Annotated in this window: 48 protein-coding genes and 1 pseudogene (2 of these 49 only partly in view); 10 read left to right on the top strand and 39 right to left on the bottom strand. The window is 50.1% G+C overall.

Annotated features, from left to right (window positions below):
* The 13 genes from GY634_RS09180 to gyrA form a co-directional block, all read right to left on the bottom strand.
* A protein-coding gene (locus GY634_RS09180; protein WP_166408244.1) for a ComEA family DNA-binding protein crosses the window boundary here: on the bottom strand, window positions 1-142 show its start. 209 nt of this gene lie to the left of the window's left edge; only the first 142 of its 351 coding nucleotides appear in the window; it begins with the start codon at window positions 140-142; its stop codon lies beyond the left edge, outside the window.
* A 100-nt stretch (window positions 143-242) separates the two neighbouring features.
* Window positions 243-1238, bottom strand: coding sequence for an ADP-glyceromanno-heptose 6-epimerase (gene rfaD, locus GY634_RS09185; RefSeq protein ID WP_166408245.1), 996 nt, complete (start codon window positions 1236-1238; stop codon window positions 243-245).
* The gene (gene rfaE1, locus GY634_RS09190) at window positions 1235-2164 is read right to left on the bottom strand and encodes a D-glycero-beta-D-manno-heptose-7-phosphate kinase (protein ID WP_166408413.1); all 930 of its coding nucleotides are present in this window, start codon (window positions 2162-2164) and stop codon (window positions 1235-1237) included. Before rfaE1 ends, rfaD begins: the two co-directional genes overlap by 4 nt.
* Window positions 2161-3417, bottom strand: coding sequence for a lipopolysaccharide assembly protein LapB (gene lapB, locus GY634_RS09195; RefSeq protein ID WP_166408246.1), 1257 nt, complete (start codon window positions 3415-3417; stop codon window positions 2161-2163). Before lapB ends, rfaE1 begins: the two co-directional genes overlap by 4 nt.
* A 21-nt stretch (window positions 3418-3438) precedes the next feature.
* Window positions 3439-3753, bottom strand: a complete 315-nt coding sequence (locus tag GY634_RS09200; RefSeq protein ID WP_166408247.1) for a LapA family protein — start codon at window positions 3751-3753, stop codon at window positions 3439-3441.
* Window positions 3754-3885: 132 nt separating this feature from the next.
* Window positions 3886-4209, bottom strand: a complete 324-nt coding sequence (locus GY634_RS09205; protein ID WP_166408248.1) for an integration host factor subunit beta — start codon at window positions 4207-4209, stop codon at window positions 3886-3888.
* Between the two features lie 5 nt (window positions 4210-4214).
* Complete coding sequence (gene rpsA / locus GY634_RS09210; protein WP_166408249.1) at window positions 4215-5930, bottom strand: 30S ribosomal protein S1; 1716 nt, start codon at window positions 5928-5930, stop codon at window positions 4215-4217.
* 101 nt (window positions 5931-6031) lie between these two features.
* Window positions 6032-6688: a (d)CMP kinase gene (gene cmk / locus GY634_RS09215; RefSeq protein WP_166408250.1), complete on the bottom strand. Its 657-nt coding sequence runs from the start codon at window positions 6686-6688 to the stop codon at window positions 6032-6034.
* Entirely contained in the window at window positions 6685-8004 is a 1320-nt protein-coding gene (gene aroA, locus GY634_RS09220; protein ID WP_166408251.1) for a 3-phosphoshikimate 1-carboxyvinyltransferase, read from the bottom strand. The genes cmk and aroA overlap by 4 nt, the downstream gene beginning before the upstream one ends.
* Complete coding sequence (locus GY634_RS09225) at window positions 8001-8903, bottom strand: prephenate dehydrogenase (protein ID WP_166408252.1); 903 nt, start codon at window positions 8901-8903, stop codon at window positions 8001-8003. Before GY634_RS09225 ends, aroA begins: the two co-directional genes overlap by 4 nt.
* Window positions 8904-8914: 11 nt before the next feature.
* Complete coding sequence (gene pheA, locus GY634_RS09230; RefSeq protein ID WP_166408253.1) at window positions 8915-10000, bottom strand: prephenate dehydratase; 1086 nt, start codon at window positions 9998-10000, stop codon at window positions 8915-8917.
* Window positions 9993-11105, bottom strand: a complete 1113-nt coding sequence (gene serC / locus GY634_RS09235; protein ID WP_166408254.1) for a 3-phosphoserine/phosphohydroxythreonine transaminase — start codon at window positions 11103-11105, stop codon at window positions 9993-9995. Before serC ends, pheA begins: the two co-directional genes overlap by 8 nt.
* A 9-nt stretch (window positions 11106-11114) precedes the next feature.
* A complete protein-coding gene (gyrA, locus tag GY634_RS09240; protein WP_166408255.1) occupies window positions 11115-13823 on the bottom strand; it encodes a DNA gyrase subunit A in 2709 nt (902 codons plus the stop codon).
* A 405-nt stretch (window positions 13824-14228) separates the two neighbouring features.
* Here gyrA and ompA point away from each other — a divergent pair, with 405 nt between their 5' ends.
* The 3 genes from ompA to gph all read left to right on the top strand — a co-directional run bounded on the left by ompA (window position 14229) and on the right by gph (window position 16325).
* Window positions 14229-14822, top strand: coding sequence for an outer membrane protein OmpA (ompA, locus tag GY634_RS09245; RefSeq protein WP_166408256.1), 594 nt, complete (start codon window positions 14229-14231; stop codon window positions 14820-14822).
* A gap of 99 nt (window positions 14823-14921) precedes the next feature.
* Window positions 14922-15638, top strand: coding sequence for a bifunctional 2-polyprenyl-6-hydroxyphenol methylase/3-demethylubiquinol 3-O-methyltransferase UbiG (ubiG, locus tag GY634_RS09250; protein ID WP_166408257.1), 717 nt, complete (start codon window positions 14922-14924; stop codon window positions 15636-15638).
* 12 nt (window positions 15639-15650) lie between these two features.
* On the top strand, window positions 15651-16325 hold the full coding sequence (gene gph, locus GY634_RS09255; RefSeq protein ID WP_166408258.1) for a phosphoglycolate phosphatase: 675 nt from the start codon (window positions 15651-15653) through the stop codon (window positions 16323-16325).
* A gap of 63 nt (window positions 16326-16388) precedes the next feature.
* Here gph and GY634_RS09260 read toward each other — a convergent pair whose 3' ends face one another.
* From GY634_RS09260 to GY634_RS09290, 7 genes are all read right to left on the bottom strand, one after another.
* Window positions 16389-16970, bottom strand: a complete 582-nt coding sequence (locus GY634_RS09260) for an NUDIX domain-containing protein (protein WP_166408259.1) — start codon at window positions 16968-16970, stop codon at window positions 16389-16391.
* A gap of 84 nt (window positions 16971-17054) precedes the next feature.
* Window positions 17055-18071, bottom strand: coding sequence for a TcpQ domain-containing protein (locus tag GY634_RS09265; protein ID WP_166408260.1), 1017 nt, complete (start codon window positions 18069-18071; stop codon window positions 17055-17057).
* A 99-nt stretch (window positions 18072-18170) separates the two neighbouring features.
* On the bottom strand, window positions 18171-19463 hold the full coding sequence (locus GY634_RS09270; protein WP_166408261.1) for an extracellular solute-binding protein: 1293 nt from the start codon (window positions 19461-19463) through the stop codon (window positions 18171-18173).
* A gap of 7 nt (window positions 19464-19470) precedes the next feature.
* Window positions 19471-20724 (bottom strand): D-amino acid dehydrogenase, encoded by a 1254-nt coding sequence (locus tag GY634_RS09275; protein ID WP_166408262.1) that lies wholly within the window; start codon window positions 20722-20724, stop codon window positions 19471-19473.
* A gap of 49 nt (window positions 20725-20773) precedes the next feature.
* Window positions 20774-21802 (bottom strand): CDP-6-deoxy-delta-3,4-glucoseen reductase, encoded by a 1029-nt coding sequence (locus tag GY634_RS09280; protein ID WP_166408263.1) that lies wholly within the window; start codon window positions 21800-21802, stop codon window positions 20774-20776.
* Window positions 21803-21809: 7 nt separating this feature from the next.
* Window positions 21810-24140 carry a DNA topoisomerase IV subunit A gene (gene parC / locus GY634_RS09285; protein ID WP_166408414.1) on the bottom strand — a complete coding sequence of 777 codons (2331 nt, stop codon included), beginning with the start codon at window positions 24138-24140 and terminating at the stop codon, window positions 21810-21812.
* A 37-nt stretch (window positions 24141-24177) separates the two neighbouring features.
* Window positions 24178-26145, bottom strand: a complete 1968-nt coding sequence (locus tag GY634_RS09290; protein ID WP_479724668.1) for a DNA topoisomerase IV subunit B — start codon at window positions 26143-26145, stop codon at window positions 24178-24180.
* A gap of 229 nt (window positions 26146-26374) precedes the next feature.
* Here GY634_RS09290 and trxA point away from each other — a divergent pair, with 229 nt between their 5' ends.
* The 3 genes from trxA to gdhA all read left to right on the top strand — a co-directional run bounded on the left by trxA (window position 26375) and on the right by gdhA (window position 29591).
* A complete protein-coding gene (trxA, locus tag GY634_RS09295) occupies window positions 26375-26701 on the top strand; it encodes a thioredoxin TrxA (protein ID WP_166408264.1) in 327 nt (108 codons plus the stop codon).
* A gap of 79 nt (window positions 26702-26780) precedes the next feature.
* On the top strand, window positions 26781-28037 hold the full coding sequence (gene rho / locus GY634_RS09300; RefSeq protein WP_166408265.1) for a transcription termination factor Rho: 1257 nt from the start codon (window positions 26781-26783) through the stop codon (window positions 28035-28037).
* Window positions 28038-28250: 213 nt separating this feature from the next.
* Window positions 28251-29591, top strand: coding sequence for an NADP-specific glutamate dehydrogenase (gene gdhA, locus GY634_RS09305; RefSeq protein WP_166408266.1), 1341 nt, complete (start codon window positions 28251-28253; stop codon window positions 29589-29591).
* 62 nt (window positions 29592-29653) lie between these two features.
* On the opposite strand, the gene GY634_RS09310 is transcribed toward gdhA, so the two are convergent.
* Entirely contained in the window at window positions 29654-33211 is a 3558-nt protein-coding gene (locus GY634_RS09310; RefSeq protein WP_166408267.1) for a YhdP family protein, read from the bottom strand.
* A 100-nt stretch (window positions 33212-33311) separates the two neighbouring features.
* On the opposite strand from GY634_RS09310, the gene glnE reads away from it, so the two are divergent.
* A complete protein-coding gene (gene glnE, locus GY634_RS09315) occupies window positions 33312-36065 on the top strand; it encodes a bifunctional [glutamate--ammonia ligase]-adenylyl-L-tyrosine phosphorylase/[glutamate--ammonia-ligase] adenylyltransferase (RefSeq protein WP_166408268.1) in 2754 nt (917 codons plus the stop codon).
* Between the two features lie 38 nt (window positions 36066-36103).
* Window positions 36104-36814: an epoxyqueuosine reductase QueH gene (locus GY634_RS09320; RefSeq protein WP_166408269.1), complete on the top strand. Its 711-nt coding sequence runs from the start codon at window positions 36104-36106 to the stop codon at window positions 36812-36814.
* Window positions 36815-37198: 384 nt separating this feature from the next.
* On the opposite strand, the gene GY634_RS09325 is transcribed toward GY634_RS09320, so the two are convergent.
* The 3 genes from GY634_RS09325 to clpB form a co-directional block, all read right to left on the bottom strand.
* Window positions 37199-38365, bottom strand: coding sequence for a YbfB/YjiJ family MFS transporter (locus GY634_RS09325; RefSeq protein ID WP_242683663.1), 1167 nt, complete (start codon window positions 38363-38365; stop codon window positions 37199-37201).
* Window positions 38362-39237 (bottom strand): LysR family transcriptional regulator, encoded by an 876-nt coding sequence (locus GY634_RS09330; RefSeq protein ID WP_166408270.1) that lies wholly within the window; start codon window positions 39235-39237, stop codon window positions 38362-38364. Before GY634_RS09330 ends, GY634_RS09325 begins: the two co-directional genes overlap by 4 nt.
* 152 nt (window positions 39238-39389) lie before the next feature.
* Window positions 39390-41984 (bottom strand): ATP-dependent chaperone ClpB, encoded by a 2595-nt coding sequence (gene clpB, locus GY634_RS09335; RefSeq protein ID WP_166408271.1) that lies wholly within the window; start codon window positions 41982-41984, stop codon window positions 39390-39392.
* A gap of 333 nt (window positions 41985-42317) precedes the next feature.
* Between clpB and fnr the strand changes: the two genes are divergently transcribed.
* The gene (fnr, locus tag GY634_RS09340) at window positions 42318-43043 is read left to right on the top strand and encodes a fumarate/nitrate reduction transcriptional regulator Fnr (RefSeq protein ID WP_166408272.1); all 726 of its coding nucleotides are present in this window, start codon (window positions 42318-42320) and stop codon (window positions 43041-43043) included.
* A gap of 96 nt (window positions 43044-43139) precedes the next feature.
* On the opposite strand, the gene GY634_RS09345 is transcribed toward fnr, so the two are convergent.
* From GY634_RS09345 to orn, 15 genes and pseudogenes are all read right to left on the bottom strand, one after another.
* The gene (locus tag GY634_RS09345; RefSeq protein ID WP_166408273.1) at window positions 43140-43373 is read right to left on the bottom strand and encodes a hypothetical protein; all 234 of its coding nucleotides are present in this window, start codon (window positions 43371-43373) and stop codon (window positions 43140-43142) included.
* 26 nt (window positions 43374-43399) lie between these two features.
* The gene (ccoG, locus tag GY634_RS09350; RefSeq protein WP_166408274.1) at window positions 43400-44908 is read right to left on the bottom strand and encodes a cytochrome c oxidase accessory protein CcoG; all 1509 of its coding nucleotides are present in this window, start codon (window positions 44906-44908) and stop codon (window positions 43400-43402) included.
* 38 nt (window positions 44909-44946) lie between these two features.
* A complete protein-coding gene (gene ccoP, locus GY634_RS09355; RefSeq protein ID WP_166408275.1) occupies window positions 44947-45855 on the bottom strand; it encodes a cytochrome-c oxidase, cbb3-type subunit III in 909 nt (302 codons plus the stop codon).
* On the bottom strand, window positions 45848-46015 hold the full coding sequence (locus tag GY634_RS17235) for a cbb3-type cytochrome oxidase subunit 3 (RefSeq protein ID WP_242683664.1): 168 nt from the start codon (window positions 46013-46015) through the stop codon (window positions 45848-45850). The genes ccoP and GY634_RS17235 overlap by 8 nt, the downstream gene beginning before the upstream one ends.
* A gap of 2 nt (window positions 46016-46017) precedes the next feature.
* Complete coding sequence (gene ccoO / locus GY634_RS09360) at window positions 46018-46677, bottom strand: cytochrome-c oxidase, cbb3-type subunit II (RefSeq protein ID WP_135865602.1); 660 nt, start codon at window positions 46675-46677, stop codon at window positions 46018-46020.
* 10 nt (window positions 46678-46687) lie between these two features.
* A complete protein-coding gene (ccoN, locus tag GY634_RS09365) occupies window positions 46688-48172 on the bottom strand; it encodes a cytochrome-c oxidase, cbb3-type subunit I (protein WP_166408276.1) in 1485 nt (494 codons plus the stop codon).
* 156 nt (window positions 48173-48328) lie between these two features.
* Window positions 48329-48505: a cbb3-type cytochrome oxidase assembly protein CcoS gene (gene ccoS / locus GY634_RS09370; RefSeq protein WP_166408277.1), complete on the bottom strand. Its 177-nt coding sequence runs from the start codon at window positions 48503-48505 to the stop codon at window positions 48329-48331.
* An 18-nt stretch (window positions 48506-48523) separates the two neighbouring features.
* The gene (locus GY634_RS09375; RefSeq protein WP_166408278.1) at window positions 48524-49483 is read right to left on the bottom strand and encodes a P-type ATPase actuator domain-containing protein; all 960 of its coding nucleotides are present in this window, start codon (window positions 49481-49483) and stop codon (window positions 48524-48526) included.
* Window positions 49484-49696: 213 nt separating this feature from the next.
* Window positions 49697-51004: an isocitrate lyase gene (gene aceA, locus GY634_RS09380; protein ID WP_166408279.1), complete on the bottom strand. Its 1308-nt coding sequence runs from the start codon at window positions 51002-51004 to the stop codon at window positions 49697-49699.
* Window positions 51005-51372: 368 nt separating this feature from the next.
* Entirely contained in the window at window positions 51373-52626 is a 1254-nt protein-coding gene (locus GY634_RS09385) for an MFS transporter (RefSeq protein WP_166408280.1), read from the bottom strand.
* A gap of 4 nt (window positions 52627-52630) precedes the next feature.
* Window positions 52631-53200, bottom strand: a complete 570-nt coding sequence (gene pgsA / locus GY634_RS09390) for a CDP-diacylglycerol--glycerol-3-phosphate 3-phosphatidyltransferase (RefSeq protein ID WP_166408417.1) — start codon at window positions 53198-53200, stop codon at window positions 52631-52633.
* A gap of 28 nt (window positions 53201-53228) precedes the next feature.
* Complete coding sequence (gene uvrC, locus GY634_RS09395) at window positions 53229-55052, bottom strand: excinuclease ABC subunit UvrC (RefSeq protein ID WP_166408281.1); 1824 nt, start codon at window positions 55050-55052, stop codon at window positions 53229-53231.
* Window positions 55015-56072, bottom strand: a pseudogene (gene nagZ / locus GY634_RS09400) (beta-N-acetylhexosaminidase). Before nagZ ends, uvrC begins: the two are co-directional and overlap by 38 nt.
* Window positions 56073-56095: 23 nt before the next feature.
* The gene (gene acpS / locus GY634_RS09405) at window positions 56096-56497 is read right to left on the bottom strand and encodes a holo-ACP synthase (RefSeq protein ID WP_242683665.1); all 402 of its coding nucleotides are present in this window, start codon (window positions 56495-56497) and stop codon (window positions 56096-56098) included.
* A 29-nt stretch (window positions 56498-56526) separates the two neighbouring features.
* A complete protein-coding gene (orn, locus tag GY634_RS09410; protein WP_166408283.1) occupies window positions 56527-57075 on the bottom strand; it encodes an oligoribonuclease in 549 nt (182 codons plus the stop codon).
* Window positions 57076-57122: 47 nt separating this feature from the next.
* On the opposite strand from orn, the gene GY634_RS09415 reads away from it, so the two are divergent.
* Window positions 57123-57671 carry the 5' portion of a M48 family metallopeptidase gene (locus GY634_RS09415; RefSeq protein ID WP_166408284.1) on the top strand. It continues 714 nt past the right edge of the window, so the window shows 549 of its 1263 coding nt (coding positions 1-549); the start codon lies at window positions 57123-57125; its stop codon lies off the right edge, out of view.

Here is a 57671-nt window from a genome sequence, read left to right on the forward strand (position 1 = left end):
CCGTGGCCACATTCACATTCACCGCCCATGCCCATGCACTAACACTCCATAAGCATAGGCACAGCAATAGCCCTATCGCAGCACGTGCAAACCGGTGCTGAATCACAGAAAAAGGGGAAGATACAGGAAGAGAGATCATCATCAGACTCCAAAGAGAAAAAGGAGCCTTGATGATGCGGGATGGTTGCGCTGTTACGGCGACAGTTGACGCGCGTTAACCATGCGCAACCTTACCTAAGGAATTAGGATTTCTTGCTCAGTTCGTGTCTAACGTAAGACGACACACCTTCGGCCACTGTTGCAAACTCAGCGGTATAACCTGCCGCACGCAATGCGGTCAGATCGGCTTGAGTATGGCTTTGGTAGCGCCCTTTCAGGTCATCGGGAAACTCCACATAACGCAAGTAGCCCTGATGTACTAAATCCGCTAACGGCAACACATCTTTACCCTCAGCTTCACGCATGGTGTTTACCACCGCCATAGCCACATCATTAAAAGGCTGAGCTCTACCTGTACCGCAGTTATAAATACCCGATGCCGATAACGATTGCGCCATAAAGTGCAGGTTCACATTAACCACATCATCCACAAAGATGAAGTCACGTTGCTGCGCACCATCGGCATAGCCATCCCAGCCGCCAAACAAACGCACCAAACCTTCGGTTTGATACTGCTTCATGTTGTGCAGCGCGACCGAGGACATACGACCTTTGTGCTGTTCACGGGGGCCATACACGTTGAAATAACGTAAACCCACTACAGGCGCAGTCAAGGTGTCAAAGCGACGACGTAGCACTTGGTCAAACAACAGTTTGGAGTAGCCATACACATTCAGTGGGCCTTCGTTTTCTGGTGCTTCGGCATACACCGGACCTGCACCATACACCGCTGCTGACGAGGCATACAAGAAGGGAATACGCTTTTTCTGGCAGTACTCGAACAACTCTAGGGTCACCCGGTAGTTGTTGTCCATCATGTAATGACCATTACGCTCTGTGGTATCAGAACACGCACCTTGATGAAAAATAGCTTCTATAGGGCCTAGTTCATCTTTAGCCACACGCGCGCGGAACTCGTCTTTGTGCATGTAATCTGCAATGGATAAATCAACAAGATTGACGAACTTATCGCCATCCAACAGATCATCCACCACCAGGATATCGCTAATCCCTTGCTTATTCAGACCGGCCACCAGATTACTTCCGATAAAACCAGCTCCGCCTGTTACTACGATCATTGCAATTCTCCTGAGGTCACAATGGATGTGCCCAACTTACCTACCACGATACCACCGGCAATGTTTGCCCAGCTCATGGCATCGCTCCACGATAATCCTGCCGCTTTAGTAACGGCCAATGTCGCCAATACGGTATCCCCCGCACCCGACACATCAAAAACTTCCTGAGCTTGCGCATCAGCATGAAAACGGCCATCAGCCGTAAAGATGGTCATACCCTGCTCTGAGCGAGTAATCAAAATCGCCTCTAAATTCAAGGCCGACCGCAATGCTTGAGCGCGCTCTTCTAGCTCGTCCTCACTGTGCCACACGCCTACAGCCTGTGACATTTCCAACCTATTAGGCGTCAAGATAGTCGCACCGGTATAGCGCTCGTATTTGTCACCCTTAGGGTCTACTAACACAGGAATACCACGCTTTCTGGCTAGTGCAATCAATCCCTCTACTTGCGCTAAACACCCTTTGGCATAGTCAGACAAAATGACTAAGTCATGTTCAGCGATAAGGCTCTCGGCCTCTTGCTGTAAAAGACGTAGGCTAGCTGTACCGGGGCGCTCTTCAAAGTCCACTCGCATAAGTTGCTGCTGTCTACCCAGCACACGCAGCTTCAACGTCGTAGGCATCTGAGTATCACGCACCATGCTGGTGGTGATACTTGCCTCACGAGCGCGCTCTTCAATCGCATCCGCTGTGGCATCGTCCCCTACTACACCTAATAAGCAGGCCTTGGCGCCCAAGGCGGCCACATTACGGGCCACGTTCGCCGCACCACCTAACCTATCTTCTTGACGCCCCATTTTGACAACAGGCACCGGCGCTTCGGGTGAAATTCTATCTACATCGCCAAACCAATAACGGTCCAACATGATGTCGCCTATCACCAATACCTTAAGGTGGCGGATTTTTTCAGCCGGAAAAGCAATCATCGCATTTCCTCCAATCGCTTGGGTGCGTAGCTTTCCCATGAGTTACATCCAGGGCACTGCCAGTAGTAATGCTGTGCCTCAAAACCGCATATATCGCACGAATAGCGATCTAAACGTTGTGCGTGTTTGTGCACGACTTTGTACAACAAGCTTAAGTCGGCTCCCGCTACAATTTCGGCAGCAGCTGCACCTGGAGGAATACTTTCGTAATCCGGCACACGTAAGGTGTGATCCGCATGTTTAAGCTCGGCTTCTAGCATACGGTCCAGCCCCAACAGCAACGGGTTCTCACGCAGCGCTGAGCGTGAAAATGCCCACGCCCGTATGTGACCTTGCTGTTCACGCAATTCTTTAAACACCACGATGAACACATCCAATGAAGGGTGCAACTCATAGTGTGCTTTCAACCGTGATAACCCCTCTGCAGCCAACCCTAGCTGCGTGCAGCATTGCATAAACCGCGCTGCCACTAAACCGGCGTACTCTGGCGCAATGCTCATCGCCTCTAGCAGATAGTGTTGCTGTGCCTTGAGATCACCCTTAGCCTGCGCCAAATACCCCTGTAGCATGCGTATGCGAGCACGTGACGCCAAGCTACCACGCTCTTCGCCTAGATCGTCAGAGGCTTGCTCTGCTGCTGCCAAGGCTTGCTCGGCTTTTTCCAGATTTGGCTCACGTCGCTTCAGTGCAGATTCTGCTTCCTCACATTGATAGTGCACCAATTGCGGTACAGGTTCGTCCACCAAGGTACGCAAATAATGCACAGCAGCAATGGCTTTGGGCCAGTCGTGTTCAGACTCGTAAATGCGGATTAATGCACGCGCTGCATCTAACGAGAAACGTGTATCCAATACCGCTTTAAATGCCTCTTCAGCTCTGTCTAGCAAACCGGCTTTAAAGAAGTCTTGAGCCAACTCGTACTGCGCTGCATCTTTATCGTTTTGAGGGAGATCTGATCGCGCCAACAAACTTTGATGAACACGAATAGCACGCTCAATTTCACCCCTGCGTCTAAACAAACTACCCAATGCAAAGTGCAACTCGGTAGTTTCAGGATCTAACTTGGCCACCTCTACAAACGCATCAATCGCACGATCGGGCTGTTCGTTAAGTAGAAAATTCAGGCCTTTAAAATACGAATTCGGCAAATTTTTTGACTCGGACAATAATTGTCTAAAGTCAAAACGCGCTGCCAGCCATCCCAGTGCAAACAGCACAGGAAATATTATGAGCCACCACGGTTCAAAATCCACGCACCCTACTCCTTATGCTACTTACAGAGGCGTAACCACATCAGCGACGTCATTACGCTCAACCACTATAGGCTGACGTTGCTGACGCTCTAAACGCACAATTTCTTGCTTCAACTTGGCTACTTCTCGACGTTTACGCACTATAGCCAGCACCATCAGCAACACACCGATGAATAACCCTACGATTAAGGCTGTCAGCATCACCACGACCAGAGGGACACCCGTAATCATATAGTTAGCAAAAAAGTGCACATCTACAGGCTCTGTATTTTTCAGTGCAAACAACAACACGATGACAAAAACCAGCAGACGCAATACCCAGACTAGATAGCGCATGTCATGACTCCACTTTATTGGCAAGAAACCATTGTAATTTGAAATTCGTATCTACGCCCATACGCAAAACAGGCCCTACGATGAGGGCCTGTTTTTTCAGACGGACTAGTAGACCTTGCAGTGCTCTACCCGTTAGCTTTCTGATGAAGCCTCAGAGCGCTTTAGCTCTTCCAGATACGCCGCATCTACACGTTCACGTAGCTCTTTACCAGCTTTAAAGTGAGGTACCTGCTTAGCAGGTACCAGCACTTGTTCGCCGGATCGAGGGTTACGTCCTATACGAGGAGAACGCGTAGATAACGAGAAACTACCAAAACCACGTATTTCTATACGTTGACCACTGGCCAAAGCCTGGGTCATTGCATCCAACATGGTTTTGACCGCAAGATCCATATCACGCTGGGCCAACTGCGGGTAGCGGTTGGCCAGCAGTGTAATCAGTTCCGACTTAGTCACGCTGATTAACCGTCGTCGCGCTGCTGCTGATCCAATTTGGCACGCAGCAGAGCACCCAGGTTAGTCGTCCCCGAAGAAGCGCTAGCTTCGGAAATGCGCTGCATGTTGTCAGCGGTATCAGCGTTATCACGTGCTTTCACGGACAATTGGATGCTACGAGCTTTACGATCCACGTTCAGGATCATTGCCTCGATTTCCTCGCCTTCTTTCAGCACGGTTGTTGCATCTTCAACACGACCAGCTGCCAGCTCGGAAGCACGCAGGTAACCTTCAACGTCAACGGACAGTGTCACCACAGCGCCTTTGGCTTCTACGGATTTCACTACACCACTTACTACAGCACCTTTATCGTTTGTAGCAACGTAGTTGTTGAATGGGTCGCCTTCCAACTGTTTGATACCCAGAGAGATACGCTCTTTCTCGGTGTCGATACCCAGCACAACGGCGTCAACTTCTTCGCCTTTCTTGAAGTTGCGAACGGCTTCTTCACCTGTGTCTGTCCAGGACAGATCGGACAAGTGAACCAGACCATCAATACCACCGTCCAGACCAACGAACACGCCGAAGTCTGTGATGGATTTGATTGCGCCACGTACTTTATCGCCACGTTTGAAGTTCACTGCGAACTCTTCCCATGGGTTAGCACGGCACTGTTTCATACCCAAGGAGATACGACGACGATCTTCGTCGATATCCAGAACCATAACTTCAACTTCGTCACCCAAAGTTACTACTTTGCGTGGGTCAACGTTTTTGTTGGTCCAATCCATTTCGGATACGTGTACCAGACCTTCGATACCGTCTTCTACTTCAACGAATGCACCGTAGTCGGTCAAGTTAGTTACTTTACCGAACAGACGTGTACCTTGTGGGTAGCGACGTGCCAGACCGATCCAAGGATCTTCGCCCAGCTGTTTAACGCCCAGAGAAACGCGGCTGCGCTCTTGGTCAAATTTCAGCACTTTAGCTTCGATTTCTTCACCAACCTGCAGAACTTCTGATGGGTGACGAACACGGCGCCATGCCATATCTGTGATGTGCAACAGACCGTCGATACCGCCCAGATCCACGAACGCACCGTAATCGGTGATGTTCTTCACGATACCCTTGACCACTACGCCTTCGGTCAGGGTTTCCAGCAGTTTCTGACGCTCTTCGCCCATGCTTGCTTCCAGCACAGCACGACGAGACAACACAACGTTGTTACGTTTACGATCCAGCTTGATCACTTTGAATTCGAAGGTTTTGCCTTCGTAAGGAGTGGTGTCTTTTACTGGACGCAGATCAACCAAAGAACCGGGCAAGAATGCACGGATACCGTTGGTCATTACTGTCATACCACCCTTGACCTTGCCAGTTACCGTACCGTTTACCAGTTCGCCGGATTCCAAAGCTTGTTCCAAAGCCAGCCATGCGGACAGGCGTTTAGCGCGGTCGCGGGACAGAATTGTGTCGCCGTAGCCGTTTTCGAAGGAATCGATAGCAACTGAAACGAAATCACCTGGTTCAACTTCCAGTTCGCCCTGATCGTTCAGGAACTCTTCCAGAGGAATCAGAGATTCGGATTTCAGGCCAGCGTTAACCAACACGTAGTTGTGGTCAATACGCAGCACTTCTGCAGAAATAACTTCGCCAGCTTTCAGGTCTTGGCTTTTTACGCTTTCTGCAAACAGGTCGGCAAAGCTTTCGCCGCCAAGAATATCGGTAGTAGTTGAGGACATTAACAATCCCATATCAGCCATTGCTGGCTTCTAAATAAACACACCGGAACCATTTCCGGTGGAGTTGTAAAACGCTGACGTAATACAGCAGTCAGCACCAATCAGGAACGTTGCCAAAGAGACAGTACTTTCGCCACGGTATCTTCAATACTTAAGTGTGAAGAATCTATGGTGACAGCGTCGGCCGCAGCAACGAGCGGAGCACTTGCTCGGGTGGTATCCCGTAAATCACGTGCCTGCAAATCTTCCAAAAGACTCGTAAGACTAGCAGAAATTCCTTTTTTCTTCAACTGTTTGTAGCGTCTTTCAGCTCTAATCCGAACATCGGCCACAAGGAAAATTTTAAGCGGGGCATCAGTAAAAACCACAGTACCCATGTCTCGGCCATCAGCCACCAAACCAGGCAGGGTTCTAAAGTTACGCTGACGTTGCAACAACGCCTCGCGTACCTGCGGATAGGCGGCTATTTTTGAGGCGGCATTACCTACTTCTTCAGCACGTATTGCATCACCCACAAATTGGCTTTCTAGCATGGCTCCTTCCGCACTAAAACTCACATCCAAATTTTCAGCAGCGTGAGCAATAGCCGCCTCATCATCTAGGGAAAGTTCTTTTTGCAACGCCGACAACGCCGTCAATCGGTACAGCGCACCGCTGTCCAGCACATGCCAACCCAGCGCTTGGGCGACTTGGCTAGTAATAGTACCCTTGCCTGAAGCGGTAGGGCCATCAATGGTAATTACAGGTACAACACTCACGCGCTCACCAAACGGTTAAAGACTGAGAAATAATCAGGAAAGGTTTTGCTCACACAATCCGGATCCAAAATCGTGACGCCCACAGGCGAAAATGCCGCCAGCGAAAAGCACATGGCAATACGGTGGTCGTCGTAGGTTTCTATCTCTGCCTGCCGCCATGCACCATCGGCTATGGGCCACACTTTCAGCCAATCCGGGCCGGATTCCACCTGCGCCCCCAACTTCTGTAGCTCCGTGTGCATGGCATGAATACGGTCTGTTTCCTTGACACGCCACGACGCAATATTGCGCAAGGTACACGGGCCATCCGCAAACATCGCCAATGCGGCAGCAGTCATGGCGGCATCCGGGATCACGTTAAAATCCAAATCAAAGGCTTTTAACCGCTGCCCCTGCGCAACACATACACCACGCACTTCCATCGCATGCGGCTCAAAGCTGACTTCTGCGCCCATGGCTTGCACGACTTTGGCAAAATCCACATCACCTTGTGTAGAGGCAGAACCCACACCTTCAATACGCAACGGACCTGCACCTATAGCACCCAATGCCAGAAAATAGGACGCGGATGACGCATCGCCTTCTACTTGAAAATCACCGGGTGACACGTAATGCGCAGCCGCAGGAACCGTAAAACGCTGCCAGTCGTGGTGCTCCACTGTCACACCAAAGTCCTGCATCATCGCCAGTGTAATAGCGATATAGGGCTGCGAAATCAACACACCTTCCACTTCAATGTGCAAAGGCTGTTGATGCACCGCTGTCCACAACGGGGCAGCCATTAATAACGCCGTTAAGTATTGGCTAGATACATTACCCTTTACGCGTATGCAGTTCTCTGCCCGCAAAGCGCCCTGCCCTATAGCCAAAGGTGGGTAACCTTCATTACCCAAGTAACGTATGTCAGCACCTGCACTGCGCAGCGCATCCACTAAGTCGCCTATAGGACGCTCATGCATGCGTGGAATACCGCTTAGGCTGAACTCTCCGCCCATAAAAGCTAATGCAGCAGTCAACGATCTAAATGCCGTACCGGCATTACCCAAAAAGAAATCACCCTTTAGGTGCGGAAAAGGCATTTGGCCACGCACGTGCAATGCTGCGCCGTTTTCCGCTACGCTCACGCCCATCTGGCGCAAGGCAGCTTTCATTACTTTGGTATCGTCGGACTCTAGCAAACCAAACAAGCGCGTTTCGCCTTCTGCCAACGCAGCCAACAACAACGCACGATTTGAAATACTTTTTGACCCAGGTAAGGTTACTGTGCCGCGCGCCTGTTTCACAGGCTTTAACGCCAACTGTTCTGTTCTACTCATAATCCACTCCTACCCGCCCATAATCGACGAGCCAATGCAGCACGCTCGAGGAAGTCCTCTAGAGCGGCGCCATCTTCATTGCGTAGCGCCTGCTCAGCTTGAGCAAAGGCCTCGCGCACTTCTTCTAATTCTTGCAATACCGCCTCGCGGTTAGACAGAAAAATATCCCGCCACACCTCGGAGGAACCTGCCGCAATACGCGTGAAGTCTCTAAAACCGCTACCGGCCACAGCAAAGCGCAAATCCGCATCGGGTGCCATTGCCACCTGCCACATAAACACGGATGACAAGAAGTGCGGCACATGACTCACCGATGCCAACACCCTATCGTGTACATCTGGCGTCATCAGTAGCACGCGCGCTCCGCATGCTTTCCACAAAGCGATCACCGTATTGCGTGCTTGCTCGGTGTTTTCATCTAACGGCGTCAAAATCACATTACGCCCTTGATAAAGCTCTGCGGTGGCTGCCTGCGGCCCTACTTTTTCTGCGCCTGCAATAGGATGACCCGGCACAAACTGGGCAACCTTATCACCCAGCGCCTGCCTCGCCGCCTCTACAACGTTTGCTTTGGTACTGCCCGCATCAGTGACAACAGTATGGGGCTGCAAATGTGGAGCTAACGTGCGCAAGACAGTTTCGGTTGCCCCTACTGGCATAGTCAGCAAAACAACATCCGCTTGTTGCGCGGCCTCTTCAAGGCTGACTACTTCATCAATCAGCCCCAAATCTTTAGCTACTTGCACGCTTTTGGGGTTACGCCCCGCACCGACTATACGTACTGACGGGTACTGCTTGCGCAACGCGGCAGCGACTGAGCCACCGATTAAACCTGGGCCCACTATCGCAAGCGTGCCCAGTTGCGCCATGTAGCCAACAGTCGCCTCCCCTCTCTCCATACCCGCTCTCGTTATTGTGCTGGGTAAGAACCCAATATTTTGAAGAAAGCCACGGTTTGTTTCAGCTCTGCCAATGCTTGCTGCATAGCAGGTTCATCTTTATGGCCTTGCAAATCCACATAGAAGTAGTATTCCCACTGCCCTGTACGCGCAGGACGTGACTCAAAGCGAGTCATGGAAACACCATGTTTGGCTAACGGTGACAGCATGTCATACACCGCACCTGACTTATTAGGCACAGCTAAAATAATGCTGGTTTTATCGCGCCCACTTGCCAATGGCTCAATATTGCCGATAGTCAGAAAACGCGTACGATTATGTGGATCGTCTTGTATGCCTTTTTCTACCACAGACAAGCCCCACACCATCGCTGCAGAAATACTAGCAATCGCCGCTACATCGTCTTGCTCTGAGGCCAAACGTGCCGCTTCAGCATTGCTAGATGCGGGCTCACGACTAAGCTCTGGATGATTACGCATCAACCAAGACTGGCATTGGGCCAACGCTTGTGGGTGCGCCATGACTTTAGTCACACCATCCAAATTGCCACTTTTAGTCAGCAAGTTATGGTGAATATTGACCGAGTGCTCGCCCAAGACTTTCAGTGGTGAGTTCAGCAACAAATCTAAGGTACGGTTCACCGCGCCTTCAGTGGAGTTTTCCACTGGCACAATGCCCACATCTGCCTGACCCGCCTCAACGGAGCGAAACACCTCATCAAAACTATCGCAATATACATTGCTGATGAAGTGCCCAAAATGCTCGTAACCCGCTTGTTCAGAAAAAGAGCCTTGTGGGCCCAAACAGGCCACACGCAGCACACTTTCCAAACCTCGGCAGGCAGAAATAATCTGCCCCCACACGGCTTGCACGGAATCCGCAGTAAAAGGCCCTTTGTTCACCCCTTGCAAGCGACGAACAATCATCGCTTCACGCTCGGGCTTCAAAATAGCATCTTCGGCGTCGTAGTTTTGCTTAACTTTACCCACTGCCAAGGCAGCCTGAGCACGCTCATTGAGCAATGCCAGGATACTTTCATCAATACGGTCTATTTCTGCACGCCACGGCGCCAACTGTTCTTGCAAAGTTTTAGCCATGACGCTGCTCGAACTCCTTCATGAAAGCTACCAATGCCTGCACACCTTCCAATGGCATAGCGTTGTAAATAGAAGCACGCATACCGCCTACGCTTTTGTGACCTTTTAACTGCAGCAAACCACGCTGATCCGCTTCAGCCAAAAACACAGAATCCAATGCCGCATCACGTAACTGGAATGGCACGTTCATGCGGGAACGGTCAGAGTTCTGAACCGCATTGACGTAGAAGGAAGACTGGTCCAAGTAACCGTACAAGGTTTCGGCTTTCGCAATATTCGCTTTTTCGATTTGTGCCACACCACCTTGCTGCTTTAACCACTTGTACACCAGGCCTGCGATGTAAATAGAGTACGTGGCCGGTGTGTTCACCATGGACTGATTAGCCGCCAACAGTTCGTAGTTAAAGACATTCGGACACGTAGCATCGGCTGCGCCTAGCAACTCTTTGCGAATGACCACCAAGGTCAAACCCGCTGGACCCGCATTTTTCTGCGCGCCAGCATACAACATATCAATATTCTTGAAGTCAAAAGGACGCGACAACAAGTTAGACGAAGCATCCACCACCAATGGCACATCAAACTCAGGCCATTCGTTATGCTCTACACCGCCAATCGTCTCGTTACTGCACACATGGATGTACGAAGCATCTGCTTGCAGATGCCACGTATCCACGGCGGGGAACCACGCGAAAGGTTTGTACTCGCGGCCATCCAACTTGGCTGCAGCAGCCGAGCTTGCTGCAACGTTAATGTGACCAAACTGCGTCGCATCTTGTTGCGCTTTGGATGACCAATTACCTGACACGATGTAATCAGCTTTGCGTCCGGGCTTTAACCCGATTAAGTTCATAGGAACAATGGCGTTTTGGGCCTGTGCACCACCCTGCGTAAACAGAACGGCGAAGTCATCGGGTAATTGCAGCAAGTCACGCAAATCCGCCTCGGCTTCTTGCAGAATTTGCATAAACTCTTTACCACGGTGGCTCATCTCCATGACGGACATGCCACTGCCCTGCCAATCCAGCATTTCTGCTGCTGCACGTTCCAGTACTTCCACCGGCAAGACGGAAGGACCCGCTGAAAAATTCCACGGACGCATCATTGATTCTCTCTATTCATTCCCTTCATCAGCAGCCAAAGACGGGGTATCCCCTTGCTCGGTTGATCCTGCAGCATCAACCGTTTCGTCACCTTCTTCTTCATCAGCTTCTACGTCATCGGTTTCCAGAATTCGGTAGACGCCTGACAACTTGCTCTCTTCATCCACACTAATCAGCGTGACACCCTGAGTAGAACGGCCCATTTCACGAATTTCTTCCACTCGTGTACGCACCACCACCCCAGAGTTGGTGATCAGCATCAGCTCATCGCTTTCGCTCACCAATACTGCGCCAACCAGATCGCCATTACGGGCCGAACACTGGATAGCAATCATGCCTTTGGTACCACGTCCGTGACGTGTGTATTCCTCGAGAGCAGTACGTTTACCGTAGCCGTTTGCCGTTGCGGTCAGCACAGAAACACGCTCTGCGGTTTCGCCTTCTTGTGGCTCAGCCCCCTCAGGATCAGCCACCAACAAGGAGATCACATTCTGACCTTCCTCTAGACGCATACCACGCACACCACGTGCGGTACGACCCATTGGGCGTACATCACCTTCGTCAAAGCGTACGGCTTTACCTGCATCCGAGAACAGCATCACATCGTGTTTGCCATCGGTAAGCTGTGCACCGATCAAGAAGTCACCCTCGTCCAGATCAACCGCGATAATGCCGGCCTTACGTGGATTAGAGAAGTGCGACAACGGTGTTTTCTTCACAGTACCTCGGGAGGTTGCCATGAAGACAAACTGATCATCACTGAACTCTTTGATGGACAATACGGCAGTGATTTTCTCGTCGTCTACCAACGGGAACATATTCACAATTGGACGACCACGAGAGTTACGCGAACCCTGAGGTACTTCCCACACTTTCAGCCAGTACAGGCGACCGTGATCGGAGAAACACAACAGCACGTCGTGCGTATTAGCCACAAACAACTGATCTACCCAGTCGTCTTCACGCATGGTTGTTGCTACCTTACCGCGACCACCACGACGCTGCGCGCGGTACTCAGACAACGGTTGGCTCTTCACGTAACCTGCGTGCGACAAGGTCACCACCATATCCATAGGCGTGATCAAGTCTTCGGTATCTAGCTCAGTTGCGTTGTGTTCGATTTCAGAACGACGAGCGTCTTTGTCGCTGCGTGAGAACTCTTCTTTAAGCTGCAATAGCTCAGTAGAAATGATTTCAGTCACACGTTCTGGACGGGACAAGATATCCAACAAGTCGGCAATACGCGCCATAATTTCGCGGTATTCGTCGACAATTTTATCTTGTTCCAGACCAGTCAAACGTTGCAAGCGCATGTTCAGGATTTCCTGAGCTTGCACTTCGCTTAAGCGATATTGGCCGTCATTCAGCAAACCAAAGCGAGCTGACAGGTTATCTGGGCGATACGCCGCGCGGCCACCGGGCACACCGCTGTCATCAGCACGTGACAACATCTCGCGCACCAACGTGGCATCCCATGTACGGGACATTAACTCTTCACGCGCAACGGGAGGTGTAGGGGCAGCACGAATGATGCGAATGAACTCATCAATATTCGCCAATGCAACCGCCAAGCCTTCCAGAATGTGGCCTCGCTCACGTGCTTTACGCAATTGGAAAACAGTGCGGCGTGTTACCACCTCGCGGCGGTGCATCAAGAAGTACTCTACCAACTGCTTCAGGTTCAACAAGCGCGGCTGGCCATCCACCAGCGCCACCATGTTCATACCAAAGGTTTCTTGCAGCTGAGTATTTTTGTACAGGTTATTCAGAATAACCTCGGGTACCTCGCCGCGTTTAAGCTCGATCACCAGACGCATACCGTCTTTATCGGACTCGTCACGGATATCAGAGATACCTTCGATTTTTTTCTCGTTAACCAAGTCAGCAATACGCTCTTGCAGCGACTTTTTATTAACTTGGTACGGCAAGGCATCAATCACAATCGCCTGACGGCCATTGCTGCGCTCAATGTCTTCAAAGTGAGCACGTGCACGCATCACCACACGGCCACGGCCAGTGCGATAGCCTTCACGCACACCTGACATGCCGTAAATAATGCCGCCTGTAGGGAAATCAGGTGCTGGGATGTAATCCAGCAAATCGTCTACAGAGCACTCTGGGTTTTTCAGGCAGTACAAACATCCCTCTACGACTTCACCCAAGTTATGGGGAGGAATATTTGTCGCCATACCTACCGCAATACCCGAGCTACCGTTTACCAATAGGTTAGGTAAACGCGAAGGCAACAGAGCAGGCTCTTGTTCGCTACCGTCGTAGTTAGGGATGAAATCTACGGTTTCCTGGTCAATATCAGCCAGAATTTCGTGGGCAATTTTAGCCAGTCGGATCTCGGTGTAACGCATTGCCGCCGCGCTATCACCGTCGATGGAGCCGAAGTTACCTTGTCCATCTACCAACATGTAGCGCATAGAGAAATCTTGCGCCAACCGCACAATCGTATAGTACACAGCCAAATCACCGTGAGGGTGATACTTACCAATGACATCCCCCACGATACGGGCAGATTTCTTGTAAGCGCGGTTCCAGTCGTTGTTGAGCTCGTGCATCGCAAACAGTACTCGCCTGTGCACGGGTTTCAAACCATCTCGCACGTCAGGCAAAGCACGTCCAACAATTACGCTCATTGCATAATCAAGATAGCTGCGACGCATTTCCTCTTCCAGAGATATGGGAAGAGTCTCCTTAGCAAAGGAATCCATATGAAAGGTCTTTATAGATATTAGTTAAGCAAGAAGCTGGCCGTTCTCGGTCGAATAAGAAATTCTAGCACTTACTGAGCCCCTATATGGAATTGGGCTCGATATTCCTCATCTACGGTTGACTTTGACCCTTTGCCAGACTTTACTCGGCCTTAACTCGCCCTCTTGTTGCCCAAACCCAACAGATTTAGGGCATATATGCATTTATTCCTGTCATCAGGCGTTTATGCCTAAAACGCGCTTAACTTAAGGCCTACAAATGACTTAAGATTCCAGCTAACAAGCGTGAAACAGGGCTTAATACTAGGCATCATGCGTAGTCTTGCATATACTGGTTCCGTTACATATAAGCGGCGGGAGTTCGCTGCGGTCACTTAACAGGCATTAGCTTAAACGAGGAGAAACATGAACAAAACCTCCAAAATCGCACTTGCACTCGCCTTTGCGGCAGCCACAGCCACAGGTACTGTGTCGGCACAAACTGGCGAAGTTAACAACTGGCAAAATCCATTCGGCAACGTATGGATGAACGGCACAAACGAACTGTGCTGGCGCGATGCATTCTGGACCCCAGCAACAGGTATTCCTGGTTGTGACGGTGTGCCAGTTGCTCAAGCAGAAGCACCAGTTGTTGCTCCTACAACCACTAAAGTTGTTCTGAGCGCAGATACATTCTTTAACTTCGACAAATCCAACCTGAAACCAGAAGGCCGTCAGGTTCTGGATCAAGTTGCTGAGCAAGTTCGTGGTTTGCAACTGGAAGCCATCATCGCTGTTGGTTACACAGATGCTATCGGTACTGATGCTTACAACTTGAAGCTGTCACAACGCCGTGCCCAAACTGTTAAAGATTACCTGATCAGCAAAGGTATCCCTGCTGACCTGATCTACACAGAAGGCAAAGGTAAAGCCGATCCAGTTGCTACAAACAAAACAGCTGCTGGCCGTGCCGAAAACCGTCGCGTTGAGCTGGAAATCGTGGGTCTGCGTAATCAGTAATCCACACGTAGCCATCTGTCTTACGACAGAGTCTAAACAGGCTATACTAAAGGCTCCGCATTTTGCGGGGCCTTTTTCTTTGCTATCACCGTACTTCCTATGAGCTCACTAAACAGCGTTAACGTCGATCCCGCAGAAATAGAAAAATTCAGTGCTTTGGCTTCTAAATGGTGGGACCCCACCAGTGAGTTCAAACCGCTACATGCGATCAATCCCCTGCGCTTATCGTGGATCCTAGAACACACCGGCCCATTAGCAGGCAAAAAAGTTCTAGACGTAGGGTGCGGCGGCGGCATTCTGACTGAAGCCATGGCCACGCACAAAGCAGACGTTACCGGCATTGATCTGGCCGAGAAATCACTGAAAGTTGCCCGCTTGCACAGTTTAGAAAGCGGTGTGCCCGTGAACTACCAAATGATCAGCGCAGAAGCCCACGCGGCAGAAGCAGCAGGCCAATACGACGTGGTTACCTGCATGGAAATGCTAGAGCACGTTCCTGACCCTGCCTCTATTATTCGTGCGTGTTCTACGCTGGTACGCCCCGGTGGCTGGGTGTTTTTCTCTACCCTAAACCGCAATCCCAAATCTTTCTTGTTTGCAATCGTAGGGGCCGAATACGTGCTTAAGTTGCTGCCCACTGGCACACACACCTATTCGTCCTTTATTAAGCCACACGAACTAGCACGCAGCGCACGTGAAGCTGGTTTAAGTAACCTAGACTTACGTGGGCTTGAGTACAATCCGCTGTCGCAACACTACTGGTTGTCGCGCAACACCTCCGTCAACTACTTACTTGCCACACGCAAGGAAGCCTAAGTCGTACGCATCATGACAACCTCTAAGCTGGTATTGTTTGATTTTGATGGCACGCTGGTAGACTCAGCACCTGATTTGGCTGCAGCCGTAAACCGCTTACGCCACGATCGCAACCTTCCCCCTCTGCCCTACGAGCTACTACGCCCCGTCGCCTCACACGGCGCTCGTGGCTTATTAGGTACAGGCCTAGGGCTAGACACAGAGCATGCCGACTACCCTATAGTACGTCAGCAGTTTCTGGACTATTACGCTGAAGACATTACAACGCTCAGCCACTTATTTAGTGGCGTAGAAACCATGTTAGATGGCCTCAAAGAGCACAACTTACCCTGGGGCATTGTGACCAATAAAGCCCTTGGTTTAACGAAGCCCATCATGGCTAAGTTTGAGTTGAACCACGACTGTAAGGTATTGGTAGGCGGCGATAGCACCCCTTACCTAAAACCCAACCCAGCCTCGCTATTGCTCGCCACCAGCACCTACGGCATTGCCCCTGAGCACTGCATTTATGTGGGGGATGACCTACGCGACATACAAGCAGGCAAAGCAGCCGGCATGCCCACCATTGTGGCAGCATACGGCTACTGCAAAGACGATGCCAGCGTATCCGAATGGGGTGCAGATGCCATTGCGCACAGCCCAGAAGAACTACTGCATCAACTGCAAGAGTGGGCTCACACAGCCTAAGCACAAAAAACGCCTGTACTACACAGGCGTTTTTTATATTGTCTATGACAGACGCAAAAACTGTTAGTTACTTGCCTGCCACTTATCGGCTAACCAAAATGCGCACGATAAGGTCTTAGCATCAGTAATGCGCCCATCTTTGCAGGCCTCAAGAAACTCTTCAACAGGCATACTAAACACATCCAAAAACTCCCCGTCATCGAGCTTGCGTGTGCCTGCTTGTAAACCTGTCGCAAAATAGGCATAAAGCACCTCGTTAGAGTAGCCTATCGCCAGATGTATTTTCCCTGCTAAATGCCACTCGCTCGCGGTGTAGCCTGTTTCCTCTAACAGTTCGCGCTGCCCACATAAAAATGGATCTTCGCCGGCATCCAGCTTACCAGCAGGCAGTTCTATCATCACCTGCCCTACGGGATGTCGGTACTGACGCTCTAACAATACATGGCCGTTATCCAACAATGGAATAATCACCACAGCTCCGGGATGCACCACGTAATCTCTAGTACTTTGTGCACCATCTGGCAAACGTACGGTATCGCGCTTAAGCGTTAAGAAACTGCCTTCGTGCAACGTTTTGCTTTCCACTAACGTTTCAGTTAAATGGGCAAACTCGCTGTCGTGATCCGGATGTAGAGGTTGAGTCATTATGTGTTCCAGTACTTGATAGGTTGCGGCATCGTTACGATGCCCCCGTCACTATACCGTTACCATAGCCCCTTATGCACTTTGTTAAGGGGCCAGTATGTTTTTTGCACTACCAGCCACCCACGGCAACGGCACAAACACCTCTTGCTCTACATACTTTGTTTGTATGCCCTGCGACGAATCTACTGGTGCAGCCACTGCCTCATAAGCCACCACACACGTGCTAGTTAGCGGCATCACACGTAACACCTGATTGCTGTAAAAACATGGCCGCAATGGGTAATCACCTAGCTGCGTGCTAAGCAGTAACTGCTGTACGGCATCCGTAAAACCGCCCTGATACGAAAAAGGGCCACTTAAGGGAATCTCTACCCTTACTGCCCAGTGCTCATCATTAAACACCCAACCAGCAGCAAGTGCCCATCGCTGCAAAAGCTGCTTGAAGTTATTGTCTGACGCATGAGAGCCAAACGCATTGTGCTCCATCACCTTGTCAGCAGGCTCTTGCTGCACAACAACAACCGATGACTCTACCTGCTGCACTGATGCGGCCACAGGCTCTACCTCAACCGCCATCACCTCACTACTATGCCTACCGTCACCGCCAGTAAAGCTTGCCATAGGCTCTGTTGCCCCTGTAGATACAGAGCTATTGAGATTTTCCTGCCATGGTGGGCTATAGGTATGCATAGAAGCCTGCTGCTGCCGTAAGTAGCTTAACAACGCAGGCATAAATGAGCTTCTGTACGCCCACGCCTGCTCTGTACCACGCCGTAGCAACAGCACATCCACCCTGCTATTCACCACATGGTAAACACCCTGCCTTTTCGCCTGCAAAGGCACCAAACCGTCTTTTTGCAGTGCAAATAAAGCCGGTAGAGACTCATCAGCCGAAAACTGTAGCCACAACTGCTGCGCGTTGCTAAATACCTGTAAGGGAGCCAATTGATCACTACCCGTAAGCTCCCACTCAAAATCAAACTGATACTCCTCGCCTGCGGATGCCAAGGCCCCCCAGCCATTCCACCATGAGCCATTGTTTGGAGCAGCACACCCAGACAGCACACCGCAGATCAGAATACTTACAATACCTTGCCTCATCGTTCGCCCAATAAAAAAGCACCCAACCAGTAATGATTGGGTGCTATCTTCGGCGAATTACACGAGCAAAACTAGCGTAATGATTGCCTATGGCTTAACTTAGCGCGGCCTAGCATTCGCAATTTTATTCGCTTCTGCAGCCGCCACACGCAACGCCGCTACAGCAGGAGTTTTACCATCTAATGCTTCTTCTAGCGTCAGGTTAAACATGGCGCGAATCTGATGGTAATTGTTTACGCGGAAACCACGAGTCGTGTTTTCAGGGTTTTTCTCGTACACATCCACCAATGCTTTCCAGTCGCCCAAATTAGCATAGTAAGAAGGTTCTGTTTTCGCATACGCCGCTTGAGTCAGTGGCAGGTAACCAGTGGACTCATACCATTTTTGCGCCACGTCATCAGACGCCAACCAGTTCACAAATTGTGCGCTAGCTTTGTCTTCATCGTTAGACTTACCTTTACTTGCCCAAAAGCCTGAACCAGACACAAAGGGGTTACCGGGTTGTGCTGTAACTTGTGGGTAGTAAGGCAAGCCAGTCACAGAGTAATTCAAACCACGCTGTGCAGTTAGTCGGCCGATATTGCCTGAGTTGGACAGCAACACGGCACACTCACCACCTTGGAAACGGTCTACCGATTGTGGACCGAACTCAGGTTTCACCATCAACTCGCTACGCACCCAGCTGATCATGGTAGACAAGTGACGCACGTACAGAATATCAAACTCAAAACCACGGCGATTATTGCTATCGCCAGCATAGAATTGCTTATTCACCGCCGCCAAGTTTTCCAAGTTAATGGAAACAGGTTGGTCAGAGGTTAATGGACAACGACGTGAACCATTATTCGCCAGTGTCACTAATTGATCTTGCAAACCCTGCCATACACGCTGTGGCTGTGTAGGTTCTAAACCGGCACGTTTGAATGCGTCTACGTTATAGAACATCACAGGGATTTCAGCCATAAATGGCAGCGCTAACATGCGACCACGAGTGTCGTGCATGAAGTTGTTCGCTGCAGGCAAGAACCAGCGCTGGTTACCTGCTGTCGCTTTGGTCAGCAAGGTATGCATAGGCTGCACATAAGAGCGCTGCGCTACGTCATCCAGACCCGAGGTTTCACCCATTTGGAATAGGTTTGGCTTGCTTTGATCAGCCTGCAAGGCTGTATCTAATTGTTCTTCACTTTCAAATGCACGCAGATTGACACGTACATCGTCCTGATTACGATTGTAGTTGCGGACCAGCTCTTCAAAAACGACTTTATTGTATTCTGGCAAGGCGTGCCAGACCTGAATATCCGTCGCTGCGGATGCTGCCGAGGTAGCAGTAATCAGAAACGCAATAGCCGTTAAACGGCCTGATACAGCTGAAGAAAAAAATGTTTTTTCCATGAAATGCCTAGCGCAAAAAAGGAAATTCCGCTTCGGGTTGTCTGCCTGCAATTAGGTCAGCCAACGCTTTGCCAGAACCGGCCCCAAGAGTCCAACCTAACGTACCATGTCCGGTATTGAGATACAGGTTTCGTACTTCAGTGCGTCCGATTAGGGGAACATTGGATGGAGTCGCTGGACGCAACCCCGACCAAAACTGAACATTATCAAAATCAAGCGCATTTGGGAATAACTCTTGTGCTTGCTTAACCATTGCCAAGCACCGTTTGCCATTTAAAGCCCGAGAATAGCCACTGAGTTCCGCCGTTCCCGCCATACGCAAGGTATTACCCAAACGAGTATACGCCATTTTTCTGGCCGAATCGGTAAGACTAGTATCCGGTATGGCGCTGGCATCTTTGATATCAAAAGAAGCCGAATACCCCTTTGCAGGATACACAGGGCAACTAATACCCAACGGTGAGAGCAATGCCGCTGAGTGCGCCCCCAAGGCCACAACCACCGCATCCACAGGAACATGTTGGTAGTCGCCTTCAGCATCAACAATTTCCAAATGCTGCACTTGCCCTTGCTCAGCACACAAGCGCGTGACTTGAGTGCTGTACTGAAACTCCACCCCTTTACTCGCCAATTGTGCTGCCAGTTGAGTCGTCCACTCGTAGGCGTCTCCGGACTCATCCTCGGGGTGAAAATCACCACCAGCAATTTGGTGCTTAATGCCTGCTAAGGCAGGCACCAACGCCACCAGTTCATCGGCGCTTAGAATGCGGCGGTCTATGCCAAAATTACGCATCACATCCGCCATTTCCTGCGCCTCATCAAAACTGCGCTCATCACGGTAAAAGCTCAGAATGCCTTTTTCTAAGCAGTGATACTCCACATTCACCGATTGACGCATTTCTTGCAGCACTGTGCGGCTGTATTCCGCTAATCGCAGCAACGCTTTGACGTTAGGTTCAAAGCGCTTAGGCTGGCACTCCCACAAGAAACGCAGCCCCCACATCCATTGTTTTGGATCCAGTGACGGTTTAAACCATAGCGGGGCATCGTCTTTAAATAGCCATCTCGCCAAGCGCCACGGCGCTTTGGGATTAGCCCATGGTTCGGCATAAGACACTGAAATTTGCCCGCCATTGGCACGCGAACACTCTAAAGCTGGCCCAGGCTGCCTGTCTATTACCAGTACCTCATGCCCATCTTGATGCAGCCACCATGCAGTGGCCACTCCTAGCGTTCCACTTCCTAACACAGCGATTTTCATGGCCCTACCCTTCTATGGCTGTAAACACGTCACGGCTTTCACCCAGCACTTACAGGGCGTCAGCCTCTGATGTAAATGCATCGGCATAAAACTCAGCATCTGGCAGCTTGCACTGCTCGTTGAAGTCTTTACGTGCGCTTTCTACCATCGCAGGAGCGCCACACGCGTAGACTTCCCAACCGGACATATCTGGCAGATCAGCCATCACTGCCTGGTGCACAAAGCCCGTACGTCCAAACCATTCATCGTCGGCATGCGCATCCGAAATAACAGGAATGAACTGGAAGTTTGCGATGGTTTGTGCCCACTCTTGAGCCAATTCCATCATGTACAAATCTTTGGGTCGACGGCCACCCCAGTACAAACGTACTTCACGAGAAATACCTTGCTGCTGCATGTGTTCAACAATGGCTTTAATGGGTGCAAAACCGGTACCACTAGCCAGCAACACTATAGGTTTATCGCTGTCTTCACGTAGGAAGAACGAACCCAGTGGTGCTTCAGCACGTAAGATTTCTCGCTCTTTCATTTGTGTCGCACCAGCACCAAACACGTGGTCCGTAAACGCGCCACCTGGCATATGGCGAATATGCAGTTCTACCAAGTTCTGCTCATTAGGCGGATTCGCCATGGAGTAGCTGCGGCGACGGCCATCTTTAAGAATGAACTCCAAGTATTGACCGGCATAAAACTTGAATGGATCGCTTGCTGGCAATTGCAGTTTCACGATCATGACATCATCACTAACACGCTCTAAACCCGCAACACGTGATGGCATTTTTCGAATTTGAATGTCACCCAGTTTTTGTGCCTGCAAAGACTCAATCACCATATCGGATTGTGGTCGCACTTGGCACATCAAAGTGTAGCCTGCTTCTAGCTCTGCGGGCTCCAGAATTTTTTCTGGCGCGCTGCCGGCTTCGTACTCACCCTCAATGACCTTAGCCTTACAGGTAGAGCACGTACCACTTTTACAGCTATATGGCAGCAAAATCTTGGCAGCAATGGCTGCGTCCAACAAGTTCTGTCCGGCCTCTACCGGAAACTCTAACCCTGAGGGTTGTACAGTTACCTTCATCTTATGTTCACTTATCACTATTCAAATTTTCACGTAGAGCGCTGAGCGTAGGTTCGGCAATTTTACTGTCCAACAAGCGACCTTTACGTGCTCGTTTAGCGCGGTAAGGCTCCAACGCAGCCCAATCCAGATGCTCGGTGCTTTCCTTGCGTCTATAGATCCCAGACAGCTGAATACCTTGCGGCCCTACAGCTACCCACTGCGCCAGAGAATCATCGTCATCCAGCGTCATTAACATGGTACCCCGTCCGCCGGACGATAGCACTCGCAATTCTTCTCTGTCCACGACCATGAAGCGCCCTTTAGCACTTAAGAGTGCAACGGCCGTGTCATCGTCTCGCAGTAACAGCGGAGGCATGAGTGTATCCCCTTCTGCCACGGTCATAAACTGTTTGCCTGCACGTTGACGCGATGTCATGTCGGTCAGCGCGCAAATAAAGCCATACGCGCTTTTCGCCCCCAGTAAATACTGGGTTTTCTCGGAAGCGACTAGCATGTGCTGCACGGGTGCTCCGGTGGCGATGTCAGCCAACGCAGTCACCGGCTGGCCATCCCCCCTGCCTGATGGCAAGTTCGCCACAGGAATGGTGTAACTGCGGCCATCTGTTCCCAGCGCAATTAAGTCGTCTGTACTACGGCACTCAAAGGCGGCATAGAAACTATCCCCTGTTTTGAATGCCACCGCATCGTTATCGTGCCCATGGCCTTGGCGTCTACGCATCCAACCTTTTTTGGACACAATCACGGTCACAGGCTCGTCTAGCACTTTGTTTTCCAATACGGCGCGCTCGGCCTCTTCGATGATGGTGCGACGCTCATCCCCATAGGTTTGGGCATCGGTTTCCAACTCTTTGATCATCATACGTTTAAAGGCCGCAGGGTTATCCAATAACTTTTGCAAACCGGCTTGTTCTTCACGCTGCTTGGCAAGCTCTTGCTCAATTTTGAAACCTTCCAATCTGGCCAACTGGCGCAAACGCATTTCAAGAATGTCTTCGGCCTGACGCTCTGACAACTTGAAGGTTTCCATCAGCGCTTCCTTAGGCTCATCGGCTTCGCGAATGGTTTTGATGACCGCATCTACGTCCAGATACACCACCATGCGCCCTTCTAGCACATGGATCCTATCTTCTACCTTGTCTAAACGATAACGGGTACGACGCAACAAGGTCTGGTGCCTGTACTGCAACCACTCTTCCAGCATTTGACGTACAGATCGTTGCCCCGGACGCCCATCAATACCAATGCTCACTAAGTTAATGGTCTGATTGCATTCCATGCTGGTATGCGCCAGCAAGGTATTGATGAACTCTTGTCGGTCTACACGACTACTTTTAGGCTCAAACACCAAGCGCACGGGCGCATCTTTGCCAGACTCATCTCGAACTGCATCCAACAACCCTAGCAACAACGCCTTGGTTTGTTGCTGTTCATTGCTTAAGGCTTTACGGCCTGTACGCACTTTGGGATTGGTACGGTCTTCTATCTCTTCCAGAATTTTCTGTGCTGATGCTCCGGGTGGAAGTTCGGTCACCACCAATTGCCACTGCCCTCTGGCCATTTCTTCGATGACCCAACGTGCTCGCACCTTAATGCTGCCACGCCCTGATGCATAAATCTGGCTAAGCTCTTGGCGGCTAGAAATAATTTGTCCACCGCCAGGAAAATCTGGCCCTGGGATTAATTCAGCCAGCGCTTCATCTGACAATTTAGGGTCACGAATCAGCTCTACACACGCATGCGTCACTTCACGCAGGTTATGCGGAGGAATATCCGTTGCCATCCCCACGGCAATACCCGAGGCGCCGTTTAGCAGCACCACCGGCAAACGCGCTGGCAGTAACAACGGTTCTTTTTGCGAACCGTCGTAGTTAGGAATAAAGTCTACGGTGCCTTCACCCAGCTCATCTAACAACACTTTAGCAAACGGTGTTAAACGCGCTTCGGTGTATCGCATCGCGGCGGCATTATCACCATCGCGTGAGCCAAAGTTACCTTGACCATCAATCAATGGGTAACGCAGGCTGAAGTCTTGTGCCATACGCACCATGGCGTCATAGGCGGCCTGATCACCGTGCGGGTGGTACTTACCCAGTACATCCCCCACTACGCGAGCCGACTTCACTGGCTTCGCACCCGCAGCCAAACCCATCGCCTGCATGGCGTACAAAATACGTCGTTGTACTGGTTTTTGCCCATCGGACACATCCGGCAACGCACGTCCGCGTACTACTGATACCGCATAATCCAAATAGGCTTGCTCTGCATACAAACCTAAGCTCAAGCTGTCATCATTGCTACTTTGATCAAATAGCCCTGGTTGCTGAGAATCCATGATGTTTACTCGTCAATTCGTTAAATGAAAGCAGGCGTGATTACACATCCAACTCAGCCAAATTCCCTTTAGTCTCCAACCAGCTACGTCGCTGTGAAGACTCGCCTTTACCCATCAGCATGGTGAACATCGTTTGGGTACCTTGCATACCCAGATCACCGTAGCTGACTGGCATTAACCGACGCGTGTCTGGATTCATGGTGGTATCCCATAATTGCTCAGCACTCATCTCGCCCAAGCCTTTAAAGCGACTAATGGCCCAACTGCTTTCTTTGACACCTTCAGCACGCAATTTCTCTTGCGCCACATCCAGCTCTTTTTGATCCAAACAATAAATTTTGCGTGCCGCGCGTTTGCCCACGGCAGGCACATCCAGCCTAAAGAGCGGTGGACGTGCTACATAAATATGGCCGGCCTCAATCAACTTAGGGAAGTGGCGGAAAAACAGCGTTAGCAGCAAAACCTGAATGTGCGAACCATCCACGTCCGCATCCGACAAGATACAAATGCGGCCATAACGCAAACCCGACAAATCTACCGTGTCTTCTGGCCCATGCGGATCTACCCCAATGGCGACTGAAACATCATGGATTTCCTGGTTCGCAAAAAGACGGTCTTTATCCACTTCCCACGAGTTCAACACCTTACCGCGCAAGGGCAAAATAGCTTGGAAGGATTTGTCTCGGCCCATTTTGGCAGAGCCACCGGCAGAATCGCCCTCTACCAAAAACAACTCGGTACGATCGTTGTCGGTAGATTCACAGTCTGTCAGTTTGCCTGGCAGCACAGCAACACCGGAACTTTTACGCTTTTCTACCTTCTGTAACGAGCGCACGCGCGCTTGTGCATGGCGAATAGCAAATTCAGCTAATTTCTTCGCCATTTCTACGTCAGCATGCAGTTTCAGCTCTAGCGCATTACGTACAAAGCCACTAATCAATCTAACCGCATCACGGCTATTGAGCTTCTCTTTGATCTGGCCCTGGAATTGAGGATCTAGAATTTTGGCAGACAGCACGAAACTGACACGCGCGAATACATCCTCAGGTAATAGCTTCACCCCTTTGGGAATCAAACTATGTAGCTCGGCAAAGCTTTTCACCGCTTGGTATAAGCCATCTCGCAAGCCAGCCTCGTGGGTCCCGCCTGCGGGCGTAGGGATCAAGTTAACAAAAGACTCGCGTACCACGTTACCTTCCGCTGTCCATGCCACTACCCAGTGTGCGCCCTCGCCTTCAGAGTAATTGTCGTCGTCGGCGTCAGCATACTGTTGTGCCTCAAACAAAGGCACTAAGAACTCGGTGGTATCTAGGGTTTCCTGCAAGTAGCTGCGCAAACCGTTTTGGTATTGCCAGCTATAGGTTTCGCCACTTTTTTCGTTGATCAGCTCAACCAATACTCCACCTAACAACACGGCTTTGCTACGCAGCACGTGCATCAATTCGTTCAGTGGAATCGTTGCGCTATCAAAATACTTAGCCTCAGGCCATACACGCACTACCGTACCGCTGTGTTTTTTAGGTACTTTCGCCACTTCCTCAAGCGGCGTAATCACCTCGCCTTGAGCAAACACAATACGATGCTGTAGGCCGTCCCGTTTTACATCTACCTCTAAACGTGTAGATAAGGCGTTGGTGACTGATACACCCACACCGTGCAGACCACCGGAAAACGCATAAGCGCCACCGTCTTTCTTATTAAACTTGCCCCCTGCATGCAGGCGGGTGAACACCAGCTCCACGACTGGAGCGTGCTCTTCGGGGTGCAACCCTACTGGAATACCGCGTCCGTTGTCTTCTACGGAGACACTGCCATCCGCATGCAATCGAACCCGAATTAAAGATGCTAACCCTGCCAACGCCTCGTCTGCTGCATTATCAATAACCTCTTGAATAATGTGCAGGGGACAATCAGTACGCGTGTACATCCCTGGTCGTTGTCGCACAGGTTCTAGCCCTTTTAGGACCTGAATGGAACGTTCATCGTAATTAGAAGTGGCCAAAGTCATCTCTAGCAGGATTAAAAATAAAAAGTATTTTACGGAGTTGCGCCAAAAAGCCAAAACAGGACTCACACAACACGTTAAACTACCACTACAATGTAAATGCGCTGCACCTGGCTCTGCTGTCAAAATGCGACAGCCTATCTGCCCTCATTCCAAAGCTAGACTACCATACTGCCATGAGGCCTTATCAGGCTGCAGATTCTCTATTTTTCTTATTAAAACTGTAATTCTCATGAGTGATTCCATCAAACACGTTACTGATGCCTCTTTTGACTCGGATGTGTTGAACGCCGATCTTCCTGTACTGGTAGACTACTGGGCTGCGTGGTGTGGTCCTTGTAAAGCGATCGCCCCCTTGCTGGAAGAAGCGGCGGAAGAGTTCAAAGGCCGTGTTATCATTGCCAAAGTCAACGTTGACGAAAACCCTGATATCGCTGCCTCTTATGGCATTCGTGGCATCCCCACTTTGATGCTGTTCAAAAATGGCGAAGCCACACAAACTAAAGTGGGCGCATTGAATCGCTCACAACTAACTACGTTTCTCAACGACTCCCTATAACTTGCGTTCAACTATGATGCTGCGCGGGCCTACGATTCTTCGGCCCGCCGTCATAGATTGAGCCCCTTCTTTTCCTCTCATGCACCTCAACGAACTCAAAGCGCTGCATGTTTCGCAGTTGCTGGAAATGGCTGCCAGCCTGGAAATCGACAACGCCAACCGCCTGCGCAAACAAGAACTGATGTTTGCCATCATGAAAAAGCACGCCAAAAAAGGCGAACAAATTTTCGGCGATGGCGTATTGGAAGTTCTGCCTGACGGTTTTGGTTTTCTGCGTTCTCCAGAAACCTCCTACCTCGCCAGCACTGACGACATTTATATCTCTCCTTCACAAATCCGCCGTTTCAATTTGCATACGGGCGACTCTATTGAAGGTGAGGTACGTACACCCAAAGACGGTGAACGCTACTTTGCTCTGGTAAAAGTAGACAAAGTTAATGGCATGCAGCCAGAGGCTATCAAACATCGCATTATGTTTGAAAACCTCACTCCTCTGCATCCAGACCAGCCTATGCGTCTGGAGCGTGAGATCAAAAGTGAGGAAAACATCACTGGCCGTATTCTGGATATCTTTGCCCCTATTGGTAAAGGCCAGCGTGCCCTGATCGTTGCTAGCCCAAAATCCGGTAAAACCGTGATGATGCAGCACATGGCTCACGCCATCACCACCAACTACCCAGAAGCCACGTTGATCGTGCTGCTGGTAGACGAACGTCCTGAGGAAGTGACCGAAATGCAACGTACCGTTCGCGGTGAAGTTGTAGCGTCCACTTTCGATGAGCCAGCGACACGCCACGTTCAAGTTGCCGAAATGGTGATCGAAAAAGCAAAACGTCTGGTAGAACTAAAGAAAGACGTTGTGATTTTGCTGGACTCCATCACACGATTGGCGCGTGCATACAACACCGTGGTACCTGCTTCTGGCAAGGTGCTAACAGGTGGTGTGGACGCAAATGCATTGCAACGTCCTAAACGCTTCTTTGGTGCGGCACGTAACTTGGAAGAAGGCGGTTCTCTGACTATCATCGGTACAGCTCTGATTGAAACCGGTAGCCGTATGGATGAGGTGATCTACGAGGAGTTCAAGGGTACTGGTAACTCTGAAATCCACTTGGAGCGCCGTTTGGCTGAGCGTCGTATGTACCCAGCCATCAATTTGAACAAGTCTGGTACACGCCGCGAAGAGCTGCTGATCAAGCCAGATTTGCTGCAAAAAGTTTGGGTATTGCGCAAATTCATCCATGACATGGATGAGGTTGAAGCGATGGAATTCATCCTCGACAAGATTCGCGCCACAAAAACAAATGCAGAATTTTTCGATATGATGAAAAAATAAGCATAGAATAAATAAGCCTCCATAGTGAGGCTTATTTATTTTCCAGCCTGGGCTGGAAACTGCGGGCATTCAGACCCTGCTTCCCTGACTTTTCTGGGATAAAACCGTTTCACGGTTTAACTCTGCACTGGCATAGGCGGGCCTGATGGCAGGCCTCACCTTAGGTGTTACTTGCTCCCCTCATAAGCCAGCCCTCTTTTTTGCAGAGTAGTTATGAGATCATCTAGTCTAGAGCAGTTCCTCGATTCTGTGCGCGCCCGTGACCCACACCAGCCTGAATTCATGCAGGCAGTCGCTGAGGTCATGGGCAGTTTGTGGCCATTCATCCAGCAGAATCCTCAGTACGCTAAACAAGGATTGCTGGAACGTTTGGTTGAACCTGAACGCGCGATTCAGTTTCGTGTTTCCTGGGTCAATGACCAAGGCGAAACCGAAACAAACAGGGCTTTCCGCATCCAGCACAGCAGCGCCCTAGGCCCCTTTAAAGGCGGCATGCGTTTTCACCCTTCTGTAAACCTCTCCATCCTCAAATTCCTGGCTTTCGAGCAAACCTTTAAAAACGCCCTCACTACCCTACCTATGGGTGGCGCTAAGGGTGGGTCTGACTTTGATCCCAAACACCGCTCAGAGAACGAAATCATGCGCTTCTGCCAAGCGCTGGTGACTGAACTCTACCGTCACATTGGCCCAGACACAGATGTGCCTGCTGGTGATATTGGCGTAGGTGGCCGTGAAGTGGGCTATATGTCCGGGATGATGAAAAAACTGTCCAACAATACAGCCTGCGTCTTTACTGGCCGCGGCATCAGTTTTGGCGGCAGCTTAATACGCCCAGAAGCCACCGGCTACGGTTTGGTGTACTTCGTGCAAGAAATGCTGCAACGTCAAAGCATGGCATTGGAAGGCTTAACCGTTTCGGTATCTGGTTCAGGCAATGTGGCGCAATACGCCATCGAAAAATGCATGCACTTTGGTGCCAAAGTGGTGACTGTTTCTGACTCACAAGGTTATGCCTACGACCCAGATGGTTTCACACCTGAAAAGCTAGAACGCTTGATGGAAATCCGTAACCAGAACCAAGGCCGTGTAGAGCATTACGCCAAAGAGTTAGGTATTCAATACATTGCTGGCAAACGTCCATGGGAAGTACCTGTAGATGTCGCCCTGCCATGTGCTACCCAAAACGAATTGGATGCTCATGATGCGCGTGTATTGCTGTCTAACGGTGTACGCTGCGTTGCCGAAGGCGCCAATATGCCTTCAACACTGGAAGCTGTAGAGCTGTTCTTAGAAGCTAAGATTCTCTATGCACCCGGTAAAGCCAGTAATGCAGGTGGTGTAGCGGTATCTGGCTTGGAAATGAGCCAAAGCTCACAACGCTTGTTCTGGACTCAAGAAGCTGTTGACCAAAAACTGCATCACATTATGCACGCCATCCACGAGAACTGCGTGCAACATGGCCAACAAGCTAAATTTATTAACTATGTAGACGGCGCTAACATTGCCGGCTTTGTAAAGGTGGCGGATGCGATACTCCAACAAGGTGTATATTAATCCTTATACGTTCTATCAATAAAAAGGGGCCTAGGCCCCTTTTTTCATGCGTGAAACCCACCTTACGGTAAGTCTAAGGACTGCTCCTCTACCTGGGGATCATCCCAACTACCCTGTACCGCGTAACGCTGCGTCATGGCTCGTGACAATGGCTCTTGCATTAACCACTGCGTCACAAATGCGCCAAGTCCGACTATAGGATTTACCGCAATAGCCGCCGCAACCGCTGCACCACTGATGTCCACCTGCGGGATCACCACTACGTTTAAGGCTAGGGTTTCCTGCTGCACACCCACATCACCCTCAATCACAATAGTCCCTACAGGGCCTGTAATCCTATAGTTATTGGTGTGCAGTACCATTTCTCGCAAGCTCACATCGCCCTTGATCGCATCGTAGGGGAAGCCCTCGCGCAATACACCACCAATATTCAGTTCTAAGCGGGCCAATCGCGTTAGCGACTGCAGTGATAGCACCTCTAGCAAGCGGGCTGAGCGTGACTGTATTTGCTTTAAACGCCCCTTGCCTAGAACCACATTAATATCACCCTCTAAATCATCTAATGCTACGCGCCACGGCAAATTGCGCCAGCTGAACTGCATCGCCACGCTACCTTTAGTGCCCTGTACTACATCAGGCACACCGAAGAAATCCAGATAGTCTTGTAGACTTTCTATCGTCGCTTGCGCCTCTATATACAACCCACGAGACTCACCATTTAACAACCAATGCCCCGCCCCCGTTAAACTCATCCCGGGCGCTACCAAAGACAGATTTTCTAGCTGCCATACATCTGAATCTGGCTCTGACCTACCCTCTGCCAACACGCTACCTATGCGCTTGCCTGCAATTTCCAACTGTTCTATGTGCAAATTCATATCGGGCAGATGCAGCGTATCATCCCCCCATCGCTCGGACTGGGACTCTGACTCAGTACTTTCTGCTACCTCACCCTCAGCCATTTCACCCAAAATAATGCGCTGAAAATGGGCTTGCAACACCCCTTGTATTTGTCCGGCTCTATCTACCTGCCACTGTAAGTTTCCGGCGGCCTCGCTAGAGCTGATATCTACACGCCAATGTTGCTGTTGCGGCTGCTGTGCGGTGAGAGTCAGATGCTCAAATGCCATCCCCAATCCCTGCGCCTCATCAGCCTGCACTCGCAGCCGTTTCAATGCAGGAAAATACCCCTCTCCCTGTGATTCATCGGCTTGTGCTGTTTGTATCAGGGCTTGCCACCCATCTAAATCCACTTTGGGGTAATGCACATCCACCACCAAACCATTTTGCTCTGGCTTAATCTCTTTATTGGCAGTGATGGTGCCAGCCTTGAAATACGGCTGCGGGACCGTTTTATCATGCAAGAAGCTAGCGTAAAAAGAACGCCCTAACGCCACGCTGAGCTGTGAGGTGCTAGGATTCACGGCCTGCCACCGTAATTGCAAAGGCCAGCGTTGCTCAGCCGGTTTTTGCATAGGTAAAGGCAAATCTACGATCAAGCCTTGCAGTGTAGAGTCCAGTTTCAACACTACGTCAGACTGCTGCACACTGAGCACAAACTGAAAGGGGGTACGCCCTTGCACACGCTCATGCCACATTGCTGGTATCCATGGGCGAGCTTGCTGCATATCAGCACTGCCTTTAAAGGTCAGCCCGGGGTATTTATTGGGTTGATTTCCGTCGTAGGCTACGCCTTTCTCAATAGATAAGGGTTGGCCTAACCATGCACCACGCAAATTCTCTGCCCACACCGCCGTGTCAGAAAAGTTCAGGCGTCCATGTAATCGGCGTATAGGCGGAAGCTCGTCATACACACGTAATGACGTGTTTTGCATCGCCACGTGCCCTGTAATGGAAACATCCTTACCGGCTTGCAACGGCACAGCAAGTTTCAAGGGAACCTCCCACTGCCCTTCTGCCCGTAAGCCATCCAGCTCGTTATTCACCAACTCCCCCAAGGGAGAGTTTTTAAACAAGGGTACATACGATGCGGCACTACCGTGGCTCTGTGCATCAATATGCACGACGGAGTCGTGTTCCATATTAGGAATAGTGATAGCCAACGCGGTGGCCTGCACGGGTGAGGCCGGGTCTATCAAGACAGAGGCTTGAGTGAAATTACCATACAAGCCAGCACGTTCAATGCGTAACTGACCTTCTATATCGCGCAGCAGCGGCCACGTACGCTCATGTGCTGCCGCCTGCCAATAGTCAATTTGCGCGCCACGTATTGTGCCCGTAACATCAAAATAGCCTTTTTCTTGTTCTGATTGAAACGGGAACGCATCCACATCACCTCGCAGCGTAAAGCGCCCCTGCTCTAAGCTGCCTTGCTGCAAACCCGCTTTAAGCCAACTAATAACATCAGTCCCCACATCGTCTGGGAAATACTTATATAAGCTGCTGAGCTGCACATGCTCTAAGCGGCCCTGAAGCTCTAACCACCCTAGCTCGTAATCGGGATCAGGACGCCAGTTTCCTTGGGTATAAAGATACAGCTCAGGGTTCTCTACCACAAAGGTTGTTAACTGCCATGCTCTGCCACGTCCATCTAACTCAAACGCCATGCGATCCAGTTGTAGGTCTTCTTGCCACAACTGGCCGCCAGCGACGTGAACGTCGTCTAACATGACAATACTTTGTACGGGTGCCGTGCTCAGCCAATCACGCTGCGCTAACCATCGGTCCAAGTCCGTCCACGATGAGGACATGAATACCGATAGTTTTTTCGCCGCCAAGTCTTGGCCGTAGAAAGCCCCCTGCAAGGCTGACGCTTCGGCCTTAAAACGTATATCCGTGAAACGCCCCTGCTCTACCTTCACCACCAATTCTAAGAGTTCGGGGTACACCGACCAGTCTGTGTTTTTATCCAAACCTAGCGCTAACAAGGACTCAAACCCCGTCCGAGCCCGCACATACAACTGACCATTCATGGCAGAGACATTATCCCCGGCCTCTGAACTGGGCGTTTGTAAGTCGGCTAACACAGCCAAGCCATCCGTATTACCTGGCTCGCCCTCTTGCAATGCGACGTAATGCCGCCCATCACGATTCTGTACATCGATTTGTACAGGGGTCACCACCTCTGGTGGCAGCTTTCTATAGTGATCGTCCCAAATAATGGTGGCATTGGTGATCTGTACTTGTCGTTGTAACGCCAGCCACCGTAAAAAAGCTTGATCGTCCTCCCTAGAACTTTCTGCAGCCGTGCCATCATCAACCACCACGCCCCCCACGCTGATATGGGCATTACTATCGCGCTTGATAGTGAGCTGCAGTCCATCGGCATACACCATATGAAAAATGGGCTTGGCGTATAACCACGACGACCAACTAAACTCAAACTGCAACATAGGGATGTGCATAGCGGGCTGTTCGCCCTCGCCCTGCTGCACCCTGACATTATCCAGTTGTAATCGGGCACGTGAGCCTTTCCAATCGCCTGTCACCTGATCAAAAGTAAGCTCTACGCCCAACGCGTCAGACAACACTTTTTCCAATGGTGCCTGCCATTGCTGCAAATTGGGTATCACCCAAAAACGTATTGCGCTGACAAACAGCACTGCGCTCAGGTATAAAGCAAAAAGCACATACAGCAACGTGCGCCGTAGTCGTGACATAAGCCTCCAATCGTCACACTAATCCGCAAGACTGCAAAGTGCTAACATGAACATGCTGTACACCGTTGATTAATGCTCTGACCTTTTTATCGATTATCAGATGAACGAAGCCATTATATTGAACTCTGCCCTCGCTTGGTCAGGCACATTACAACGAAAGTTAACCGCCTTCCCGGATTTTGCTCACCACCTGCAGCAAAACAGCCTACATCCACTCACGCTAGAACGTTTAAATCAGCTCGCACAGTTGGCGTTAGCTAATGCGCCCTACAGTGAGATCAACGACATTAAACGCCCACTGCGTTTATTGCGTACAGGCGTGTTCTATACCCTAATGGTGCGTGACATTGCTGGTCTTGCCAGCTTTGAAGAGGTTACCCAGGCCATGAGTCATCTGGCCGACTTGTCTGTACAACATGCTTACGAAACTGCCTACAGAAAACTAGCAGAACGTCACGGCACCCCGCTGGATCCCAAAACAGGGCAGCCCTTAGAAATGCTGATTCTGGCTATGGGTAAATGGGGGGGTAAAGAGCTAAACGTGTCATCAGACATAGACCTAATTTGTATTTATGGGCCTGATGGCGACACCACCGGCCCGCGCCCTATTAGTCACCACGAGTTTTTTGGCAAACTTACGCAACAAATCAGTGCGATTTTGTCTGAGGTCACGCCAGACGGTCAGGTGTTTAGATGCGATCTACGTTTACGCCCTGATGGCGACTCTGGCCCGTTGGCATGGAGCATGGCTGCCGTCGCTAACTACTTGATTAGCCAAGGGAGGGAGTGGGAACGCTATGCATGGATTAAGGCTAGACCCTTGGCATTACAAGCAAATCCCACCAGCAACCCCCATAGTTTGCGCTACCAGTTCGAACAATTGCGTACGCCTTTTGTGTATCGCAACTACTTTGACTTTGACGCGTTAGCTGCCTTACGTGAACTACGTGAACGTATACGCCAAGACTGGAACCGACGGGTGCTCAATAGAAATGGCATTGATAGCCTGCACAATATCAAGTTGGGCGATGGCGGCATACGAGAAATTGAATTCGTAGTGCAGCTGAATCAGCTCATTCGCGGTGGGCGCTTACCCTCGCTACAGCGCAGCAACCTGTTGGATGCTATGCGCGCCCAACAACGAGCAGGCGTACTAACGGCCACAACAGTAGAAGAGTTAAAACAGGCGTATTTATTTTTACGTCGCACCGAACACATGCTGCAGTACCGTGAAGACACACAAACCCACCTACTGCCCGTAAAAGTGGAAGAACGCCAAGCGCTGGCCACCACATTAGGCCTTGAGCTTGATGAGTTCGAAACCCAACTACAGCACCACCGCAGCGTCGTCAGCCGGTATTTTAGTGATGCCTTTAGATTGGCGGGGTTAAATGACAGTAGCCCCACAAACGTAGAAGCCAGTCCGCCTCCCACACCGGAAGCACCGGCAGTTACGCCGGATGACTTTCAAGCTCACGCTCAAGAAAAAATCACGCACTTTTTGGACAGCCATAAGTTGCGACGCTTACCACGGCCTAGTCGCGCACGATTAGAACAACTGCTGCCGCAGTTAAGCCTTGCTGCTGCCCAAACGGCTAACGCAGAAGAAACCTTAAGCCGGCTCTTAAATGTAATGGAAAGCATCGCACAACGTAGTGCATATGTGGCCTTGTTAAGCGAGTACCCCGAAACCATTAGCCGTTTAACCATGCTAGTGTCTGCCAGCCCATGGGTAGCGCAGTACTTAGTGCAATTCCCCTTGGTATTAGACAGGCTGATCAACTGGAAAAGCTTGATGCAGGATACGGATTTCAATGCCCTGCAAACTCAGTTGCATCACGAGTTAGACGCGTGCCGCCTACCCGATGGGCAGCCCGATATAGAACAGCAAATGAACTTGATGCGCGACACACTGCATCAACACACCTTTGAACTACTGGCTCAAGACTTATCTGGTTGCTACAGCGTAGAGCAACTGGCGGACAAGCTGTCTGCCTTAGCCGACCTGATGCTAGAAGAAACGCTATACCGCACGTGGCCCTTAGCCCAGCCTAAAGGTACTGATACCGCAACCTTGCCCGCCCCAGAATTTGCCATCATTGCCTATGGAAAATTAGGCGGTAAAGAGCTGGGCTATGCCTCTGACTTAGATTTGGTGTTCCTGTACGACGACCCAGATCAAAACGCGTCAGAACACTACGTCAAACTCGGTCGCCGCATGATCTCGTGGTTGTCTACCCTGACATCATCAGGGCGGCTTTATGAAGTAGATATGCGCCTACGCCCCGATGGTAACGCCGGGCTAATCGCCGTGAGCATTGATAGCTTTGAGCAATACCAGCAACAACAAGCGTGGAGTTGGGAGCATCAAGCCTTAACACGTGCCCGTTTTGTGGCGGGTAGCGCTCGTATAGGTAAACGCTTTGAGCAAGTACGGCGAGACATACTGGTACGCCCTCGCGACTTGTCACAGCTTAAAGCTGATATACGCCAAATGCGTGCCCGCATTTTTGAAGGCCACCCTAACCGCAGCGAACTGTTCGATCTAAAACACGACAGCGGTGGCATGGTGGATATTGAATTCATCACACAATTCATCGTATTAGCGCATGCCCATCAATACCCTGTGCTGTTGGGTAACCTCGGCAATATCACCTTATTAGGCTTAGCTGCTGAACTGGGGCTGATAGACAGTAGTTTGGCTAGCCAAGTCAGCAGCATTTATAGAAACTACCGCAAACTGCAACACACCTTGCGATTACAGGCTCAGCCATGGGCCCGTGTGCCCCCTCAAAACCACGAACAAGACCGCCAAACTGTGCGCGCGCTTTGGGAAGTGGTGATTGAAGGCTAAAATAGCCAGTTCAGCTCCATTTATTCTGTAGAAGCGTCATGTCCACATCTGTTGATCGTCCTGTACTCACACTACCTGACAACCGCAAGAAGGTTTTATTGCACTCCTGCTGCGCCCCCTGTTCGGGCGAAGTCATGGAGGCAATCACGGCCTCTGGCATTGACTACGCCATCTTCTTTTACAACCCTAATATTCATCCTGTGCGCGAGTATGAGATTCGTAAACAGGAAAACATACGCTACGCCGAAAAACACGGTATTGAGTTTATTGATGCCGATTACGACGTAGATAACTGGTTTGAGCGGGTAAAAGGCATGGAGCACGAGCCCGAGCGTGGCATACGCTGTACTGAATGCTTTGACATGCGCTTTGAACGCACTGCCCTTTATGCACACGAGCATGGCTACGATACGTTTAGCAGCTCGCTGGGTATTTCGCGCTGGAAAGACATGAACCAGATCAATGGTTGCGGTGAGCGTGCTGCTGCTCGCTACCCCAACATGCTGTACTGGACGTACAACTGGCGTAAAGGCGGTGGTGCTAAACGTATGCTGGAGATCAGCAAAACGGAAGAGTTCTACATGCAAGAATACTGTGGCTGTGTGTACTCTTTGCGGGATGCAAACCAGTGGCGTCGTGAAACTAATCGCGAACGTATACAAATTGGGGTGAAGTTTTACTCGTGGGACGCCACTCGCGAAAACCTGAATGAAACGCCTGCCAAACGTTTAGATAAACCAATACTTTAAGCGCATTCATCGCACCTGCTAGGAAGGCAGCTTAACGATTAGTAGGCTTCTACGCTTGATGCTAGTTCAGGATAACGGCTGTATCCATCGCACGCGCTGGGGAGCTACAGAGGCTGTTTTTTGTGCAGAAGTATGCATACCTACAGAAATCATCTGTCTAAAAACCTCTGCAAGCGACGAGCAAAAGGCGGATGGAAGTGTTTTTTTATTTGGTGTCTCAAATAAAAAAATACTTTCGCAGCCTTAGGCTAATGCAGCAGGTGGTTGATAAGCGGGTTTCGCCACCTTAGGCTAATGCAGCCCAGTCGTGAGTAAGCGGGCTTTAAGCTCATGGCATTCTAAGCCTTAGGTTACGGCAAACAATCAATCATTGATGGGCAGTGACTACCTAGACGGGTATAGCCTCACACTCAGAAGCAACGACAACATCAAGGCCGATGCAGCCATCACCAACGCACTGGTAAAACTATGGCTGTAGCTGTGCAACATCTCCGCCAACACAGGACCAACAATCTGCCCCACGCTGTACACCAATGTCATAATCGCCAATAAATTCGTACCTGTATGGCGTGCCAAACGTTGTGCTGCGGGCATCGCGATAGTTACCGTGCCTGTGAAGGTTCCCCCCACCAGTAACGCACTGAGCATATAACTCGTCGCAGACTCCACCAGTACCGGCAGCCCTACTCCCAATGCTTGTACTGCCAGATTCCACTGTAATGCTGTACGAGTCCCTAGTTTTTCATGCAGACCATGCCACAAAAAACAGGCGGGCACCGCTCCTAATCCAAATACTGCCCACACGTGTGCTGACTGTAAGTCTGGCAATGCCATGTGCACCAGCATGGGTAGATAGGTAGCCGTCACGATATAACCCAAACCAGCCAGGCCATAAATAACCACCAAAGGCAATGGCGCAACCAGCTTTGGCTCTATGACTTCCACGGATGACTGCATAGACTGTTCTGATGTCTTACCACGCCCCAATAATCCTGGTACGGCAATCGCCCCCATGATGACGGCAACCACGGCCAATAATAGCCACATCCCAGAACTACGCAGCCCTAGCTCTGCCCCTAACACCAAGAGTTCGGCCGATAAAGCTATACCCACCCCAACTCCGGCATACAGCACTGGAGCTCCTCTGAAGTTTTTACGCTCAGAAAACAACCATAATGACGCCGCGACAAAGCCCAAGGCACTAATAGCCCCGGCCACACCACGCAATAGCAAAATCCCCCATACCGGCATGGGCAACGCCAACAACGCCAAGGTTAAGGCTGTACCCAATACAGCCCACACGCACAAACGATAGGCATACCTGCTGTGCAACTTAACCGCCAACAAGGCCCCTAGCAAATACCCTGCATAATTCGTAGATGCGGCCCAACTGCCTTGCTGCACGGTGATCACAGCATCTTCAACCATGTAGGGAAAGACCGCTGTGAATGCAAAACGCCCTATCCCCATGCCTACAGACAGGATCAAGGCAGCTTCAAACGCCGAGCGCCATGGCCCCAGTAAGGCCGTGCGGTTTCCTGATGCAATCACAGCTTTTCCTCTGCGAGCAACGCGAGCAAATGCTGGAAAGCCGGCACGTCATAGCCTTTACGCCACACCAATAAGGTATCCACTATCCCTACCGATAAGGTTGTGAGGCTATGAGGTACACCAGCCAACTTCAAGACACTTGCGGGCACTAAGGTCACGCAATTACCCGCCGCCACACACGCAATCATGGCATGGTAGGAAGCAATTTCTAGTACCCGCCACTCAGGAGACTCAGCCATGCCCAAAAACTGCTCAGCCATGCTGCGATAGGTACAGCCCAGCGGGAAGGCCACTAAGGTACGGGCACGAATATCTGCCACCTGTTTCACGTCTGACTCGCTGCTTGGCAATAACAACAGCAGTTCCTCTTGCCACGCTGGTAGTGCCTGTAAAGCTAACTCATCCAGCAAAACTCCTTCCTCTGCTGTGGGAGACAACGCCGCAAATGCACAGTCCAAAACACCTGTACGCAACTGCTCCAATAGCGCTCGCGTAGGCCCCGTACGTAGCTGTAACGAGGTATTGGTATGCCTAGCATGGTACGTTGCCAACAACGCCGGCAAGCGGCTAGCTGCCGTACTTTCCATGCTACCCATGCGCAAGAGGCCACCATCACGCCCACCGGTGATGACATGCCTAGCCTCAGCTTCTAAGGCCAACAGCTTATTGGCATAGCTCACGAAGCCCTCCCCAGCCACAGACAGCACCATGCGCTTACCTGTACGTACAAAGAGCTCCACTCCCACATCAGCCTCAAGTTGCTGTATACGTGTCGTGATATTGGAAGGTGCTCGGCCTAATCTTGCTGCTGCTTGCGTAATACTCAGTTCGCTCGCCACACAAAGAAAAATGCGTAGTGTTTCTGAATCCATTAAATTCCCCATTAGAGAACATTACTTAACTATCATTCTTTTTTAAGAAATTAAAATATACGCTTATTTGCCACGCTTGCCAAAGCTTTAGACGAAAAAAAGCCCCACTCTTTTTCAAGAGGGGGCTTTTTTGTGACTACTTCAGCGTAGTGTTAAGCAGCGCCTGCTTTCTGGTCAAACACGAAACTACCGTCTCTCCAGTCTACAGGTACTACATCATCTTCACCGAACTGGCCTTCCAAGATCAGTTTAGCCACTGGGTTCTCGATGTTCTGCTGGATAGCTCGTTTCAGCGGTCTAGCACCAAACAATGGATCGAAACCAACTTTTGCCACTTCAGCCAAGGCAGCATCGCTAACTTCCAACTGCATACCTCTGTCTGCCAAACGTTGTGCCAAACGTTGCAACTGGATTTTGGCAATAGATTGAATCTGCGCCTCGCCCAGTGCGTGGAACACCACAACTTCGTCAATACGGTTCAAGAACTCTGGACGGAAAGAGAGTTTGACCTCTTCCCATACCGCAGACTTCACTTTCTCGTAAGGTTCGCCCACCATTTCTTGGATGTGATGAGCACCCAAGTTAGAGGTCATGATCACCACGGTATTACGGAAATCTACTGTTCTACCTTGGCCATCAGTCAGGCGACCGTCGTCCAGCACCTGCAGCAAGATGTTAAACACATCAGGGTGAGCTTTTTCTACCTCGTCCAGCAAAATCACACTATAGGGTTTGCGACGTACGGCTTCTGTTAAGTAACCGCCTTGTTCGTAACCCACATAGCCCGGAGGCGCACCAATCAGTCTCGCTACGGAATGTTTCTCCATAAACTCTGACATATCAATACGAATCAAATGATCTTCAGAGTCAAACAGGAAGGCAGCCAAAGCTTTAGTCAGCTCGGTTTTACCCACGCCGGTAGGACCTAAGAACAAGAACGAACCATACGGTTTAGAAGGATCAGCCAGACCAGCACGTGAACGTCGAATAGCATCAGCCACCAACGATACCGCTTCATTCTGGCCCACCACACGCTCTTCAAGGTGCTGTTCCATATTCAGCAGTTTTTCACGCTCGCCTTGCATCATGCGCGAAACAGGAATACCTGTAGCACGTGATACCACCTCAGCAATCTCTTCTGTACCTACCTGCGTACGTAAAAGCTTAGGTTTGTCTTCCAATTTGTCTTTGGAATGCTCGGCGGTAGCCAAACGGCCCTCTAGCTCGGGCAACTTACCATACTGCAACTCAGCCAACTTATCGAACTGGCCTTTGCGTTGCAGCTCAGCCATTTCTGCTTTTAACTGTTCAATTTCTTCCTTAATGGATTGCGTACCTTGCACGGCCGCTTTTTCGGCTTTCCAAACCTCTTCAAAGTCGTTGTACTCGCGTTGCAAACGCTCCAGCTCTTCTTCGATGGTTGCTAAACGACGTTGTGACGCATCGTCGGTTTCCTTACGCACCGCTTCGCGCTCAATCTTGAGCTGAATCATGCGTCGGTCTAGCCTATCCATCACTTCAGGCTTAGAGTCGATTTCCATACGAATACGGGCAGCGGCTTCGTCAATCAAGTCAATCGCTTTATCCGGCAGGAATCTGTCGGTAATGTAACGGTTAGACAGCTCAGCAGCAGCCACAATCGCGGGGTCAGTAATCGCCACACCGTGGTGCAGTTCATAACGCTCACGCAAACCACGCAGGATCGCAATGGTGGACTCTACATCAGGCTCATCCACCAACACTTTTTGGAAACGGCGCTCTAACGCAGCATCTTTCTCTATGTATTGACGGTACTCGTCCAGCGTGGTTGCACCAATACAGTGCAGTTCACCACGGGCCAGCGCGGGTTTCAGCATATTGCCAGCATCCATCGCACCCTCAGCTTTACCTGCCCCCACCATGGTGTGGATCTCATCAATGAAGAGAATGGTCTTACCCGCATCTTGAGACAGTTCTTTCAATACGGCTTTCAGACGCTCTTCAAATTCACCACGGTATTTAGCACCGGCCAGCAAGGCGGCCAAATCCAATACCAACACCCGTTTGTTTTTCAGGTTCTCAGGCACCTCGTTATTCACGATACGCTGAGCCAAACCTTCCACAATCGCGGTTTTACCCACACCAGGTTCACCAATCAACACAGGGTTGTTTTTGGTTCTACGTTGCAGGATTTGAATAGAGCGACGGATTTCATCGTCACGTCCAATCACAGGGTCCAACTTGCCCAAACGTGCGCGGTCTGTCAGGTCAGTGGTGTATTTGGACAACGCTTCACGGTTGGCATCGCCTTCCGCATCGTTTACCGATTCACCACCACGAACTGCTTCTATCGCAGCCACCAATGCTTGTTCATTTAAACCCGCTTCTTTTAATAACCTACCGGCCTGCCCTTTATCTCGGCTTAATACCAATAAGAATAATTCGCTAGCAATATAGGTATCACCGCGAGAGGTAGCTTCTTTTTCAGTTAGCGCTAATGCACTTTGCAATTCGCGACTAATATTTAAATTCACATCACCAGAAGAAATCTGCGGTAATGCATCAATCGCTTTTTTCACTTCCGCTTGTAAGCGGGGCACGGCCACACCTGCACGCGCCAATAGACTGCCTGCTCCGGAATCCACGTCAGCCAACAAAGCTGCTAATACGTGTACAGGTTCCAGATATGAATTGCCCTGTTGCAATGCCAAACTTTGGGCATCTGCCAAAGCTTGTTGGAATTTTGTCGTTAATTTATCAATTCGCATGTTGCCTTACTCTAAGTAATGTGCAGAATCTTGCGTTGAGTATTCACAGACTGCACCAGATTAATTTCGCTTGACTTATAGATGATGTCAAAGAGTCAAACTTCAAGAGGCGTTAAAAATCATTTATGTGCTTATTTGCATTTTATTACAATTATTGCAAGCCTCTAAAATAAAAGAAAAAGCAAAACCCTTGATGTTTCAAAAAGAGCTTTTAAATACGCTAGAATAGCAAGTGTGGCACTTCACTCCGAAGTGCGATTTTTACGCTGTGCTTGATTACAGCATCTGGTTACGGTTTACCGTCCAGAGTGTTTTCAGACACAGCCGCTTTCTATGCAAAAACGAATCTCTGTCAATCACGATGCTATACGTTGCTCATCCTGCATGCTGAATGAAATCTGCTTGCCGCTTGGGATGTCCAGCCACGACCTACAAAAGCTGGATGATCTGGTCAAGGAGCGTATACGTCTGAGCAAAGGCTCTGTCCTGTTCCATCTTGATGATGAAGTGGACGCAATCTACGCATTGCGCACCGGCAGTATCAAGACACAACTGGAAGATGCTTCTGGCCAAGTGCAAATCACCGGCTTTTTACTGCCAGGTGAAATTATTGGTATGGATGGTTTACTTAATAACCGCCATGTCTCGCACTCCATTGCCTTGGAAGACAGCGAAGTCTGTGTCATGCCATTAAACGAACTGGATAAACTGTCGTTGCAACTGCCTATCTTGCAGCAGCAACTACGCCGTTTGATGAGCAAAGAAATCAACCGTGCCCATACCCTTATCATGAATCTGGGTGCACTACGCTCTGAGCAGCGTTTAGCGGCCTTCTTGATTAATCTTTCGCAGCGTTTGTCTACCTTGGGTTACTCCCCTTACCAGTTCATTTTGCGCATGAGCCGGGAAGAAATCGGTAACTTTTTAGGCCTAACACTGGAAACGGTTAGCCGTTTGTTTTCTCGCTTTGCACGCGAAGGTCTGTTACGCATTCAACAACGCGAAGTCATGATCTTAGACCTACCTGCCCTGCAAGCCATGGCCGGGGTCGACTGCTAATACGCGTTTGCCTCTGTTACGCACAACACCTTAGTTGTTGCACCATAAAAAAATCCCACGCTAAAACGTGGGATTTTTTATTGCTATCCGCTGTGTTTATTCAGCTTCTACTACCGCTGGAGCTTCTGGTGCCGCATCTCGTGTAACAACTAAGCCGCGCTTCTGGCCACCGTCGTTAATGGTTTCGCTCACACCTGTAGGCTGCAATACCAACGCAATAGTGATGAAACAGCCCACCATTGCAAGGAAAGGGCCAGCCATTAAGATCCATGGCCATGGCTCTTTAAACCACGGTTGAGTATCCAATTCCTGATCAACTGCATTTGCCATGATGGGTCCTTTATCTAGCGTGCACCTTAACGTGGCACATAAAAACGGGTTTTCTCACTGATGAACTCTTCACCGGAATCCGCATCTGCAGACTTACGAGCGGTAATCACAATGTCGTGCATCCCCTCTTTCAAGCCCACATCTACCGGAACCTGTACGTGCACAGGAATCAGCTCATTTGTGGCCGCTGGAACAACGACCTCTGAGCTGCCACCGCTCACCGTACTAATAGTGATACCAGAGAACCCTTCCGCACCAAGTTCAATACGCATAGGTTGTTCTGATTTGTTCATCATTTGCAGTCTGTAGATGTTCTCTATATGACCGCCTGGCACTTCACGCCCCATTACCCCTCGATCTCGAATCACATCCATGTGCAGATCATTACGGGCCATCAGCGAGTAAACCGCTGCTACAGTAATAAGGCTCAAAATGGCAATATACACCAAGATACGCGGCCTAAACATATGCCTACGAACTTGGTCTTGGGTCAGCCTTTCTGTAATAGCACGACCCGAGGTATAACGGATTAAGCCTTTAGGATAATCCAGTTTTTCCATTACATCATCACAGGCATCGACACAGGCCCCGCAACCAATACACATGTATTGCAGCCCTTCTCGAATATCGATGCCGGTCGGACAGACCTGCACACAGAGGGTACAGTCTACGCAATCCCCTAAGCCTGCCTCTTTATGGTCTACCTTTTTAGAACGCTTACCGCGTGGCTCACCACGTACATGGTCATAACTCACCACAAAGGTGTCGTCATCCACCATCACACTTTGGAAGCGTGCGTACGGGCACATGTATTTACAGATAGCCTCGCGCAGGAAGCCTGCGTTACCCCAGGTAGCAAAACCGTAGAACAACAACCAGAACCACTGCCATGGGCCTAACGTGAAATCCATGATCTGAGAACCCAGCTCACGAATAGGCGCAAAATAGCCTATGAACGTAAAGCCAGTCCACAGCGCAATTACTATCCAGAAAAAATGCTTAGTGGCTTTGAGACGCAGCTTCTTGGCACTCCAAGGTGCTTCATCAAGACGGATACGCGCCATACGGTCGCCTTCCACCTTGCGCTCAACCCACATAAATATTTCGGTATATACCGTTTGCGGACAGGCGTAACCACAGAATAGTCGCCCCGCCATCGCCGTAAAAAGAAACAGCGAGAATGCCGACAAAATTAATATGACGGTCAGGTAAATAATATCCTGAGGCCACATCACAATGCCGAACATATAGAACTTTCGTGTACCCAGATCAAACAGTACAGCTTGACGGTCATTCCACTGCAACCATGGCAAACCGTAATAAATAATCTGTGTGAAGAATACAAGGGCGATTCGCCAGTTGGCGAATACCCCTTTTACTGATCGCGCATAGATCTTCTGATTAATATCGACGACCTTAACAGCATGAGCGGACGCCTTAGCTGTTACCGGATTGGAGGAAATAGGTGGTTGCCATTCCGGTACCTGCTCTGTATTTCCTTCGTCTGGACGACGATGGGGAGCGTCACTACTCATGCTTTACCTCAACTTACACAATAATCACACCACAACGCTTACTTAGAAGTGTTGTTGCTCAGACCCCATACCCAACCAGCCAGCAAACGAATTTGCTCTTCGGTCAGACGGTTTTTCTGGGCTGGCATTTGGTTATCACGACCGTTCAAAATACCTTCAACAATCACGGCCTCTGAACTGCCATACAGCCAGTTACCGCTAGTCAGGTCAGGAGCACCCAACAATTGATTGCCTTTAGCATCCGCACCGTGACATGCAAAACATGTTTGTTCAAACAGTTTTTTGCCAGACGGTACACGTGATTGGTCATGTGCCAAGCTATTCAAGGAGCGTACATACTGAGCGATGTCGGAAGCCTCACCAGGAGTCAACACACCTTTGTGTGCTGTCATGATGCCGCGTCTACCTTCAGTAATGGTATGCAGAATATCCTCAGGCTTACCGCCCCACATCCATGTACTGTCTGTCAGGTTAGGAAAGCTTGGGCTACCTTGAGCATCAGAACCGTGACACTGCGCACAATTGTTCAGGAACAAACGCTGACCAATAGCACGTGCTTCAGCATCGTCAGCGATTTGCTCAAGTGGCATCTCACGGAAACGCTCGTAAGTAGGTGCCAAACGGGCGTTAATTTGCTCTTGTTGCGCTTGCACTTCTTTAGCTGCTGAGTAGCTCAGCATACCTTGGTAACTACCCAGACCTGGATACATGATCAGGTAGCCCAATGCGAAGATACACAGCAACACGTACATCACGGTCCACCAACGTGGCACGTTTGTATTGAGCTCAGTGATGTTGCCATCCCATACGTGGGAGGATTCTTGCTCTTCCATCGACGGTGATAGCCATGCACGCTGTGTCCATAACAGCCACAGACAGAAGGCTATACCCAACAAAGCTATAGCGGAGATATAAATACTCCAGCCTTGATTAAAAAAATCACCCATTCGAACCTCCCTGCTCGTCAGCTTCATCCGGTAATGCGAACGGAAGCATAGACCCATCATGGTTGGCCTTTTTACGGCCATCCGACCACGCCCAGATCACAATACCAATGAACGTCAAAATGCCAAGTATTGTCATCAGACCATTCAAGAATGCAACCATGATTAGCGTCTCCCTTCGGCTACAGCTTGTTCAGCTGCTGCACGACCTTCAACCCCCATACCTTGCAGATAAGCGATCAGCGCATCTTCTTCGGTTTTACCAACCAATTGCTGAGGTGCTTTTTCAATCTGCTCGTCGGTATATGGCACACCAATAATGCGCAGAGCATTCATACGTGCACGCACGTCGTCATTTTCTACACTGTTATGTTGCAGCCAAGGGTAAGCCGGCATGTTAGAAGCAGGTTCAGTATCACGTGGATTACGCAGGTGAATACGGTGCCAGTTATCAGTGTACACACCACCTACACGAGCCAAGTCAGGACCAGTACGTTTGGAACCCCACAAGAAGGGGTGATCGTACACAGTCTCACCGGCCAGTGAGTAAGGACCGTAACGCTGCACTTCAGATTGCAGCATACGGACTTGTTGGGAGTGACAGCCTACGCAACCCTCACGAATGTAGATATCTCTACCTACCAAACGCAGAGGCTCGTAAGGCTTCACGCCTTCTGTGGGCTCAGTCATAGAGTGCTGGAAAAACAGCGGCACGATCTGTACCAAACCCGCAAAGGAAATCACCAGAATACTGAGCACAATCAGCAAACCAACGTTGCGCTCAATCGTGGCGTGTGTAAAACCTTTTTTCTCAGATGAGGACATTGATTGCTCCTTATTCCGTAACAACAGCCGGACCAACGTTAGTCGGACTGATCGCATCAGGGTTAGTCAGCGGAACAACAGGGTTCACACGAGGTTTGCCCCATGCTGTCAAGAAGACGTTCACGCCCATCATGACAATACCGCAAACAAACATAAAGCCACCCAATGCACGAATTGCATAGAACGGATAAGTTGCTTTCACCCCTTCGACGAAGCTGTATGTCAACAGACCATCAGGAGCGGTTGCACGCCACATCAAACCTTGCATCACACCGGAAATCCACATCGCGGCGATATACAGCACCACACCCAATGTAGCCACCCAGAAGTGAACTTCTACCAGTTTTGGCAGAGCCATCTGTTTTTGGCCATACAAGCGAGGAATCATGTAGTACAGGGAACCAAAGGTCACCATCGCTACCCAACCCAACGCACCCGAGTGCACGTGACCGATAGTCCAGTCAGTGTAGTGGGACAGGGAGTTCACTGTGCGGATAGCCATCATGGAACCTTCAAAGGTAGACATACCGTAGAAGGACAATGAGGTTACCAAGAACTTCAAGATAGGATCTGTACGCAGTTTGTGCCAAGCACCCGACAAGGTCATGATACCGTTGATCATACCGCCCCATGATGGAGCCAACAGGATCAGCGAGAAGGTCATACCCAAGGATTGGGTCCAGTCAGGCAAGGATGTGTACAGCAAGTGGTGAGGACCAGCCCACATGTACGTAAAGGCCAATGCCCAGAAGTGCACAATGGACAAACGGTAGGAGTACACCGGACGGTTAGCTTGCTTAGGTACGAAGTAGTACATCATCCCCAAGAAGCTCGTGGTCAGGAAGAAACCTACGGCGTTATGGCCGTACCACCACTGCACCATCGCATCTTGCACACCGGCGTAAACCGAGTAGGACTTCCACATGGAAACCGGAATTTCCAAGTTATTGAAGATGTGCAATACAGCAATAGTGGTAATGAAAGCACCGTAGAACCAGTTCGCCACATAAATGTGACGCACACGGCGTTTAACGATAGTGCCAAAGAACACCACAGCATACGATACCCAGACAATCGTAATCAGGATATCCAGAGGCCATTCCATTTCAGCGTATTCTTTGCTGCTGGTGAAACCCATAGGCAAAGTAATCAGCGCCCCCAACATCACTAGCTGCCAACCCCAGAAGGTGAAAGAAGCCAGTTTTGTACAGTACAGACGTACCTGACAGGTACGTTGAACCACGTAGTACGATGTAGCGAACAGTGCGTTACCGCCGAAGGCGAAAATCACCAAGTTGGTATGTACTGGACGCAGACGGCCATAGCTAAACCATGGCGTTTCGAAGTTAAGTTCAGGCCAAATCAGTTGCAAGGCAACCAGTAAGCCGACACTCATGCCGATAATTCCCCAAACCACCGTCATGACAGAAAACTGCCGCACGACACCGTAGTTGAAGACTTCGGCCTGTTTCCCGACTATCTCGGAAGTGCCCATTTGCTTCCCCTATAACACTAACATTACAAAATTAATCTCCTGAGCCATGATCGCTCATGCTCGGCCGTTGCTCCCTGATCTTAATCAGGGAACTTATTATTAGTGTGGTAATTGTGTGGATTTATACCAACTGCCACACATCCTCACAAATACACACTATTTCTTGGTGCGCTCCACATCCCTGTGCGTACTGTCATCATCTTTTAGTATTGATTCGCCAGCGGATTGGGAGTTTTCAAATTGTCCAGCAAAGATAGCCCACCATAGAGCCACCCCAATCATGATCACAAACAGCAACGAGATCGGAATCAGGAGAAACAGTGACTCAAGCATGGTGTACCACCTTTTGGATTATGCAGTGACCTCACTACCAGACAAGTGATTACCAGAAATACGCTGACGATAAATTCGCCAGGAGTTCAGGGCCACCAGTAGTGAAGACAACAACATAGAAACAGCAGCCACCCAAGGAGAGACCAACCCTACAGCAGCAAGGGGGGTCATCAACAGGTGCCAGACAATAGAACCGTATAAATTTTGTTTTGAAATGTGTTCTGTGCGTTGGATGAGCGCAGAAATATCTGCGTCAGATTGTGCAGGTTGCACCATCAATCCCGCCTGTGCGGCGGCAACGGCAGTGGGAACGGACATGGACATGGCACAGGGACAGCTCATGACGAATAACGCCACCATGACTGCCACAGCATGATCTGGTTGATAAAAGAACCACACCACACCTAAAACCAAGGCCAAAATCACTTGAATAAGGACAAACCAGAAAGCTAATGTATTGGCTCGCACCGAAATACCAGCTCGAAACTGCTCTACGCGATCAAAAGACTGACCACGACTAATAGATTGTCTAGCACAGAACTCTAAATAACGGGCTGTCAGCAAGAACGCCACAAACATGCTGACCGAGTCGAAATAGACTTCGCCCTGCCTTTGCCACGTGTTGACTACGCTGGGGATGAAAGCCACGATAATCCCTAACGCAACGGGCACATCCATCCCAACTTTGAATTTTTTAAGACTGTTCCATGCCCCTACCCAGATAGGCTGAGCACAGTAAAGCATTACGGGAACAGTCAGCACTAAACCCGCCCAGTTCATCAAAATGATGGCCTTATCCATCAAGGCCAAACTGTCAGGCTCCATAGTCTCTGAGCGCAAATACCCTGGAAAAGCAAACATCATGACCTGCATCATAACCAACCACGCCAAGCCCAACCGCGCGAGCATATGTTTGCGCTGGCGGCGCTGCTCGTCGGAAAGACCCGCAGGGATAGTAAATATAGAGTATGCGCGCATAAAGAGAATAGATAAGCGTTAACTGCTTATTAACCATTTACATGCATGCTAACCGTTATCCGCGAAAGCTTGAATACATGATATGAGTTACTAGTCGGGGGCATTTTACTACAAAGGTACCAGAAGGTCTGCCAACGTCTCGCTTCTGTTTGATACAGAACAAGCCGTAGCATCCAAAGATGCTACGGCTTGTATCAACCCCTGATGCTAGCCTTATTCAGCAGCTTTAGCAAATTGGGCAGCTTCGGTGGAGCCTGCCAATGCTGTTGTAGAGGACTGGCCGCCTTCGATAGTTTGTGTTACGGCATCGAAATACCCAGTACCTACTTCGCGCTGGTGACGTACCGCTGTGAAACCACGTTCAGCAGCAGCGAACTCACGCTCTTGCAAATCAACAAAGGCCGTCATGTTGTTGCGTGCGTAGCCATGTGCCAAATCAAACATGCCGTAGTTCAGTGCGTGGAAACCAGCCAAGGTGATGAACTGGAATTTGTAACCCATTGCACCCAACTCGCGTTGGAATTTCGCAATAGTTTGGTCATCCAGGTTTTTCTTCCAGTTAAACGATGGCGAGCAGTTGTACGACAGCATTTTGCCTGGGAACTGGCGGTGAATGGCCTCAGCAAAGCGTTTTGCGTATTCCAAGTTAGGTGTAGATGTCTCACACCAGATCAAGTCAGCATACGGTGCGTAAGCCAAACCACGGGAAATAGCTTGTTCTACACCTGGACGAGTGCGGAAGAAACCCTCAACCGTGCGCTCACCGGTGATGAATGGCTGATCGTTTTCATCCACATCGCTAGTGATCAAATCAGCCGCTTCAGCATCCGTACGAGCAACCAATACTGTAGGTACATTCAGAACATCGGCAGCCAATCGAGCCGCTACTAATTTAGAGATAGCTTCGCGGGTTGGAACCAACACTTTACCGCCCAAGTGACCACATTTTTTCACTGCAGCCAACTGATCCTCAAAGTGAACACCTGACGCACCAGCCACGATCATGGCTTTCATCAGTTCAAACGCGTTTAGCACACCACCGAAACCGGCTTCTGCGTCGGCAACGATAGGAGCTAAGTAGTCAATATAGCCCGCATCACCAGGGTTCATGCCTTCAGACCATTGGATTTGATCGCAACGCATCAGAGCATTGTTAATACGGCGTACTACTTGTGGAACCGAATTGATAGGATACAAAGACTGGTCTGGGTACATCTCGCCCGCACCGTTCGCATCACCTGCAACTTGCCAACCGGACAAGTAAATCGCTTTCAAGCCTGCTTTCACTTGCTGCATGGCTTGGTTACCTGTCAATGCACCCAATGCATTCACAAACGGCTCTTGGGTAATCATTTGCCACAGCTTTTCGGAACCGCGACGTGCCAGTGTGTGCTCTTCTACGGTAGAACCACGCAGACGGATCACTTCTTCTGCACTGTAGGTGCGTTTGATACCTTGCCAACGAGGGTCTTCAGCCCAGTATTTTTGCAAATTGCGGATTTCGGTTTCGCGGTTACTCATGCTGCTCTCCAATACAAGAAAAAGAAAACGTTCAAGATGAGTATTAGTCTACGCAAATACAGCGCCCGCAACACACTTATATCTTATATAAGACCATATATTTTTCTTATTAATATCAATTAGATAGTTTTTATATTTCAAGATATGAAACAACATTTTTGTTTATGGAAAAACTTATTGTGCAGCGCGCCATTTGCTTTTCATAATATGAAAACAAATAACCACCATATGAAAAATGAACCTTTTTGTACCGGAAAACAATAGGAAATAAAAAAACACCTCAGAAATTGGCGCCATCCCAATTTCTGAGGTGTTTTTTTTCTACCACTCTATAGCGAATACTATAGAGAGATAGCCTTTTCAGAGCATTATTTCTTTGCGGCTGCCTTAGCAATCCACACTGCCATCGATGCCGAAATACAAAAAGCCAGAGCCGCCCCAAACCATGGGCCGCGGTTCAGGCCTGCATCTAACATAGCACCGAACATTAACGGTGCTAATGAAGAACCCACATCCATACCGGAGTACACCAATCCATACACAGTACCCGTGGCTCCTTTAGGTGTGACGCGTCGAATGAGCATATCGCGAGACGGAGCTGCCACGCCTGAGAAGAACCCGGCCAATCCCACCATGACCACAGCTACTGACGGACTTAGCCACCCTGTACCCAGAAACACCAACATTAAGCCAGCAAAGCACAACGACATGAATACCGTGCGTTCACTGCGGGCATCAGCACCCACCAGAAAACCGCCAGCTAGCATCCCTACCGCCGCCGTCACCATATAGGCTGACAATGCTGTACCCGCTACGAGTGGATCAATGTGATACACGCTACCCAACATAGGAATGGTGTAGTTCTGTACCGACGACAACGCCATAGAAGAGAAGGCGAAAAACAAGAACGCTCCCCAAAGCGCTGGCTGCCTACATAAAATCTTCAGTGTTTGCCACGCACTTTCACGTGCCAAGGATTTCTCGGTAGTTTCTTCTGCGGCTTGCGCCACCTCTTTGGCGTGCTGCCCTGCCAGCAAGTGTCTACCCAAAAACGCAGCGCACCACACGATGGCCACCAACCCTGCTGCTGAGAATGCGGCAGCTCGCCAACCATGATCTGAGGCAATGGCTGACACAAACAATGGTGTTAAGGCCCAGCCCAAATTGCCGGTGAGCCCATGCACGCTAAAGGCATGACCCAAGCGTCTAGCGCTAACCCGGTGGTTAATAATGGAGTAGTCTACGGGGTGAAAAATAGAATTGCCGGCACCGCCAATGGCTGCCGCTATCCACAACATCCAATAACTGGTGGCGAAGCCAATAATAATGCCCGACACCACAAACCCGCCCAAGCCGAACAACAATACGGGAATGGGTCCAATGCGATCCACAACAAAACCTGAGCTGGCCTGCCCTAAACACGACACCAAAAAAAAGGTAGTGGCTAAGGCTCCTAGCTCAACATAGTCGAAACCAAACTCGCGTGCCAGAAACACATAAAGCGTAGGCAGCAGCAGTTGAAAAAAGTGTGAACTTGCGTGCACCACACCGATCAGACTGATAATGCTCCAGTCTTGTTTACGGCTAATGGTGTCTTCTACGCTTAACTCTGATGCAGCCATAGTCTTAACTCTTACGGGCGATTTCTGGCCAAGCTTTCTTCAGGTAGTAACACATGGACCACACGGTCAGAATGGCAGCAATAATAATCAATACCTGCCCAATGGTGCCAACGGGTATGCCCTCGTAAGGCTCCCAGTACAGCAAGCAGGGAATCGCTAACATTTGCGCTGCTGTTTTAAATTTGCCTAACCAGTTTACCGCCACACTGCTGCTCGCCCCCATTTGCGCCATCCATTCGCGCAAGGCAGAAATAGCAATTTCACGGCCAATAATAATAAAGGCGATCACAAAACCCACACGCCCTAGGTCTACCAACACCAATAGCGCTGCAGATACCATCAATTTATCGGCAACCGGGTCTAAGAATGCGCCGAAGGCGGAGGTTTGATTCCAACGTCGCGCCAACCAACCATCAAACCAATCGGTAATGGCCGCCACAATAAAGGCACCACAGGCTAGTACATCGCGTGAATGTATGTTCATCCAGCTTTCTGGCAAGAAAAACAATGCCAGCACCAGCGGGATCATTAAGATTCTCAACCAGGTCAGGGCCATGGGAAAAGTAAGTGGCATCATGTGGCTAACTCGGTATTACAAAACATCAACGTAACGCATAGTAGATACGCTCAGCTAATGCTGCAGAGATTCCTTCAACAGACGCTAGGTCATCTATGCTCGCATTTACTACGCCTGTAAACCCACCAAAGCGTGCTAACAAGCGTTGCCGGCGTTTTGCTCCTACGCCTTCTATATCTTCTAATCGTGACACATTCCTAGATTTTGCGCGACGTGCCCGCATGCCGGTTATGGCAAATCTATGCGCTTCATCGCGCGCTTCAGCTACCAACATCAGTGCTGGCGAGGCTACTCCTAATCGTAACTCAGGTCGGCCATCGGCAAAAATCAAGGTTTCAAGGCCCACTTTACGGCCCTCACCTTTGGCCACCCCAACCAAGACATTCGTATCTAAGCCAAGTTCGTTAAATACTTGTTTTGCCATGGATATCTGGCCTTTCCCACCATCCACCAAGACTACATCTGGTAAGGTTGCCTGACCTTCTGCTACACGTTCATAACGTCTAAATAACACTTGGCGCATCGCCGCATAATCATCGCCCGGCGTAATACCCGCAATGTTGTAACGCCTATACAAAGTAGGCTGCATATCATGATGCCTATACACCACACATGACGCTTGCGTGGCTTCACCGGCGGTATGGCTAATATCAAAGCACTCTATAGTCAGCGCCTCTAGTGCCTCATCATCCACCTCTAAACCCAGCACAGTGGCTAAATCTAGCGTACGGGCTGCTTTGGTCATGGATTCATTCAGCTTACGGGCTAAGGCCAACTCACCATTTTTAAGGGCTTGTTCCAACCACGCTTTACGTACTCCTTGAGGACGTATAAGCAACCTAGCTTCTTTACCCGTTTGCTCTTTCAGCATATCCAAAATAGCCGTGTCTTCTAACTTGTGTGACACCACCAGCACTGGCGGTAAGGGGCGCTCTATATAGTGCTGACTAATAAATGCCGCCAATACATCCTCGGGGGTGTCGTCTTGCACTTGGGTAGGGAAAAACGCCCTATCACCTAAGTGACGACCACCACGCACCATCGCCAAGTTCACACACACCTTGCCCTCTTCGCTTATCACCGCAATCACATCAAGATCATCGGTGCCAGCATGCTCCATCGTTTGCTGCTGCAAGACCGTGGACAACGCCCGCATCTGATCGCGCAGCATAGCTGCTTGCTCAAAGTCTAGTGCCTCAGAAGCGGCTTGCATGCGCTGCTCTATTTCTTGCAGTACCTCATTGGCCTGCCCTGACAAAAACCGCACCGCACGTCGCACATCAGCTTGGTAGTCTTCAAGAGCAATACTGCCTACACAGGGCGCAGAACAGCGCTGAATCTGATGCAGCAAACAGGGGCGCGAGCGATGTGCATACACGCCATCTTCACAGGTACGCAGTTGGAAGACCCGCTGCAATATTTGAATGGTTTCGCGTACGGCCCACGCATTAGGGTACGGCCCAAAGAACTGTCCGCCCACATTGGTGTTGCCCCTGTAGTAGGCAATACGTGGTGCATCGTGTGCGCTTAACTGCAAGTACGGGTACGACTTATCGTCCCTAAACAGGATGTTATAGCGTGGCCGCAAACGCTTGATGAGATTATTCTCCAGCAATAACGCTTCCGCTTCGCTGGGAGTAATCGTCACCTCAATGCGGGCTATGCGCGCCACCATGTGTGCAATACGCGGGCTGGCCAAATTTTTCTGAAAATACGAATTAACGCGTTTTTTCAGATCTTTGGCTTTACCCACGTAAAGCACCGTACCCTCTTCGTCCAGGTGTCTATAGACACCTGGTAAGTTAGGCAGCTCAGCTAGAAACGATTTGAGATTGAAGCTCTCGGGCATGCTGATAATATTCGTCAGACTGCAAAGCATCCCACGCAAGCGCAGGGTCCACACAACGCAAACGGCGTATACGCTGCACAGACTCTGGGTCAGATGTGTGCTGCAAACGCTGCAACAGCTCGTCGGCTAAGTCGGGTCGGTTGCATACCAAGACCATGTCACAACCCGCACCCAATGCTGCCTCGGCTCGCGCCAAGATATCACCCGCCACCGTTGCGCCTTCCATGGTGAGGTCATCCGAGAAGATCACGCCCTCATACCCTAACGCTTTACGCAGCACACGCTGCAACCAGTAGCGAGAAAACCCAGCGGGTTTATCGTCTACTTTAGGGTAGATAACATGAGCAGGCATCACACTATCTAGCACCATGGAGCCTAACCAACCATAGGGGGCCGCATCATCATTCAAGATTTGTTCTAAGTCGCGCTCATCAACGGGAATTTCGTGGTGAGAATCAGCCTCTACCGCACCATGCCCTGGAAAATGCTTGCCACAACTTGCCATACCAGCACGATGCAAACCTTGCACCAAACCCGTTGCCAACATCGATACCGCTTTAGGATCACGGTGGAAAGCGCGATTACCAATTACCCCACTCACACCCCAATCCAAATCCAGCACGGGTGTAAAGCTCATGTCTACACCACATGCACGCAATTCAGCCGCTAACACATACCCAACGGCAGCGGCCATTTCAGCCGCTTGCTTAGCATCTTTTTCCCACAAGGTACCTAAGTGACGCATCGCAGGTAAGGCCGTAAAACCATCGGTTTTGAAACGCTGTACACGCCCGCCCTCATGGTCTACCGCAATTAACAAAGGCTCGTCTCTGGAAGCATGTATAGCAGCACACAAAGCAGTTAACTGTTCGCGGGAACTAAAGTTTCGCGCAAATAAGATCACACCCCCAACAAGAGGATGCTGTAACCGCAGTCGTTCGGCTTCGTTAACTCCGTACCCGCCACATCCACCATTACTGGACCGGGTAACAACACTGAACTCTGCTCACTTTGCTTCATGTTGATGTTTCCACTTTTAGTCATTAGGTCTGACTTTCCACAATCACAAATGCCATCACCAAATCAGACTCGTCTGTCAGACTGACATGTGCAGCACCAAAACGTTGGTTATACCAGTGCGCCAGCGGTTCTGCCAGCACTACTGTAGGTTTACCACTGGGTGCATTCAGCACTTGCATACGCGACCAGGCCATGGGCATACGCATCCCCAACCCCACCGCCTTAGAAAATGCTTCCTTGGCAGCAAAACGGGTGGCCAAGTAGCGCATACCACGCCGCGGATCTCTCTCAACGCGACGCGCAAACACCACCTGTTCTTCAGGCCCCAATATGCGCTGCACAAAACGTTCAGGCCGTCGTTCATACGCGGCCTGAATGCGTGATACATACGTAATATCAGTACCTATACCCGCAATGCTACTCATGTAGTGCTCCCTATTCATACACGTAAGGCTTAGTCCACTTTCAGGAAATGCTCACGGTAATGTTTTAGCTCATCAATAGACTCATAAATATCAGCCAAGGCTTCGTGGCGGCTATGTTTTACAAAGCTGCTTACCACTTCAGGCTTCCAACGACGCGCCAACTCTTTTAATGTGCTGACATCCAAATTACGGTAGTGAAAGTACTGTTCTAGACGAGGCATGTATTTGTACATGAAACGTCGGTCTTGGCTAATGGTGTTCCCACACAAAGGGGAAACGCCCTCAGGCACATGTTTTTTCAAGAAAACCAGCAGTTCATCTTCGGCTTGAGCTTCAGTGGTTGTGGAAGCTTTTACTTTATCAATCAAGCCACTACGACCATGCGTACCTTTGTTCCAGTTATCCATGGCATCTAACAATTCATTACTTTGATGGATGACGATCACCGGACCTTCTGCCACAATGCTTAAATCAGCTTCAGTCACTACGACTGCGACTTCGATAATACGTTCTTTTTCTGGGTCTAGTCCGGTCATTTCCATGTCAAGCCAGACCAAACGTTGAGTAGTAACCGCCATATAATCTTCCTTTAAAAACCTTATTTTCGCACACCTACCAGCACTACATGTTCACTTACCTTTTCCTAGGCTTTTTTCTGTTGGATCTGTTTACCCGCTTTTGGTTAGCGCAACGACAGATTCACCACGTGATGCTGCACCGCAGTACTGTACCAGAGGAATTCAGCTCGCGTATTTCTCTACACAGCCACCAGCGTGCCGCTGACTACACGGTTGCCAAGGTCAAGCTAAATCAATATGAACGCTTGGTCGATGCTATGGTGCTCATTGGGCTAACCTTACTTGGCGGCTTACAACAACTAGACCTTTTCTGGGCGCGCCATATTGATCACGAGATTTGGCGACAAATTGCCTTAATACTTAGTGTGGCGGGTTTACTTGGGCTGATTAGCCTGCCCTTCAATGCGTGGAAGAAATTCCGCCTAGAAGCACATTTCGGTTTCAACCGCCTCACCCCGGCTTTGTTTGTACGCGATGCGCTAGTAGGCACCTTATTAAGCATGGTGCTATTAAGCGCCTGCGCCGGTGCAATCTTGCTATTTATGGAAAAGACCGGAGCACAATGGCCGCTCTGGGCATGGCTATTCTGGGTGTGC

This window comes from Paenalcaligenes suwonensis (genome assembly GCF_011290505.1).
GTDB classification, from domain to species: Bacteria; Pseudomonadota; Gammaproteobacteria; order Burkholderiales; family Burkholderiaceae_B; genus Paenalcaligenes; species Paenalcaligenes suwonensis.

Coding starts and splice junctions, on each gene's coding strand:
- rfaD (WP_166408245.1), bottom strand. CDS start 1,238: ATGATCGTAGTAACAGGCGGAGCTGGTTTTATCGGAAGTAATCTGGTG.
- rfaE1 (WP_166408413.1), bottom strand. CDS start 2,164: ATGATTGCTTTTCCGGCTGAAAAAATCCGCCACCTTAAGGTATTGGTG.
- GY634_RS09200 (WP_166408247.1), bottom strand. CDS start 3,753: ATGCGCTATCTAGTCTGGGTATTGCGTCTGCTGGTTTTTGTCATCGTG.
- rpsA (WP_166408249.1), bottom strand. CDS start 5,930: ATGTCCTCAACTACTACCGATATTCTTGGCGGCGAAAGCTTTGCCGAC.
- aroA (WP_166408251.1), bottom strand. CDS start 8,004: ATGAGTAGAACAGAACAGTTGGCGTTAAAGCCTGTGAAACAGGCGCGC.
- GY634_RS09225 (WP_166408252.1), bottom strand. CDS start 8,903: ATGGAGAGAGGGGAGGCGACTGTTGGCTACATGGCGCAACTGGGCACG.
- pheA (WP_166408253.1), bottom strand. CDS start 10,000: ATGGCTAAAACTTTGCAAGAACAGTTGGCGCCGTGGCGTGCAGAAATA.
- serC (WP_166408254.1), bottom strand. CDS start 11,105: ATGATGCGTCCGTGGAATTTTTCAGCGGGTCCTTCCGTCTTGCCGGTG.
- gyrA (WP_166408255.1), bottom strand. CDS start 13,823: ATGGATTCCTTTGCTAAGGAGACTCTTCCCATATCTCTGGAAGAGGAA.
- ompA (WP_166408256.1), top strand. CDS start 14,229: ATGAACAAAACCTCCAAAATCGCACTTGCACTCGCCTTTGCGGCAGCC.
- ubiG (WP_166408257.1), top strand. CDS start 14,922: ATGAGCTCACTAAACAGCGTTAACGTCGATCCCGCAGAAATAGAAAAA.
- gph (WP_166408258.1), top strand. CDS start 15,651: ATGACAACCTCTAAGCTGGTATTGTTTGATTTTGATGGCACGCTGGTA.
- GY634_RS09260 (WP_166408259.1), bottom strand. CDS start 16,970: ATGACTCAACCTCTACATCCGGATCACGACAGCGAGTTTGCCCATTTA.
- GY634_RS09265 (WP_166408260.1), bottom strand. CDS start 18,071: ATGAGGCAAGGTATTGTAAGTATTCTGATCTGCGGTGTGCTGTCTGGG.
- GY634_RS09270 (WP_166408261.1), bottom strand. CDS start 19,463: ATGGAAAAAACATTTTTTTCTTCAGCTGTATCAGGCCGTTTAACGGCT.
- GY634_RS09275 (WP_166408262.1), bottom strand. CDS start 20,724: ATGAAAATCGCTGTGTTAGGAAGTGGAACGCTAGGAGTGGCCACTGCA.
- GY634_RS09280 (WP_166408263.1), bottom strand. CDS start 21,802: ATGAAGGTAACTGTACAACCCTCAGGGTTAGAGTTTCCGGTAGAGGCC.
- GY634_RS09290 (WP_479724668.1), bottom strand. CDS start 26,145: ATGACTTTGGCCACTTCTAATTACGATGAACGTTCCATTCAGGTCCTA.
- trxA (WP_166408264.1), top strand. CDS start 26,375: ATGAGTGATTCCATCAAACACGTTACTGATGCCTCTTTTGACTCGGAT.
- rho (WP_166408265.1), top strand. CDS start 26,781: ATGCACCTCAACGAACTCAAAGCGCTGCATGTTTCGCAGTTGCTGGAA.
- gdhA (WP_166408266.1), top strand. CDS start 28,251: ATGAGATCATCTAGTCTAGAGCAGTTCCTCGATTCTGTGCGCGCCCGT.
- GY634_RS09310 (WP_166408267.1), bottom strand. CDS start 33,211: ATGTCACGACTACGGCGCACGTTGCTGTATGTGCTTTTTGCTTTATAC.
- glnE (WP_166408268.1), top strand. CDS start 33,312: ATGAACGAAGCCATTATATTGAACTCTGCCCTCGCTTGGTCAGGCACA.
- GY634_RS09320 (WP_166408269.1), top strand. CDS start 36,104: ATGTCCACATCTGTTGATCGTCCTGTACTCACACTACCTGACAACCGC.
- GY634_RS09330 (WP_166408270.1), bottom strand. CDS start 39,237: ATGGATTCAGAAACACTACGCATTTTTCTTTGTGTGGCGAGCGAACTG.
- clpB (WP_166408271.1), bottom strand. CDS start 41,984: ATGCGAATTGATAAATTAACGACAAAATTCCAACAAGCTTTGGCAGAT.
- fnr (WP_166408272.1), top strand. CDS start 42,318: ATGCAAAAACGAATCTCTGTCAATCACGATGCTATACGTTGCTCATCC.
- GY634_RS09345 (WP_166408273.1), bottom strand. CDS start 43,373: ATGGCAAATGCAGTTGATCAGGAATTGGATACTCAACCGTGGTTTAAA.
- ccoG (WP_166408274.1), bottom strand. CDS start 44,908: ATGAGTAGTGACGCTCCCCATCGTCGTCCAGACGAAGGAAATACAGAG.
- ccoP (WP_166408275.1), bottom strand. CDS start 45,855: ATGGGTGATTTTTTTAATCAAGGCTGGAGTATTTATATCTCCGCTATA.
- GY634_RS17235 (WP_242683664.1), bottom strand. CDS start 46,015: ATGGTTGCATTCTTGAATGGTCTGATGACAATACTTGGCATTTTGACG.
- ccoO (WP_135865602.1), bottom strand. CDS start 46,677: ATGTCCTCATCTGAGAAAAAAGGTTTTACACACGCCACGATTGAGCGC.
- ccoN (WP_166408276.1), bottom strand. CDS start 48,172: ATGGGCACTTCCGAGATAGTCGGGAAACAGGCCGAAGTCTTCAACTAC.
- ccoS (WP_166408277.1), bottom strand. CDS start 48,505: ATGCTTGAGTCACTGTTTCTCCTGATTCCGATCTCGTTGCTGTTTGTG.
- GY634_RS09375 (WP_166408278.1), bottom strand. CDS start 49,483: ATGCGCGCATACTCTATATTTACTATCCCTGCGGGTCTTTCCGACGAG.
- aceA (WP_166408279.1), bottom strand. CDS start 51,004: ATGAGTAACCGCGAAACCGAAATCCGCAATTTGCAAAAATACTGGGCT.
- GY634_RS09385 (WP_166408280.1), bottom strand. CDS start 52,626: ATGGCTGCATCAGAGTTAAGCGTAGAAGACACCATTAGCCGTAAACAA.
- pgsA (WP_166408417.1), bottom strand. CDS start 53,200: ATGCCACTTACTTTTCCCATGGCCCTGACCTGGTTGAGAATCTTAATG.
- uvrC (WP_166408281.1), bottom strand. CDS start 55,052: ATGCCCGAGAGCTTCAATCTCAAATCGTTTCTAGCTGAGCTGCCTAAC.
- acpS (WP_242683665.1), bottom strand. CDS start 56,497: ATGAGTAGCATTGCGGGTATAGGTACTGATATTACGTATGTATCACGC.
- orn (WP_166408283.1), bottom strand. CDS start 57,075: ATGGCGGTTACTACTCAACGTTTGGTCTGGCTTGACATGGAAATGACC.